This window comes from Halalkalibacillus sediminis (assembly GCF_002844535.1).
Classification (GTDB): Bacteria; Bacillota; Bacilli; order Bacillales; family Alkalibacillaceae; genus Halalkalibacillus_A; species Halalkalibacillus_A sediminis.
Window position 1 is genome coordinate 865072 of record NZ_PJNH01000001.1, and the last position, 57671, is coordinate 922742.

General features: G+C 37.9%; 62 protein-coding genes, 1 other RNA gene and 2 other annotated features (1 of these 65 running past the window's edge). Of the genes, 14 read left to right on the forward strand and 49 right to left on the reverse strand.

Translation table 11 applies throughout. The features are described from left to right. Positions 1-76: 76 nt before the first annotated feature. Positions 77-523 (reverse strand): GatB/YqeY domain-containing protein, encoded by a 447-nt coding sequence (locus CEY16_RS04590; RefSeq protein ID WP_101330777.1) that lies wholly within the window; start codon positions 521-523, stop codon positions 77-79. Between the two features lie 16 nt (positions 524-539). After that, entirely contained in the window at positions 540-716 is a 177-nt protein-coding gene (rpsU, locus tag CEY16_RS04595; RefSeq protein ID WP_101330778.1) for a 30S ribosomal protein S21, read from the reverse strand. A gap of 153 nt (positions 717-869) precedes the next feature. On the opposite strand from rpsU, the gene CEY16_RS04600 reads away from it, so the two are divergent. Continuing rightward, a complete protein-coding gene (locus CEY16_RS04600) occupies positions 870-1781 on the forward strand; it encodes a Na/Pi symporter (RefSeq protein ID WP_101330779.1) in 912 nt (303 codons plus the stop codon). A 45-nt stretch (positions 1782-1826) separates the two neighbouring features. Here CEY16_RS04600 and deoC read toward each other — a convergent pair whose 3' ends face one another. The 13 genes from deoC to gpr all read right to left on the reverse strand — a co-directional run bounded on the left by deoC (position 1827) and on the right by gpr (position 16377). Then, positions 1827-2498, reverse strand: coding sequence for a deoxyribose-phosphate aldolase (gene deoC, locus CEY16_RS04605; RefSeq protein ID WP_101330780.1), 672 nt, complete (start codon positions 2496-2498; stop codon positions 1827-1829). Positions 2499-2523: 25 nt separating this feature from the next. Beyond that, entirely contained in the window at positions 2524-3870 is a 1347-nt protein-coding gene (gene mtaB / locus CEY16_RS04610) for a tRNA (N(6)-L-threonylcarbamoyladenosine(37)-C(2))-methylthiotransferase MtaB (protein ID WP_101330781.1), read from the reverse strand. Between the two features lie 5 nt (positions 3871-3875). Next, positions 3876-4628, reverse strand: coding sequence for a 16S rRNA (uracil(1498)-N(3))-methyltransferase (locus CEY16_RS04615; RefSeq protein ID WP_101330782.1), 753 nt, complete (start codon positions 4626-4628; stop codon positions 3876-3878). A gap of 14 nt (positions 4629-4642) precedes the next feature. Beyond that, the gene (gene prmA, locus CEY16_RS04620) at positions 4643-5584 is read right to left on the reverse strand and encodes a 50S ribosomal protein L11 methyltransferase (protein WP_101330783.1); all 942 of its coding nucleotides are present in this window, start codon (positions 5582-5584) and stop codon (positions 4643-4645) included. 27 nt (positions 5585-5611) lie between these two features. After that, complete coding sequence (gene dnaJ, locus CEY16_RS04625; RefSeq protein WP_101330784.1) at positions 5612-6739, reverse strand: molecular chaperone DnaJ; 1128 nt, start codon at positions 6737-6739, stop codon at positions 5612-5614. A gap of 155 nt (positions 6740-6894) precedes the next feature. After that, positions 6895-8712, reverse strand: coding sequence for a molecular chaperone DnaK (gene dnaK, locus CEY16_RS04630; RefSeq protein ID WP_101330785.1), 1818 nt, complete (start codon positions 8710-8712; stop codon positions 6895-6897). 38 nt (positions 8713-8750) lie between these two features. Then, complete coding sequence (grpE, locus tag CEY16_RS04635; RefSeq protein ID WP_420795517.1) at positions 8751-9320, reverse strand: nucleotide exchange factor GrpE; 570 nt, start codon at positions 9318-9320, stop codon at positions 8751-8753. A gap of 132 nt (positions 9321-9452) precedes the next feature. After that, on the reverse strand, positions 9453-10493 hold the full coding sequence (gene hrcA, locus CEY16_RS04640) for a heat-inducible transcriptional repressor HrcA (protein WP_101330787.1): 1041 nt from the start codon (positions 10491-10493) through the stop codon (positions 9453-9455). A gap of 78 nt (positions 10494-10571) precedes the next feature. Then, a complete protein-coding gene (gene hemW, locus CEY16_RS04645) occupies positions 10572-11741 on the reverse strand; it encodes a radical SAM family heme chaperone HemW (protein WP_101330788.1) in 1170 nt (389 codons plus the stop codon). 130 nt (positions 11742-11871) lie between these two features. Continuing rightward, positions 11872-13686, reverse strand: coding sequence for a translation elongation factor 4 (gene lepA, locus CEY16_RS04650; protein WP_101330789.1), 1815 nt, complete (start codon positions 13684-13686; stop codon positions 11872-11874). An 86-nt stretch (positions 13687-13772) separates the two neighbouring features. Continuing rightward, a complete protein-coding gene (locus CEY16_RS04655; protein WP_101330790.1) occupies positions 13773-14069 on the reverse strand; it encodes a hypothetical protein in 297 nt (98 codons plus the stop codon). Between the two features lie 11 nt (positions 14070-14080). Further along, a complete protein-coding gene (gene spoIIP / locus CEY16_RS04660; RefSeq protein WP_101330791.1) occupies positions 14081-15205 on the reverse strand; it encodes a stage II sporulation protein P in 1125 nt (374 codons plus the stop codon). A 77-nt stretch (positions 15206-15282) separates the two neighbouring features. Next, positions 15283-16377: a GPR endopeptidase gene (gene gpr / locus CEY16_RS04665; protein ID WP_202908597.1), complete on the reverse strand. Its 1095-nt coding sequence runs from the start codon at positions 16375-16377 to the stop codon at positions 15283-15285. 176 nt (positions 16378-16553) lie between these two features. Between gpr and rpsT the strand changes: the two genes are divergently transcribed. Then, the gene (gene rpsT, locus CEY16_RS04670; RefSeq protein WP_101330793.1) at positions 16554-16814 is read left to right on the forward strand and encodes a 30S ribosomal protein S20; all 261 of its coding nucleotides are present in this window, start codon (positions 16554-16556) and stop codon (positions 16812-16814) included. Between the two features lie 113 nt (positions 16815-16927). Here rpsT and holA read toward each other — a convergent pair whose 3' ends face one another. Continuing rightward, positions 16928-17965, reverse strand: a complete 1038-nt coding sequence (gene holA / locus CEY16_RS04675; protein WP_162297849.1) for a DNA polymerase III subunit delta — start codon at positions 17963-17965, stop codon at positions 16928-16930. 293 nt (positions 17966-18258) lie between these two features. Here holA and CEY16_RS04680 point away from each other — a divergent pair, with 293 nt between their 5' ends. Then, positions 18259-18393 carry a YqzM family protein gene (locus tag CEY16_RS04680; RefSeq protein WP_101330795.1) on the forward strand — a complete coding sequence of 45 codons (135 nt, stop codon included), beginning with the start codon at positions 18259-18261 and terminating at the stop codon, positions 18391-18393. Between the two features lie 61 nt (positions 18394-18454). Here the strand turns inward: CEY16_RS04680 and CEY16_RS04685 are convergent, their stop codons facing one another. From CEY16_RS04685 to CEY16_RS04695, 3 genes are read right to left on the reverse strand one after another with little or no spacing between them, the layout of a single operon-like run. Then, positions 18455-20677, reverse strand: coding sequence for a DNA internalization-related competence protein ComEC/Rec2 (locus CEY16_RS04685; RefSeq protein ID WP_101330796.1), 2223 nt, complete (start codon positions 20675-20677; stop codon positions 18455-18457). 10 nt (positions 20678-20687) lie between these two features. Next, complete coding sequence (locus CEY16_RS04690; RefSeq protein WP_101330797.1) at positions 20688-21257, reverse strand: ComE operon protein 2; 570 nt, start codon at positions 21255-21257, stop codon at positions 20688-20690. Between the two features lie 60 nt (positions 21258-21317). Continuing rightward, the gene (locus CEY16_RS04695) at positions 21318-21905 is read right to left on the reverse strand and encodes a ComEA family DNA-binding protein (RefSeq protein ID WP_101330798.1); all 588 of its coding nucleotides are present in this window, start codon (positions 21903-21905) and stop codon (positions 21318-21320) included. 66 nt (positions 21906-21971) lie between these two features. On the opposite strand from CEY16_RS04695, the gene comER reads away from it, so the two are divergent. Then, positions 21972-22808, forward strand: a complete 837-nt coding sequence (comER, locus tag CEY16_RS04700; RefSeq protein ID WP_101330799.1) for a late competence protein ComER — start codon at positions 21972-21974, stop codon at positions 22806-22808. Positions 22809-22876: 68 nt separating this feature from the next. On the opposite strand, the gene CEY16_RS04705 is transcribed toward comER, so the two are convergent. Genes CEY16_RS04705 through CEY16_RS04740 form a run of 8 tightly spaced genes read right to left on the reverse strand, consistent with a single transcriptional unit; the run spans position 22877 to position 27864 of the window. After that, positions 22877-23596 carry a class I SAM-dependent DNA methyltransferase gene (locus CEY16_RS04705; RefSeq protein WP_162297850.1) on the reverse strand — a complete coding sequence of 240 codons (720 nt, stop codon included), beginning with the start codon at positions 23594-23596 and terminating at the stop codon, positions 22877-22879. Positions 23597-23614: 18 nt separating this feature from the next. After that, the gene (gene rsfS, locus CEY16_RS04710; protein WP_101330801.1) at positions 23615-23962 is read right to left on the reverse strand and encodes a ribosome silencing factor; all 348 of its coding nucleotides are present in this window, start codon (positions 23960-23962) and stop codon (positions 23615-23617) included. 19 nt (positions 23963-23981) lie between these two features. Beyond that, positions 23982-24551, reverse strand: coding sequence for a bis(5'-nucleosyl)-tetraphosphatase (symmetrical) YqeK (gene yqeK, locus CEY16_RS04715; protein WP_101330802.1), 570 nt, complete (start codon positions 24549-24551; stop codon positions 23982-23984). Next, the gene (locus tag CEY16_RS04720; protein ID WP_101330803.1) at positions 24541-25104 is read right to left on the reverse strand and encodes a nicotinate-nucleotide adenylyltransferase; all 564 of its coding nucleotides are present in this window, start codon (positions 25102-25104) and stop codon (positions 24541-24543) included. The genes yqeK and CEY16_RS04720 overlap by 11 nt, the downstream gene beginning before the upstream one ends. 17 nt (positions 25105-25121) lie before the next feature. Further along, positions 25122-25412, reverse strand: coding sequence for a ribosome assembly RNA-binding protein YhbY (gene yhbY / locus CEY16_RS04725; protein WP_101330804.1), 291 nt, complete (start codon positions 25410-25412; stop codon positions 25122-25124). A 17-nt stretch (positions 25413-25429) separates the two neighbouring features. After that, positions 25430-26233, reverse strand: a complete 804-nt coding sequence (gene aroE, locus CEY16_RS04730) for a shikimate dehydrogenase (RefSeq protein ID WP_101330805.1) — start codon at positions 26231-26233, stop codon at positions 25430-25432. Positions 26234-26246: 13 nt separating this feature from the next. Beyond that, positions 26247-27347, reverse strand: coding sequence for a ribosome biogenesis GTPase YqeH (gene yqeH / locus CEY16_RS04735; RefSeq protein ID WP_101330806.1), 1101 nt, complete (start codon positions 27345-27347; stop codon positions 26247-26249). A gap of 1 nt (position 27348) precedes the next feature. Then, positions 27349-27864, reverse strand: coding sequence for a YqeG family HAD IIIA-type phosphatase (locus CEY16_RS04740; RefSeq protein ID WP_101330807.1), 516 nt, complete (start codon positions 27862-27864; stop codon positions 27349-27351). Positions 27865-28431: 567 nt separating this feature from the next. Between CEY16_RS04740 and sda the strand changes: the two genes are divergently transcribed. The 9 genes from sda (at position 28432) to CEY16_RS15145 (ending at position 35141) form a co-directional block, all read left to right on the forward strand. Further along, positions 28432-28572 (forward strand): sporulation histidine kinase inhibitor Sda, encoded by a 141-nt coding sequence (gene sda, locus CEY16_RS04745; RefSeq protein WP_101330808.1) that lies wholly within the window; start codon positions 28432-28434, stop codon positions 28570-28572. Positions 28573-28731: 159 nt separating this feature from the next. Beyond that, positions 28732-31065, forward strand: coding sequence for a Na+/H+ antiporter subunit A (locus CEY16_RS04750; protein ID WP_101330809.1), 2334 nt, complete (start codon positions 28732-28734; stop codon positions 31063-31065). A gap of 3 nt (positions 31066-31068) precedes the next feature. Further along, a complete protein-coding gene (locus CEY16_RS04755) occupies positions 31069-31407 on the forward strand; it encodes a Na(+)/H(+) antiporter subunit C (RefSeq protein ID WP_101330810.1) in 339 nt (112 codons plus the stop codon). Next, on the forward strand, positions 31400-32881 hold the full coding sequence (locus CEY16_RS04760; protein WP_101330811.1) for a Na+/H+ antiporter subunit D: 1482 nt from the start codon (positions 31400-31402) through the stop codon (positions 32879-32881). The genes CEY16_RS04755 and CEY16_RS04760 overlap by 8 nt, the downstream gene beginning before the upstream one ends. A 6-nt stretch (positions 32882-32887) precedes the next feature. Continuing rightward, positions 32888-33364 (forward strand): Na+/H+ antiporter subunit E, encoded by a 477-nt coding sequence (locus CEY16_RS04765; RefSeq protein ID WP_101330812.1) that lies wholly within the window; start codon positions 32888-32890, stop codon positions 33362-33364. Then, a complete protein-coding gene (locus tag CEY16_RS04770; RefSeq protein ID WP_101330813.1) occupies positions 33364-33669 on the forward strand; it encodes a Na(+)/H(+) antiporter subunit F1 in 306 nt (101 codons plus the stop codon). The genes CEY16_RS04765 and CEY16_RS04770 overlap by 1 nt, the downstream gene beginning before the upstream one ends. After that, positions 33650-34000, forward strand: coding sequence for a monovalent cation/H(+) antiporter subunit G (mnhG, locus tag CEY16_RS04775; RefSeq protein WP_101330814.1), 351 nt, complete (start codon positions 33650-33652; stop codon positions 33998-34000). The genes CEY16_RS04770 and mnhG overlap by 20 nt, the downstream gene beginning before the upstream one ends. A 219-nt stretch (positions 34001-34219) precedes the next feature. Beyond that, positions 34220-34933, forward strand: coding sequence for an RNA polymerase sporulation sigma factor SigK (gene sigK, locus CEY16_RS04780; RefSeq protein WP_101330815.1), 714 nt, complete (start codon positions 34220-34222; stop codon positions 34931-34933). A 64-nt stretch (positions 34934-34997) separates the two neighbouring features. Continuing rightward, the gene (locus CEY16_RS15145; protein ID WP_162297851.1) at positions 34998-35141 is read left to right on the forward strand and encodes a hypothetical protein; all 144 of its coding nucleotides are present in this window, start codon (positions 34998-35000) and stop codon (positions 35139-35141) included. Positions 35142-35177: 36 nt separating this feature from the next. On the opposite strand, the gene CEY16_RS04785 is transcribed toward CEY16_RS15145, so the two are convergent. The 17 genes from CEY16_RS04785 to CEY16_RS04860 all read right to left on the reverse strand — a co-directional run bounded on the left by CEY16_RS04785 (position 35178) and on the right by CEY16_RS04860 (position 51953). Next, positions 35178-35867, reverse strand: a complete 690-nt coding sequence (locus tag CEY16_RS04785; protein WP_101330816.1) for a 5'-methylthioadenosine/adenosylhomocysteine nucleosidase — start codon at positions 35865-35867, stop codon at positions 35178-35180. Positions 35868-35900: 33 nt separating this feature from the next. Continuing rightward, the gene (locus CEY16_RS04790; RefSeq protein ID WP_101330817.1) at positions 35901-36647 is read right to left on the reverse strand and encodes a YrrS family protein; all 747 of its coding nucleotides are present in this window, start codon (positions 36645-36647) and stop codon (positions 35901-35903) included. 115 nt (positions 36648-36762) lie between these two features. Beyond that, entirely contained in the window at positions 36763-37239 is a 477-nt protein-coding gene (gene greA / locus CEY16_RS04795; protein ID WP_101330818.1) for a transcription elongation factor GreA, read from the reverse strand. A gap of 37 nt (positions 37240-37276) precedes the next feature. Continuing rightward, entirely contained in the window at positions 37277-37909 is a 633-nt protein-coding gene (gene udk / locus CEY16_RS04800) for a uridine kinase (protein WP_101330819.1), read from the reverse strand. Between the two features lie 44 nt (positions 37910-37953). Beyond that, positions 37954-38586 (reverse strand): O-methyltransferase, encoded by a 633-nt coding sequence (locus CEY16_RS04805; RefSeq protein WP_101330820.1) that lies wholly within the window; start codon positions 38584-38586, stop codon positions 37954-37956. A 112-nt stretch (positions 38587-38698) separates the two neighbouring features. Beyond that, positions 38699-39841, reverse strand: coding sequence for an endolytic transglycosylase MltG (gene mltG / locus CEY16_RS04810; RefSeq protein WP_101330821.1), 1143 nt, complete (start codon positions 39839-39841; stop codon positions 38699-38701). Positions 39842-40066: 225 nt separating this feature from the next. Beyond that, complete coding sequence (locus CEY16_RS04815) at positions 40067-40345, reverse strand: DUF1292 domain-containing protein (RefSeq protein WP_101330822.1); 279 nt, start codon at positions 40343-40345, stop codon at positions 40067-40069. 15 nt (positions 40346-40360) lie between these two features. Beyond that, positions 40361-40777 (reverse strand): Holliday junction resolvase RuvX, encoded by a 417-nt coding sequence (gene ruvX / locus CEY16_RS04820; protein ID WP_101330823.1) that lies wholly within the window; start codon positions 40775-40777, stop codon positions 40361-40363. Next, positions 40777-41043, reverse strand: a complete 267-nt coding sequence (locus CEY16_RS04825; RefSeq protein WP_420795509.1) for an IreB family regulatory phosphoprotein — start codon at positions 41041-41043, stop codon at positions 40777-40779. The genes ruvX and CEY16_RS04825 overlap by 1 nt, the downstream gene beginning before the upstream one ends. Before the next feature lie 49 nt (positions 41044-41092). Further along, a complete protein-coding gene (gene alaS / locus CEY16_RS04830; protein ID WP_101330824.1) occupies positions 41093-43735 on the reverse strand; it encodes an alanine--tRNA ligase in 2643 nt (880 codons plus the stop codon). A gap of 308 nt (positions 43736-44043) precedes the next feature. Then, positions 44044-44252, reverse strand: a binding site (T-box leader). A gap of 270 nt (positions 44253-44522) precedes the next feature. Further along, the gene (locus CEY16_RS15310; protein WP_202908598.1) at positions 44523-44690 is read right to left on the reverse strand and encodes a hypothetical protein; all 168 of its coding nucleotides are present in this window, start codon (positions 44688-44690) and stop codon (positions 44523-44525) included. Positions 44691-44786: 96 nt separating this feature from the next. Further along, positions 44787-47063, reverse strand: a complete 2277-nt coding sequence (gene recD2 / locus CEY16_RS04835; protein WP_101330825.1) for an SF1B family DNA helicase RecD2 — start codon at positions 47061-47063, stop codon at positions 44787-44789. An 18-nt stretch (positions 47064-47081) separates the two neighbouring features. Beyond that, on the reverse strand, positions 47082-47750 hold the full coding sequence (locus tag CEY16_RS04840; RefSeq protein ID WP_101330826.1) for a tetratricopeptide repeat protein: 669 nt from the start codon (positions 47748-47750) through the stop codon (positions 47082-47084). Positions 47751-47808: 58 nt separating this feature from the next. After that, a complete protein-coding gene (gene mnmA / locus CEY16_RS04845) occupies positions 47809-48924 on the reverse strand; it encodes a tRNA 2-thiouridine(34) synthase MnmA (RefSeq protein WP_101330827.1) in 1116 nt (371 codons plus the stop codon). 12 nt (positions 48925-48936) lie between these two features. Beyond that, positions 48937-50079: a cysteine desulfurase family protein gene (locus CEY16_RS04850; RefSeq protein ID WP_101330828.1), complete on the reverse strand. Its 1143-nt coding sequence runs from the start codon at positions 50077-50079 to the stop codon at positions 48937-48939. A 36-nt stretch (positions 50080-50115) separates the two neighbouring features. Then, a complete protein-coding gene (cymR, locus tag CEY16_RS04855; RefSeq protein ID WP_101330829.1) occupies positions 50116-50535 on the reverse strand; it encodes a cysteine metabolism transcriptional regulator CymR in 420 nt (139 codons plus the stop codon). A 116-nt stretch (positions 50536-50651) separates the two neighbouring features. Continuing rightward, positions 50652-51953, reverse strand: coding sequence for a replication-associated recombination protein A (locus tag CEY16_RS04860; RefSeq protein ID WP_101330830.1), 1302 nt, complete (start codon positions 51951-51953; stop codon positions 50652-50654). A gap of 243 nt (positions 51954-52196) precedes the next feature. Here CEY16_RS04860 and CEY16_RS04865 point away from each other — a divergent pair, with 243 nt between their 5' ends. Continuing rightward, entirely contained in the window at positions 52197-52883 is a 687-nt protein-coding gene (locus CEY16_RS04865) for an RsfA family transcriptional regulator (protein WP_101330831.1), read from the forward strand. A 493-nt stretch (positions 52884-53376) separates the two neighbouring features. Here CEY16_RS04865 and ssrS read toward each other — a convergent pair. From ssrS to CEY16_RS04890, 5 genes are all read right to left on the reverse strand, one after another. Next, positions 53377-53556: non-coding RNA, 6S RNA (ssrS, locus tag CEY16_RS04870), on the reverse strand. Positions 53557-53703: 147 nt separating this feature from the next. Further along, positions 53704-55482, reverse strand: coding sequence for an aspartate--tRNA ligase (gene aspS / locus CEY16_RS04875; protein ID WP_101330832.1), 1779 nt, complete (start codon positions 55480-55482; stop codon positions 53704-53706). A 12-nt stretch (positions 55483-55494) separates the two neighbouring features. Beyond that, the gene (gene hisS / locus CEY16_RS04880) at positions 55495-56763 is read right to left on the reverse strand and encodes a histidine--tRNA ligase (protein ID WP_101330833.1); all 1269 of its coding nucleotides are present in this window, start codon (positions 56761-56763) and stop codon (positions 55495-55497) included. A 59-nt stretch (positions 56764-56822) separates the two neighbouring features. Next, positions 56823-57046, reverse strand: a binding site (T-box leader). A 62-nt stretch (positions 57047-57108) separates the two neighbouring features. Continuing rightward, on the reverse strand, positions 57109-57552 hold the full coding sequence (gene dtd / locus CEY16_RS04885) for a D-aminoacyl-tRNA deacylase (RefSeq protein ID WP_101330834.1): 444 nt from the start codon (positions 57550-57552) through the stop codon (positions 57109-57111). Positions 57553-57563: 11 nt separating this feature from the next. Then, positions 57564-57671 carry the final stretch of a RelA/SpoT family protein gene (locus CEY16_RS04890; protein ID WP_101330835.1) on the reverse strand. 2085 nt of this gene lie beyond the right edge of the window, so the window shows 108 of its 2193 coding nt (coding positions 2086-2193); the start codon falls outside the window, past its right edge — the gene reads right to left on this strand; its stop codon occupies positions 57564-57566.

The following is a 57671-nucleotide window of genomic DNA, read 5'->3' on the forward strand; positions in this document are numbered from 1 at the left end:
ACAAATCGAACGCACAACTATTGTTAGTACGCTTTCAACGATTTGTCGAAATGCCAGGCATTCATCAAGCAACCCCTTATGTTAATTGTTTCATGACAATTTGATTTACTTTTGAACCGTCAGCTTTTCCTTGAACTTTCGGCATAACTGCGCTCATTACTCTTCCCATATCTTGTTTAGAGCTAGCGCCTACTTCCTCAATTGTCTCCTGAATTACTTGTTTTAATTCATCATCAGTCAGCTGCTTCGGTAAATATTGTTCAATAATGACTAGCTCTTGCTCAGTCTTTACTGCTAGATCCTCACGATCAGCTTCTCTGAACTCTTGGAGGGAATCTTTCCTTTGCTTAACTTCACGAGTAAGAACTTGGAGCTCTTCTTCTTCAGAAAGTTCTCCATCCTTTTTCTTGATCGCTTCGTTTTGCAAAGACGCCTTAACCATACGGATGACGGTTAATTTATCTTTCTCCTTATTCCGCATTGCTTGTTTCATATCTTCATTTAATCGTTCAAGCAAAGTCATCCAGTGTTACACCCTCTTACTTTTTGCGCTTTCTAGCAGCCTCAGATTTTTTCTTTCTACGAACACTAGGCTTATCGTAGAATTCACGTTTACGATACTCAGACAACGTTCCACTCTTTGAAACGCCGCGTCTGAAGCGTCGAAGAGCATCCTCAATAGACTCATTCTTTTTCACGCGAGTTGAATTTGACATGCTCTACCCTCCCTCCAAATGAAACACGTAAATAAGTGCAAATTAGTGCACTCAACATATTATATTAAACAATGAGCCTCAGGTCAATAATCAATATCCCTATTCAAGCATGAAAATACTTACACACCATACAATAGATTGAGGTGAGATGCGGTGTACACTCTATTTCTATCATTTGCAGTTTATTTATCTATTTTTCTTTTAGGGATTGCCTATTTGAGATATGGTTGTAGTGGAATTACTCAGCCATTAGTTAAGGAAATTGAAAAACATCAAACCATTTTAAATGGCCTTTGGTTAGGATTTTTTCTGACGTTACTCTTGCAAAGCAGCTCAGCTTCCATAGCTCTTTTTATCATATTCTTTGCATCTACATCTTTGTCAATTCCTTTTATAATCAGTTACTTAATTGGAGCAAATGTTGCTACTACCATCACTTCCCAACTTTTTGTATGGAATGATCAAACTCTTATGTTTATTTGCCTTCTTGCAGGTTTAATTCTTATATTCAATAAACGAAACATTATCCACTGGGTCGGAGCTATTTTATTAGGTCTCGGGGTCATATACAGTTCATTACTCGGATTTCGTTCGCTTAGCATTTTTCTTGATAATCCATTAGTTGAGCAATCTCTTCTTTCTGGACAACCCCTCATACAAATCATCACAGGGATCCTAATAACAAGTATCGTTCAATCTTCCACCGTGCTGACCGGAATTTTGATGAGTATAAATGATGGTACTGGCTTATCTTTAGTCCACATTTATTACCTTTTGTTAGGGGCAAATATAGGTACTTGTATTTCCGTATGGATTGTCACCCTCACTCAACCTTCCCATACAAGAATTATTGCCTATGCACATATTTTGATGAATATCATCGGTGCTTTCATCGCCTACCCAGCGATTGTTAGTGGTTTTATCATACAATGGAGTGAATCTATAACTTCTTCTACTGATCAACAAATTGTTTATATCAGTTTTTTATACAATTTATTCACAGGATTGATTTTCTTAATATTCATCAAACCTATTTCAAGAACTTTAGGCTTATTGAGAAGATAAATCAAAAAATCCTCCACTCATCACCGAGTAGAGGATTTCATTAAATTAATAATCACTGGTACCTTCATTTCCTGAAACGATATCAACACCTGCAGAAGCCCCGATTCGAGTAGCTCCTGCATCAATCATTGCATTTGCATCCTCAAGGTTTCTGACCCCACCTGAAGCTTTAACACCCATTTCAGGTCCTACCGTCAGTCGCATTAAACGAATGTCATCAACCGTTGCACCACCACCTGAAAATCCAGTAGATGTTTTGACAAAGTCCGCTCCAGCTTTTTTAGCAAGTTCACATGCTTTGATTTTTTCATCATTCTCAAGAAGTGCTGTTTCGATGATAACTTTTACTAGTGCTTTTCCTTTTGCAGCATCAACCACAGCTTGAATGTCACTTTCTACCTCTTCATAACGTCCATCTTTCAATGATCCGATATTAATGACCATATCAATTTCAGTTGCTCCATTTTCAATCGCATTGGATGTCTCAAAAGATTTGGTCTCTGACGTTGTAGCACCTAATGGAAAACCAATAACCGTACATACTTTTACTTCTGAATCTTTAAGAAGTTCATAGCAGTGGCTTACCCAAGTAGGGTTCACACATACAGAAGCAAAACTATAAGTCTTTGCCTCTTCACAAATTTGGTTGATTTTTTCTGCTTGGGTTTCTGGTTTTAGCTGGGTATGATCAATCATGGACGCTAGTTGTTTATTCATGTTATCCACTCCTATTGAATTTTTATTAAATTACTTCCTTCTGACTGGAGTCATCCATCACACGGACGAAAGTTCCTTCATTGTAAGGATAACCTGGTTTTGTGATTTTCACTCGGACAATTTTGCCAATCATGTCTTCTGTTCCTTCAAATACAACTTTCATGTAATTATCTGAATAACCTTCAAACAAATTACTAGTCGGATCCTTCTTAAATCTTTCTTCAGGGATAACTTCTAAAACTTCCCCTTCATATTCTGAGGCATATTCCTTCGCCTGTTGGTCAGAGAGCTCGATTAAACGATGAACCCGATCATTTTTAACATCATCACTTACTTGGTCTTTCATTCTGGCTGCAGGGGTCCCTGTACGCTGAGAGTATGGGAAAACATGCAGTTCTGAAAAACCGATTTTCTGAATGGATCGATAAGTTTCCATAAATTCTTCATCAGTTTCGCCTGGAAAACCAACGATAACATCAGATGTAATCGCAAGACCCGGTAAAGCTTTTTTCACTTTTTCTACACGGCCATGATAAAACTCCATCGTATATTTGCGTCGCATTCTTTTAAGAACAGTATCAGAGCCTGACTGAAGTGGAATATGCAAGTGACGCACAATTTTATCTGATTCATTGAGAACATCAATCACTTCGTCAGTAATCTGGCTTGCCTCAATAGAGGAAATTCGAATACGTTTCAAACCTACAACCTTTCTATCCAACTCACGTAACAGAGCAGCAAGATTGTAGTCCTTCAAGTCTTCACCATAACCACCTGTATGAATTCCCGTCAAAACGATTTCCTGATAGCCCGCATCGACTAATTGTTGAGCTTGTTTTATTACATCCTCAGGTGGTCTGGAGCGCATTAGACCACGCGCCCAAGGAATGATACAAAACGTGCAGAAATTGTTACAACCTTCCTGGATTTTCAGGGAAGCTCTTGTACGGTCAGTAAATTGTGGTACGTCCATTTCTTCGAACACACGAGTTTTCATGATATTAGAAACACCGTTGATCGGTTGGCGTGCATCTTTATATTCTTCTATGTACTCCAGCATCTTTCGACGCTCCTGTGTTCCAACCACAATATCAACACCTGGGATATTCATAATTTCATCAGGTGAAGTCTGTGCATAACATCCAGTTACACATATAACTGCATCAGGATTTTTTCTAATTGCACGACGAATTACCTGGCGACTTTTCTTGTCCCCAGTGTTAGTCACTGTACATGTATTAATTACATAAACGTCAGAGTGTTGGTCGAACTCCACACGTTCGTAGTCACTTTCTTTAAAAAACTGCCAAATGGCTTCAGTTTCATAATGGTTTACCTTACAGCCAAGGGTGTGAAATGCAACTGTTGTCACACCACTCACCTCCATTCTTCAAAATAAAAGGAAATAGCGGATAACACATAAAGTGGAGCTGTTTCCGTTCTTAGAATTCTAGGTCCTAAACGGATCGATTTAAACTGATTCGATGTCAAAAACGAAATTTCATCATTGGATAGACCACCCTCTGGTCCAATTACAACCAATAAATTGTCGCCAGGAGAAATTTGTTTAAGTGCTTCTGCAAATGAACCATCTTCTGAAGGTGCTTTTGCTTCTAATTCACTTGCTACAAATAAATGATCATAAGTATTTTCGCTTAAAACCTCTTTCAATGTGTGCTTCTCATGAATCAAAGGTAACTTAGAGCGATGGGATTGTTCTGCCGCTTCTTTAGAAATTTTTCGTAATCTAGAAAGTTTTTTGCTTTCCTTTTTCGAATCCCATTTGACTATCGAACGGTCCATTTGAACAGGTATAAAAGCAAACATCCCTAATTCGGTTCCTTTTTGGACAATTAACTCTAACTTATCACCTTTAGGAAGTCCTTGGACAATTGTCACTTTTACCGGCATTTCTTGTTTTTCATCTAATGCTTCGACAAGAGCACCAGTCACTTTATCATCAGTAATTTCTGTAATCTCCACTAAATAAGAAGACCCATCGACATTACAACAGATGATTTTATCACCAGAAGTCATTCTCATCACATTGACAATGTGATGTCTATCCTCTCCATCAATGTGAACTTGTTCTTTTGTCCAATTATTATCGGATATGAAATAACGTTGCATTTTGATAACCTCTATTATTCAGGTTTTTTGGCCACAATTGAAATCCAGTCTTCCATCTGATTCACTTCGATAATTTCAAAACCTGATTCAACTAATGTCTGTTTTACCAAGTCCTTCTTAGCTTTAATAATACCAGATGTAATGAATACTCCTCCAGGTTTAAGTCTTTCAAATGCATCGTCTGTGAACTGAACAATGATTTCGGCCAGAATGTTTGAAACAATCAAATCACTCGTAGAAGTAATACCCTCTAAAAGGTTATTTTTTGATGCATCTACACGGTCATTGACTTTGTTCAACTTTGTATTGATTTGTGTGCTTTTTACGGCAACTTCATCTAAATCGTAAGAAAAGATTTTCTTTGCCCCTAATAAAGCTGCAGCAATAGACAATACTCCTGAACCTGAACCAACATCTAAAACAATATCATCCTCATGTAGATATTGTTCTAAGGCTTGTAAACTTAATACAGTCGTCGGATGTGTTCCAGTTCCAAATGCCATACCTGGATCCAGCTCGATGATGATTTCATCACTACTAACTGGAGTGTAATCTTCCCATGTAGGAATGATTGTAATTTTCTCTGAAATTTTAACTGGTTTATAGTATTTCTTCCAAGCCGTTGCCCATTCTTCTTCGTTCACTTCGGAAATAGTGACTTGGTTTTTACCAATATCGATATCAAATTGTACAAGATTACTGATTGATTGCTTAATTTCATCAACTGTTTCACCTAAAAAGCTATTGACTGGAAGGTAAGCTTTAACGTATACACCTTCTTCAGGATAGTCGTTAGGATCAAGCTCATAAATTGTCCCATACAAGGTTACATGATCCTGAAACAAGTCGCGGGGGTCTTCAATAACGACCCCACTTGCTCCCGACTCGTGTAAAATATTCGAAATAGGTTCAATCGCTTCATTAGTCGTGTGAATTTTTATTTCAGACCATTTCAAATGTCATCCACTCATTTCAATTATTTATTAACCTTTAAATGCACGTTTCATTCGTGTAAATAAGCTATCTGACTGCTCATCGATTTCTTCATCACTCGTAATTTCATGGAATTCTCGAAGAATTTCTTTTTGGCGGTCATTCATATTTTTAGGAACAATTACTTTAACTAAAATATGTTGATCTCCTTGCCCGTAACCATGAACATTTGGTGCACCTTTGCCTTTCAAGCGGAAGTGCGTTCCAGTTTGAGTTCCAGCAGGAATTTTTAACTTAACCTTACCGTGTACGGTTGGAACTTCCATTTCATCACCTAGTGCTGCCTGAGTAAAGGTGATTGGCATTTCACAAAGGATATCGTCCCCATCACGTTCGAAAAATTCATGGCGACGAACACGTACAACAACGAATAGATCCCCTGGAGGGCCACCATTCACACCAGGTCCACCCTGGCCTGAAACTCGGATTTGTTGACCATCATCAATTCCACCTGGGATATTGATATCAATTTTCTTACGCTTTTTAACTCGCCCGGATCCGCCACAAGTAGTACATTTATCTTCAATTTCCTGTCCAGTACCTTCACACTGGTTACATACTCTACGATTAACTACTCTACCAAAAGGTGTGTTCTGTTCGACATTCAATTGACCTGCTCCATTACATTGTGAACAGGTTTTCACATCAGATCCAGGTTTGGCTCCAGAACCTTCACATGTTTCACATTCTTCCTCTTTAGGTATATGAATAGTTGTGTCTTTACCGAAAACCGCTTCTTCAAACTGGATTTCCATAGTATATTGCAAGTCTTGCCCTTTTCTAGGAGCATTTGGATCGCGTTGGCGACCGCCACCTCCGAAGAACATATCAAATATATCACCGAAGTCACCAAATCCTTCAGCATTGAATCCTCCGCCGAAGCCTTGACCACCTTGTTGTGCTCCTGCATGGCCAAATTGATCATACTGGGCACGCTTTTGTTGGTTACTTAATACTTCATATGCTTCTTTTGCTTCTTTGAATTTATCAGATGCGCCTTCTTCTTGGCTCACATCAGGATGATATTTTCTTGCTAACTTACGATATGCTTTTTTTATTTCGTCTTTGGATGCGTCTTTAGAAACACCCAAAACATCATAATAATCTCGTTTACTCACTGGATGATCACTCTCCTGCATCTTCTTGCATAAAGTTTATCATAACATTAATTCTACAACTCAATCAACGTTACATTCGAGTTCATATTCGTTAAAAAAGCCAAAGCCAAGAACCCTTGACTTTGACTTCCTTTCAATTGTGTTATAGCTTTTGCTTATTTTTTATCTTCTTCGTTGACTTCTTCATAATCAGCATCTACAACATCTTCGTCCTGCTGCTCTCCTGCTGATTGTTCTGCTTGTTGTTGAGCTTGCTCGTAAAGCTTAACAGAAAGGTTTTGCACTTCTTGCTCAAGAGCTTCTTTCTTCTCTTTGATAGCTTCAGTGTCTTCGCCTTCTAAAGCAGTTTGAAGTTCGCCTTTCAATGATTCAGCCTTTTCTTTTTCTTCTTCTGTTACTTGCTCGCCAAGATCTTTGATTGTTTTATCTACAGTCGAAATTAGCTGTTCAGATTCGTTGCGAAGTTCTACTTCCTCACGACGCTTCTTATCTTCTTCTGCGTTTTCTTCTGCTTCTTTTACCATGCTTTCAACTTCTTCTTCAGAAAGGCCGGATGAAGACTTGATTGTAATTGATTGTTCTTTATTTGTACCAAGGTCTTTTGCGCTTACGTTAACGATACCGTTCGCATCAATATCGAATTTAACTTCGATTTGAGGAACACCTCTTGGTGCTGGTGGAATATCTGTTAATTGGAAGCGACCCAGCGTTTTATTATATTGTGCCATTTCACGTTCACCTTGAAGTACGTGAATGTCCACTGCTTGCTGATTGTCAGCTGCAGTTGAGAATACTTGCTGTTCGCTTGTAGGAATAGTCGTATTACGTTCGATTAACTTAGTGAATACGCCTCCCATTGTTTCGATACCTAATGAAAGTGGTGTTACGTCTAATAACACAACGTCTTTAACATCACCTTGAAGAACTCCACCTTGGATTGTAGCACCTAATGCTACAACTTCATCAGGGTTTACACCTTTAGAAGGATCTTTTCCAACTTCCTTCTTAATTGCATCTTGTACCGCAGGGATACGAGTTGAACCACCGACTAGTAATACTTTGTCAATCTCAGATGGACTCATGTCAGCATCTTTTAGAGCCTGACGCGTAGGTTTCATTGTACGTTCAACTAAGTCAGAAGCTAACTCTTCAAATTTAGCACGAGTCATGTTCATTTCTAAGTGTAATGGACCTGCTTCTCCTGCTGTGATAAACGGTAATGAGATTTGTGTTTGAGCTACACCTGATAAGTCTTTCTTAGCTTTTTCAGCTGCATCTTTCAGACGTTGTTTAGCCATTTTGTCTTTAGACAAGTCAATTCCGTTTTCTTTTTTGAATTCAGCAACCATGTGATCAATGATCACTTCATCAAAGTCATCCCCACCTAGGCGGTTGTCACCAGCAGTAGATACAACTTCAAATGTGCCATCACCAATGTCTAGGATAGATACGTCAAAAGTACCTCCACCTAAGTCATACACAAGTACTGTCTGATCTTGGTCTTGGTCAATTCCGTATGCTAGTGCTGCTGCAGTAGGCTCGTTGATGATACGTTCAACTTCAAGTCCTGCAATTTTACCAGCGTCTTTTGTAGCTTGACGTTCAGCATCGTTGAAATAAGCCGGTACTGTAATTACAGCCTTACTTACTTCTTCACCTAGATAATCTTCAGCGTATGATTTGATGTGTTGAAGAATAATCGCTGAAACTTCTTGTGGTGTATATTCTTTATCTTCGATTTTCTCTTTATGGTCTGTACCCATGTGACGCTTAACGGATTGAATCGTATTAGGGTTTGTAATTGCTTGACGTTTAGCAACCTCACCTACTTGACGTTCACCATTTTTAAAAGAAACAACTGATGGTGTAGTACGGTTTCCTTCTGGATTTGGGATGACTTTTGATTCGCCACCTTCCATTACTGCTACACATGAATTTGTAGTACCTAAATCGATACCGATAATCTTACTCATTTTGATTTCCTCCTTATGACACTATTCAATTTATGAATTTATTGATTAACCTTGACCATTGCTGGTCGGATTACTCGATCTTTCAATTGGTAACCTTTTTGTAAGACTTCTACCACTTGATCAGATTCATAACCTTCTTCTTCTACTTGCATGATTGCTTGGTGCTTTTGTGGGTCGAAGCTTTCATTTTCAGCTTCTATTTCTTCAATCCCAGCATTTGCTAGAGACTGTTGTAGTTGTTGATAAACCATTTTGACTCCGTCAACAAAAGATTGATCTTTGTCACTGACTTCTACTTGCAAAGCGCGTTCAAAGTTATCTAAGACAGGAATCAACTCTGTCGCCAGGTCCTGAGATTTATACTTTAAATCGTTTTCTTTCTCTTTTTTAACACGACGACGGTAGTTATCGAAGTCGGCTTGAAGTCGAATCAAACGATTGTTTAGTTCTTCTTTTTCCTCAATTAACTGTTCAACTTCAGTTTTTTCTTCTTGCTCATTTTCTTCATTATTTTCTGTATCAACAGTTTGCTCTTCCACATTCTCTTTTGATACATCTTGATCATTCAACACTTGTTCATCTGTCTTTTTTTCATCCAATACAGTCACCTCCCAAATCAATACTCCATGTTTTCCAATTGCATAATATATCATGAATTTTTCTTAAAAACAAAGCAAAAGCGTGACAAAAACTTGGCATCATAAATCGCCAAGTTTCATTAAACAACCTTTGTCGTTCAATTACCTGTCTGAATCTTGGTTAAACCAATCAGTCAAAGCTTGAGTCATTTGTCGGCTCCATAAATCCAATAAAGAAACAACCTTTGCATACTCCATACGTGTCGGCCCTAATAAGGCAATAGTTCCAACTTGGTTTTCACCTAGAGAGTAAGTAGTTGTGATCAACGTGCAATTATTCATCGCCTCTATCTTATTTTCGTGACCAATAAAGATATTCATACCTTCTTTACTAGGCTTTAAGATTGGTGCGATTCTTTCTTCGCTCTCCATAATATTGAACAAAGAGCGTGCAGTATCCATGTCGTTGAACTCAGGTTGCATCAAGATATTTGATTTTCCACCTACATACAAGTTATTTGGTTGACTAGTGAACAAAGCTTTCTGTATCAAGTCATATGATTGCTGAAAGTCAGACGTATACCTTTGTAATAGGTCAGTTACTTCACTTTCAATCATCCGATCCAAGTATACAATCGGAACACCATACAACTTATCATTCAAAATATTCACTGTCTTCTCCAGATCTGAATGACTGATATCTGAAGGAATGGCGAATAACCTATGTTCCACATGACCGGTATTTGTAACCAAGATTGCAATAGCCGAATGTGCATTCAAAGGCACAATCTGCAATTGCTTTAGCTTGTTTTCATACACTTCCGGACCTAGTACAAGAGTTGTGTATTTAGTCATATCAGATAAGATTTGAGCGGAGTTTTGCATGACTCGCTCAACCTCGACTAGGCGTTCGTCAAATGATTCTTTGATAGCTCCAATTTCTTTCTTAGATAACTGGAGCGGGGACATGATATTGTCAACATAATAGCGATACCCTTTTTCAGAAGGGATTCGACCCGATGAAGAATGAGTTTTAGTCAAAAATCCTAGCTCTTCTAAATCCGCCATGTCATTTCGAATTGTAGCAGGGCTAAATGTGACTTCATCCTTCTTAGAAATATTTCTGGATCCTACGGGCTGTGCTGACTGTATGAACTCATCGACGATCACTTTTAACAAAAATATTTGGCGATCTGTAAGCATGTCTATCTCACCCCTGTTAGCACTCATCAATATCGAGTGCTAATTCTAATAATAAATTATCAAAATGATTGCATGCTGTCAATTCGTAAATACCTTTTTCCACATCTTTTCATCAATTAAGAAAGATGCAAAGACTTCGTTACCGAAAAGTTTCCCTTGTCTTGTCATTCGAACACTACGATTTGACTCCTCAAGAAAACCTTTCTCAATCAATTGACTGATCTGATTTTTATATAAATCGTAAAAAGAAAAACCATATTTTTGTTGGAAGTTTTGATCGGATACCCCTTGCTGCCTTCTGAGGCCCAAAAACATTTCTTCCTCCACTTTTTCTTTTAAAGTAATTGTGTCTCGGTGCAAAATTGGTTTTTCCCCTTGTTGGATTGCCTGGATGTAGTGATTGACCGGACGGATGTTCACGTATCTCTCTTCATTCAGGTATCCATGCGCACCGGCACCAAATGCAAAATATTCTTTGTTATCCCAATAGGTCAAGTTGTGAAGACTCTCATAACCTGTTTTCGAAAAATTGCTTACCTCATAATGATTTAAACCGGCCTCTTCCATCATATCTAGTAAAGCATGGTACATTTCTACCTCATCTTCTTCTGGAGGCTTATGAAGCTTCCCTTGCTGATGACGCAGATAAAAGACAGTCTTCGGCTCGATTTGGAGTGCATACGACGAATAGTGAGGCAAATTGAAAGCAAGCGCTTTTTCTAAAGTTCTTTTAAAATGAGATACTGATTGCTCTGGCAATGCATAAATAAAATCCATGCTTATATTCGTTAACCCAGCAGATTGGAGCATATCTACTGATTTTTCAACATCAGCTACCGTGTGGATTCGATTCAGCATTTCAAGATAATCATCATCTAAGACTTGTACTCCTAAAGAGATTCGATTGATTCCATATTGCTTCATCACTCTTACATGACCCTCATTGAATTCTCCAGGATTCGCTTCTATCGTAAACTCTTTAACTGATGATATATCGTAAAAGTGGTCAATGGACTGCATCAAAACCTCTAACTGTTGCTCATTCAAACTGGTTGGTGTTCCCCCGCCGATATAAATCGTATCCATTTGCAGTTTAGAATTGTCGCCCAAATAGAACTCCATCTCTTTATGGAGAGCGTGTAGATATTCATCAGCAAGTCTTTCGTCGTAATACATTTTAGCGAAATCACAGTAGTGGCATATTTCGTGACAAAAAGGTATATGGATATATGTAGCTCTAACATTCATTTAAAACACCTCTTAAGAAAAACTTGGTTTATCGCCGACTCTAAATGGCGAAACTCTTCGTTTTTACTTTAATTCTAAAACAAATAGACTTTTTTAAATAGAAAAAGGAAAGACCCAAAGGCCCTTCCCTTTATTGATCATCATTCATTTCCAACACGGACATGAATGCTTCTTGTGGTACTTCAACCTTACCAACCATCTTCATCCGCTTCTTACCTTCTTTTTGCTTCTCTAGAAGTTTACGCTTCCTTGAAATATCTCCACCGTAACATTTAGATAAAACGTTCTTTCTCATCGCTTTGATTGTTGAACGAGCAACGATTTTATTTCCAATCGCTGCTTGGACCGGAACCTCGAACTGCTGTCTCGGAATCAAATCTTTCAATTTTTCAGCAATGTGTTTACCACGATGGAATGCAAAATCACGGTGTACAATAAAGGATAATGCATCAATGGATTCCCCATTAAGTAGAATATCCATTTTTACAAGGTTAGAAGTACGGTAACCGACTAATTCGTAGTCGAAAGATGCGTACCCTTTCGTCTGTGATTTCAATTGATCGAAGAAATCATAAACAATTTCGGAAAGCGGAATTTCATAAACAATGTTCACTCGATTTTCATCAAGGTATTCCATGTCCTGAAATTGACCACGTTTCTTTTGACAAATGTCCATGACCGGACCAACGAAATCGTTTGGTACCATAACAGTTGCCTTGACAAAAGGCTCTCTCACTTCATTGACTTGCTGAGAATCTGGCATAAGAGATGGGTTTTCAATTTCAAGTAACTCGCCATCCGTTTTTTCTACTTCATATATAACACTTGGTGCAGTCGTAATTAGTTCAATGTTGAACTCTCTCTCAATACGTTCTTGGACAATTTCCATATGAAGTAAACCTAGGAATCCACAACGGAACCCGAACCCTAATGCTTGGGATGTTTCAGCCTCATATTGTAATGAAGAGTCGTTTAATTCTAAACGTTCTAATGCTTCTCGTAGATCGTTATAATCATCAGCATCTACTGGGTACAATCCACAGAAAACCATTGGATTCATTTTTTTATAGCCCGGTAACGGCTCCTCAGCGGGACGATTTGCTAAAGTAATCGTATCACCTACTCGGCTGTCACCCACATTTTTGATAGATGCTGTAAGGAAACCAACATCACCTACATTCAATTCATCTTGTTGAATAGGGCTAGGTGTGAACACGCCAAGTTCACTTACCTCAAATTCTTTTCCTGTTTGCATCATCCGAATTTTATCGCCTTTTTTGATACTACCTTCTTTGATACATACATAGGCTATGACACCACGGTAGGAATCATAAAGGGAATCGAAAATTAATGCTTTCGTTGGCTCCTCAGGATTGCCCACTGGAGCAGGTATATCAGAAACAATTCTCTCAAGAATTTCGTCAATTCCTTTTCCATCTTTGGCGGAAGCCAAAATCGCGTCATCTGCATCTATTCCAATGACATCCTCAATTTCCTTCTTCACTCGGTCAGGGTCTGCACTAGGTAAGTCTACTTTATTAATGACTGGGATGATCTCTAAGTCATTATCCAAAGCTAAATAGACGTTGGCCAGTGTTTGGGCCTCGATTCCTTGAGCTGCATCGACTACAAGGATTGCCCCCTCACAAGCAGCCAAACTACGGGATACCTCGTATGTAAAATCGACATGGCCAGGTGTATCAATCAAGTGGAAAGTATATTCGTCTCCATCATTCGCGTCATATTTTAATTGAACTGCATTTAACTTAATTGTAATTCCACGTTCTCTTTCTAGGTCCATTGCATCTAGGAATTGTTCTTTCATTTCTCTTTGAGTCAATGCTTTCGTCTTCTCCAAGATTCTATCTGCTAACGTTGATTTCCCATGGTCAATGTGAGCTATAATCGAGAAGTTTCTTACATTTTGTTGTTTTTTCTTTGTCAATGTTATTCACTCCTGTAAAGCGTCTGTTCGCTAGCTCGATTATAGCAATAGAACAAGGATTATTCAATTATCAATCGTTAATGTAACTAAAAGAACATAGCGGTGAACCTATTGAAAAAGTGAAAAATGAAACTGAAGATCTGTTTAACATTCTTTTCTACAATAGTCGCTAAACCGTACATGTTATTGTTTGAATCACTCGGCTCTTCCAGAACAAGGTTGTGTTTTGAAGCAAAAGAGGGTTGGGCAGAGACCTCTGTTAAATCGCTCTCTTTTTCGATGACAAATTCAGGTCTGACAGGATAATTACTCTGCTGCTGTCCTAACTCAAAACCTATTTGAAAAATGATGATTATAATCAATATTGTAAATATTGTACGCATGTTGATCCCCCCTATTGCTTTTCTGCTTCATGTTTTTCAAAGTAAAGCTCACTAAAAGTTTCTGCCAAAATATCAAGACTTCGGTTCAATTCATCGAACGAATTTTCAAACCCACCAACCTCCACTAAAATGGCTCTTCCAGAAATGTCTTGATTGAAAACACCATTCGTCGAAGAACCTTTCTTCACTTCAACCCCCCGACTTAAACCAGGGTATTTCTCTTGAAGTGCATTGTGTAAATCAACAGAGAATTCCATGTTCTTCTCATAATTTTCGTGCTCTCCACCAATTACGAACATCAACTTCCCAACTGATTGACCATCAATTTCTGTAGTAGTTATATTTCTTGGTTGGGCGTCGCGATGAATATCAATATAATAAGTTACCTCTTCATTTTGAGATTGCACTTCTTGAACTACTGGCCGTGAAATTTCATAAGATTGATGGTAAGCAAGTCCTTCCTGCTGCAACCTGTGATAGTAATCTGTTTGATCCGCATAGGATGGTATCCCATATGACTCAAATTCGTTTTTCAGATATTTGCTTAGTTTCATGACGTTTTCTGTTGTATGGAAAGATTCATTTGGCTTGGTTCCCTCAGGTAAGTGTGGAAGAAATCCTTCTCGGTTATGGGTCGTATAAATAAATATCGCTTCTTCACTATATGGAGTCTTATTAGTACCTTCTGTTTTTTCATTTCCTTCTTCAAACAAATCCTCTGGTGGCGCCGATTCAATCGAGGTTGTCAAGTAGTTAGTACCACTACCAGCAACGACAATCTGACTATTTGAACGTGGAAAATTCGGTAGTTCCTGTCCAAAAAGCAAACGCACATCTCTATAAGGTAAATTGGTAAGCAGTGGTAGTGCTATATCTGTAACTGATAAGACATCATCGTCATGATCAACCATGCCTGCAAAAACCGGCTGATCTAGTGTCATAAATAAAGAAAATGATTCACCATCTACTTCATTGAACCAATGATTCCAAATGTTTGATGAAGCTTCATGAAATGGTTTAAATGAAAATAGTGGTGTTAAAAGAAGAAGTGCCAAAAAAAGCACCTGGAATATAAGGAAGGGATGTTTTTTCCATTTATTAAGTTGTCCCATATTGATTTTTAGTCTCGGTTTCACAACACTTCAACCTCTCTATTAAAGTTCTATTAAAACTCTATTCAGAGAGGTGAAGTGATAGAACCAATAAAAGATTTCTATCTGATATAATCTGAAGCATTTTCATTAGTGATTGATTGGTGAAGACCTTGGTTGATACCCGAGGCGATTATTTTACTCATATGAATAATTACGTCATCAACATCTTTTGGTGTGACCATCAAGTCATGACCGAGAGGACGTAGTACTTCTTGGATCAATTGTCTCTTTTCTTCAATTTCTAACATCCCTACAACACCTAGGAAGCGTTCACGAACTTCTTCATCTGGTAAATCCTCGTCAGTCAATTGCTTTTTTTCACCGAAAGACATTCCAGCGGGTACTAAAGATTTACTTGGTTGATCACCTGTTTCCAATTCTCGTCCGAAATGTTTCAGTAAGTAATCAATTGTATCGCTAGTAATAGTTACTGCATCTACAACCGTAGGAATTCCTATAGAGAACACAGGAACTCCGAGCGTCTTCTCACTAACTTCTTTCCGGTCATTACCTACCCCCGATCCGGGATGAATCCCTGCATCTGATAACTGGATTGTGGTATTCACACGATCAATCGAACGGGCTGCAAGAGCATCAATTACAATTAAGAAATCCGGGTTCAATTCTTTGACGATCCCATTAATCATATTGCTGGTTTCCATACCTGTTAACCCCATGACTCCAGGATTGAATGCAGAAACTGGGCGGAATCCTTCACCTACTACTCCCTCGTGATATTTAAATAAATGCGATGTAATGTATGCCTTTTTAACCGTATCAGGACCCAGTGCATCAGGAGTAACATAAGAGTTCCCAAGACCAACAACCAAACACCTTGCTCCTTCATTGACTTCATGGTACTTAAGTAAGCGATCGATTTCCTTTCCTAGTACAGATGCAACCTGATTTTCAAATGTTTGATTCAATTCCCTCAACTTTAGAGATTCGATAGTGATATATTGTCCAGGGTTTTTACCAACCCGTTCGCTCCCCTGCTCGTTTATTTCTACACGCGTCAATTTGATATTTTCCTCTTCGTATTCCTTGATGATGATGCCATCCAGTTCATGCTTTTTATCAGGGTTTTCTTCAACAAACATTTCTTTTGCTTCAATTGCTAAATCCGTCCTTGGACTATACTCTTGTTTTTTCAATTGATAACAACCTCCTTTTCGATTTATTGTCTCCGAATGATCATAAAATAAACGACAAGTTAAACAACTTGACATCAAACTATTGAAAACTTCCTCAAGCTTTGGTAAAATGACCCTTGTCCGTAAACAATCAATAAGAATTAATGGTGGACATTTTCATCAGGAGGTGAAGAGAAGTGGCAAATATCAAAAGTGCTAAAAAGCGTGTAGTGATTAACGAAAATAATCGCCTACGTAACCAAAAATATCGTTCCGACATGCGTTCTTCTATTAAGCGTGTGGAAAAAGCTGTACGTGATAACAATGTTGATCAAGCAAAAGAATCTTTGAAAACAGCATTAAGCAACATCGACAAAGCAGTACAGAAAAACATCGTCCATTCAAACAATGGAGATCGTCATAAAAGCAAGTTGATGAAAAAAGTTAATCAACTATAAAAAATAAGTAACAAACGAGTGCCATTTTCAATAGATGGTGCTAGACAATTAAAAAACCCAATGTCATTAAGACATTGAGCTTTAAAAAGATCCATCCAAGAATGGATCTTTTTTTAATTGTATTTTCTTTCCTGAATATGTTGAGACATATCTCTTACAAACATTTCTAATGCCAGCCACTTATCCATTTTCCCCGACTTCATGAATTCATCGACTTTGATTGCCGAATGAATCATTTCTTTCAATACGCTTTCACTAAGTCTTCTTTCTCTTTTGAGAGCCATTTTTATTGCATATGGATGAGATTTTATTTGTTTAGCCATCTGTTGTTGTTGGTAACCTTTTTCTTTCAGTAATTTACATAGAAGTAATAGTCGAATCTGTGATGTCAAGAGTGCTAATAGAGCAATCGGTTCTTCGTTTTGTTTCTTCAATTCCTTTAATATTTGTAAAGCCTTCCCTAATTGTAATTCTACAATTGCATCCATCAAAGTAAATGAACTGGTTTCTGCATGTACACTTATTAATTCTTCTGCTCCCTCATATGTCACATGATCATTTTCAAAATATAATGCCAACTTTTCAAGCTCATGATCTAAAGCATCCAGATGCTCTCCTACTCTTTCTAAAAGAAGTTCAATTACAGAACCTGATAAGTCCAATCCCTTATCCTTGGCCAAATATGTAATCATTGATTGCATATCCTGAACCTTTGGTGGTGAACAATCAATAGTCGTACATTTATTTTTTAGTACTTTAACGATCTTTTTTCTCTGGTCTAACTTTTCGTAAGGAGCAATTATAACAGTGGTGCTGAATTCAACCGGGTGTTCCACAAAATCCTGTAAGACCTCAACTTGATGGTCGAGCTCTTCTTTTTTTGCTTGTCCAGTCAAAAAACTTGCTCGATTAATTATAGTCAATTTATGTTCAGTAAACATCGGGAAAGTTTCAGCATCGTGAATTGCTTCTTGAACAACAGTACTTTCCATGTCATATGTATTCTTATCAAAGTCCTCATATTTTTTCTTCAATAAGTCTTCAATTTGACCAATGACTTGTTGTATGAAATAAGATTCTTCTCCATATAATAAATAGATAGGAGCTATATCGGTATCTTTTACTGAGCTCACCCATTGTTGTGCATGCAAATAAATTCACTCCTTTTCATCCTATAGTTGAATTTTATACGTTACATCAAATGAAATAAAGAGGGAATAAATAATTATTCCCCCAATATCTATATAAACGTTGGAGACAAGCTCCCGGAAAGCTTTGCCTTCAACGAAGTTTGGTGCTATACTTATTTTGTGTATTATTGGTTAAATTATTGCTGTTAAGTCTTGTCAAACTTCAAATTTCTACAACTTTTTGAATTCACATAAAAAATATAGATTTTTTATATGTATTCATTTATACTGTACTTATCGTAGGAGGGATGATCGTGAACGAATTTGAAAAAGATGTACAATCTAAGACAAACGATGTTGTTGATTCCTTAAAAGGTTTTACTTTTTCGTTTTTATTCTTTCTCATTATTTTCTTTATCGGAACAACAATGAAAATCATCGGTTCGTAAACCAAATATAACAAATGCCTAGGGAGACTGTTGTTCAGTCTCTTTTTTAGTTTACTTTATACTATGGCAAGTAAGGCTTAATCGTACCTTGTCCCTTATACAGTTCCACTTCTATCGCTCCCATCTGGTCGGTTCTCCAAACATGTACACCATTCTTTTGAAGCCTTTCAAGAACTACAGGGTGCGGGTGACCATAAAGGTTATTCTGACCGACAGAGATGAGAGAATGATTCGCTGATAAGTGGTCCAACCATGCAGAATGTGTAGACGTTAAACTTCCATGGTGAGCCACTTGGAACACATCAGGCTTCAACCACGGATACTGATTGATTAGTTGAAGCTCGACTTCTTCACTGATGTCCCCCGTCAATAAAACTTCGCTCCCATTGGATTGAAATAAAAGTACTAAAGAATGATCATTTTCATCTTTTAAATTTGAAGAGTGATTTGGCCATAGCACCCTTATCTTTGATTCCCCAAAAGAAATTTCATCACCCTGCTGTAATTTATGAAATGATCCTTTCAATACATAGTCCACTTCCTCAGTAGAAGAAAATATATTGTAAGGATTGAACGCGCTAATGAGATCTGGCGCAGCTCCGTTATGGTCATTATCTTGGTGAGTGATAAAAAGAGCGTCAATTGTTTTAATTCCATTCGACCACAAGTATGGTTTAATTACTTTATCGTAATTAACTGAAGTATGATCATCTTCACTAAATGAAAGCTTTTCCCCGGCGTCTATCATGACAATGCCTGAGCGATTCGGAAATTCAACGACATATGAGTCAGCTTGTCCTAAGTCCAACATCGTAATTTTGAAGGATTTATCCAACCACGGAAGATACTGATTCCCCAAAATCACCATAATACTTAAAACACCGGCAAAGCAGGCTATTCTCCTTTTATTCAAATCCCAAAATATGAACATCGACAGTAAAGAAACATAGAAAATTATTGTTACTTCAATAGGTAAACTTCCTACAACCCAAAAAAACCATGATTTCGCATCAATCTTCATGAATGCATTAATTACATTCCCATGTAAAGTTACAAATGCCCAGTCAAAGAAGTCAGTCAACTCTTTTGGCAAAAATGAAACCAAAAATAATAAAAGATTGAACGGAATAATCAGCAAGGTAAAGTATGGAATCAGTACTAAATTGGCGATAGCTGATAAGGAATTAGTGTAATAAAAATATTGAAATTGTAAGGGAAGGATAATCAACTGGCTGATCAATGAAATTCTTAGTGACATCCATATCCAATGAGATTGAATCAAAAAATTTTTGGATAAAATTAAAGCGATCGTTACTAGGAAAGAAAACTGAAAAGACATTTGGAAAATTAAATAGCGGTCGACAATAAGAATAGCAATCATGACAATGAACACTATGTCGATTGTGAGTGTTTTTTTGTTAATATAGCTGGATAAGATCAAGAAGATTGCCATTAACGAGGCTCGTATTACAGGGGGCTGAGTTCCGGCTAAAATGATATAAACCGGCAGGAACATTAGGAGAATCAGTTTTATTTGGTGAGTACTCAACCTTAATACGTATTGTGAAAAAGCATAAATAATAGCAATGATTAAACCTACATGAAGTCCTGATATTGCGAGGATATGTGAGAGATTCCAAAGACGAAAATGATCAATCGTTTCTTTATGAATCAAAGATTGATCACCTAATAGTAATGCATTCATCCATGAATATGTTTCTGATGAATACGTATTCTCTAGATGATATTTAATCCGCTCTCTCAATTCAAAAACATAAGACATTCCTGAGCGGTCGGAACAATGTGAAACATTAAAGTCATATGATAATCCGCTGATGGCCTTTTTGACCAAATACTCACGGTAATCAAACTGACCTGGATTCGTTGCTGGTTTAGGAGGCTTCAATAAGGCATCAATTGTGCATGTGGCGCCATGTACCAACTTAGGTAGTTCATTTACTTGATCGGAATAGAATATGAAAACTTCTCCTGTACTAATCTTTTTGGCTTTGAATTCTAAAGTTTCATCAGATCTAGTGGGATTTGTGGTGATGACGAACGTCTCATTAACTGATCGATCTTCCTTAATTGGCGTAGTTGTCATGGTAGAGGAAATGTAGAGAGAGGATATAAAGAAGCAAAATGATAGCAGAAAAATCCACGGCTTCTTAATTAACAGTTGAATAAACAACAGATACCAACCAATGATTGCAAGCCAGGCAATACCATCAGGAAGGTATCCGCATAAAAAACAAACCGCAACAAAAAACCATCGACCCTTCAAATCGCTAACCTCATTCTAATGAAGTAAATAACGAACTTGCTTCTTCCTTCAATCGCTTAACTTCTTGCTCTTCTACACCATTTTCCTCTAATTTATGTAACAAGGAAGAAATAAAATAATATTTATCTTTTGTTTTTGTATCAATATTCAAGTAATTTACTTCTACTTGCTGAATTTCAACACCTGCATCCTCGAACAATTCAAGGGCATAAGGGTGATTTTTATAATCTGTAGCATAAAACAATTTTTTAATTCCACTTTGAATGATGGTCTTACAACAATTCAAGCATGGAAAATGTGTGACATACATTTCGGCACCCTTCGTAGGAACACCAAACTTAGCACATTGCAAAATAGCGTTCACTTCTGCGTGGATAGTTCTCACGCAATGTCCATCTATAATTTTACAACCGTCATCAATACAATGAACACTTCCTGATACGCTTCCGTTGTACCCGCCAGCAATCACTCTTTTTTCTCGGACGATTGTTGCTCCCACAGCTAAACGTTCACAAGTACTTCTGAGCGCCAACAAATGGCTTTGAGACATAAAATATTGATTCCATGAGATTCTTTCCATTAAAACGACCTCCCTACTTTATATCAATACTATAAGAGGTGCATAGGCCCGTCAATACACTTAATGAACTATAATCAGTTCTCTTAATTTATCTAAGGTCTTTTCACCTATTCCGCTGATCTCTAATAGATCTTCCACTTGCCTAAAAGGTCCATTCTCCTCCCTGTATTGAATGATCTGTTGTGCTTTTTGTTCCCCTATCCCCGGTAGAGAAGTCAAGTCATTTAAACTAGCTTGATTAATCCTAATCCGGTCATCATGTCCCTTAGCTTGATTTAAAACGCTGTTTTCTTTGTTCGGTACTATAACAACCATTTCATCGTAAAGCTTTTGTGCTAAATTAACTGAGTAAGAGTCTGCACCTTCAGACAACCCACCAGCAGTAGCAATCACATCCTTTACTCGATCACCCTCTTCCATTTCATAAACTCCAGGTTCTCTCACTTCACCTTTGACGTCTACAACGAGTTTAGTTGATATCTCTTCTTGTTCAACCTCAGAGGATCTATTCTCCTCTAGAGCATCTTCAGAAGCAAAGCTTTCTATAACTATTCCTTCCTCTTTCTCATTTGATAAATAAAAAATAGCAATGAATATTAAGATTACAGAACTCACGATAAAAACGAGCCACTTTGGTTGTATTGGCATGATTCATTCCTACTTTCATATACATATTAGAAAAGGAAACTTTGATTTTTTTGAGGAGGACATTTAATGAAATGGGGAATAATCGGAACTGGTAATATGGGGAAAGTATGGTTGCATGCACTCAGTTCGAGCAAATCAGTTTCAGAAAAGAACATTTTTCTATATAATCGCAGTTTTCTAAAAGCCTACGAACTCAAAAATGACTATCCTGATGTACATATTGTGCAAGCGATGGATACTGTAATCCGCGAATGTGACATCATACTTTTGTGTGCGAAACCAAAAGATATTATCGATATAGCAAAAAAACTTAAGGATAAAATTAATGAAGACCAATGCGTCATCTCCATTACAAGCTCTATACTCGTAGACCAGTTAGGTGCTATCCTCCATCATAATACCGCTAGGATTATCCCTAGTATTACAAATCGCGCCTTAAGTGGAGCGACTCTCGTTACATTCAATGAAAATATGGATGACGGGTTCAAAGAAATATTATGGGATTGTTGTTCAGAGTTTTCTACTCCGATCGAGATAAGTGATGAGCATGTCAGAATCAGTTCAGACATCGTATCTTGTGGTCCTGCTTTTATAAGTTTTATTCTTGAATCCATGATCGAAGCAGCTGTAAAACAAACTGGTTTACCAAAAGAAGAAGCATCTAAAATGGCTGAGACAATGATTATCGGTTACGGAAAATTACTAGATGAAAACATATACACATTTTCAACACTAAAAGAGAAAGTGATGGTAAAAGGTGGTATTACCGGGGAAGGCATGAAAGCGCTAGAGGGTACGTTTCAGAATATATTCGAACCAGTATTTGAATCAACCCACTTAAAGTTCGATTCCGAAAAAAAGATCATTGGTGAAATGGTTCAGAAAATTCATTCTGAATCTTAATAATATAATTTTACTGCTAATCTATAAAAAATCAAGCAAAAGCTCATTACTGTAAGCCTTTGCTTGATTTATTTTTGACAGATGAAAAATATTCTTGATGCTTCATCGTCGTTATTTTCCACCGTGGAGAAATCGTAGTAATAACTTACCTTATTGAAGCCGACCTCATTAAGGAAATTCTTAAATTCTTCTTGCAAGAAAGTGCGCTGAGTATGAACCTCATCAAATCTTTGGTAACGACCGTCCTTCTCTTGAAGGAAAAAGGTCAAATCATGAATAACTTCAAGTTCTGATCGACCCTGCTCACAAAACCATACATACGAATATTCGTCCGCTACTTCAGAATAGATATGATCTGATAACAATTTCTTAATATAAGAAGGACTGTGAGCATCGAAAATGAAGGTACCTCCTTCATTCAGATGGTCATAGATTTTCTGAAAAGCAATTTTCACGTCTTTTTTATCATTCAAGTAATTAACGACATCACAAAAGCTATAAACTGTATCGAATTTTTCAGCTAGTGAGAGGCTTCTCACATCATCTTGAAAGAAATGGATCCGGCCCTCAGGGCATTTACTTTTGGCTCTTGAAATCATTTCATTAGATAAGTCAAAAGCTGATACATTGAAACCCTGATTCACCAAACGAATGGCTATCTCACCCGTTCCACAGCCTACATCCAATATCTTATGGTCACCATTAATCCCCTGATGAAAATAGTTGAAGAAGTCAACCCACTCTTCATAAGGTGCGTCAGACATTAGTTGATCATATACTTCAGCCATCTTTTGATACATCATAGATTAATTAAAAGACAGCGGTACGTTATCCGCATCTCCCCACAATTTTTCAATGTTGTAATATGATCTTTCGTCCTTGTGGAATATATGGACAACCACATCATCCAAGTCTACCAAGACCCAACGCGCTTGTTCTTTTCCTTCAATTTTCTTTACTTCTATTCCTTTTTCTTCTACAGCATCCTTTATTGCTTTACTAATGGCATCCACCTGACGTTCATTTGATCCATTACAAATCAAGAAGTAGTCTGCAATTAATGACACCTCTCTCATGTCGAGGGCTACTATATCCTCAGCACGCTTGTCATCACAAGCTTTAGCTGCTATCTCTAATAATTCTTTACTTTCCATTCAATGAAACCTCCAATAATTATTTATAAATTTGTTGTGTTAATTGATTGTAAGCCTGAAAAGTATCAGGGTAAATCGGTTGTTTCCTATTCATTAAAAAGTCGATGCTATGCTTTAAAGCGTACCTGCAAGCATGATCTAAATCGGACTGAGCCAAATCTCGTGCTTCATGAACTGCTTCGAATGTTCGACCAGGTTCAATATAATCAGCGATGAAGACAATTTTATCTGTGGTGCTCATATGAATCCTACCTGTAGTGTGGTATCTGATCGCATCCAAAATCTCAGGATCATTTAACAGGAACATTCTCTCGACTACTTTTGAGCCTACAGGGCCATGCCAAAGCTCATGATGATAATGCAAAAGATCTTTGGGCAAATCACCGCTATTGATAATCCAAGAACGAAGTACATCCCGGTCCATATCCTTCGAGAAATCATGGAGGGCTGCTGCTATACCGATTTTCGAGGCATTTTCTCCGTGTAAATCCGCTAGTCGGAGAGCCGTCTCTGTTACGCGTTCTACATGTTCATATCTCTTTTGGTTGAGTACTTCTTTTGAATGTGCCAGTGCTTGTTCAGTCTTCATAAAGATGATTCTCCTTTATATATTCCCTCACTGAATCCGGCAAACCGACGGGAACTCTTCCTAATTTTATATTCTCTCTTATATCTGTTGAAGAGACCTCTATTGGAGGCATTTCTACTATCAGAACATCTTGGTCATTAGGATTATTATACCCTTTTCTTTGCACACCGACGAACTGGATTAACTGCTTCAGTTCATCTATTCGATGCCATTTTGGAAGGTAATCAATCATATCCCCACCAATGATGAAATAGAATTGGTTTTTAGGATATAGTTTTTTCAGTTCTTTTACCGTATCCAAAGTGTATGATTTTCCTTCACGTTTGTATTCAATTGTAGAAATTGAAAGTTGATCTTCTCCATCAATTAATAAGCGCAGCATATTCAAACGATGTTGAGAATCAGCCCTTGCTCCTTCTTTATGAGGGGGTGTGTAAGTTGGAATTAGCCATACTTCATCTAATTCTAAACTTTCTAATACTGTTTTAACGAGCTGAATGTGCCCAATATGTGGAGGATCAAATGTACCTCCAAACAATCCGATTTTCTTCATAGTATTTGCTCACTTTTTTAAGGTAATTGTAATTGCTTGTTTTCTTTAGACTCTTTGTACAACACAATGATGTTACCTATAACTTGTACAAGCTCAGCATTTGTTCCTTGTGTCAGCTGATCTGCCACATCTGTCTTATCATCCATATTATTTTGAAGAATAGATACTTTGATCAATTCTCTTTTTTCAAGAGCTTCATTGATTTGTTCAATCATATTTTCATTTACTCCCATTTTTCCAACTTGGAAAATAGGGTTCAAGTGGTGTGCTTCTTTTCTTAAATAACGCTTTTGTTTACCAGTCAACATGATAAGAAGCTCCCTTCCTATAATTTATTATTAAAATAATTTTTGTTAACTTCTAAGCCTGTCCAAATTTCAAATGACTCAGCAGCCTGCTCCCAAAGCATTGACTCCCCAAATAGGAGCGAACAACCAATTTCTTCTGCCTTTTCAAGAAATGGGGTCTTTTTGGGATGGTATACTATATCACTTGCTATTGTGTTATCGGAAAGGTTAGTTAAAGAGATTAGTGACTGCTTACTGCGGCTAAGAGGTGTTGTTTGGATGACTAAGTCGTATGAAGCAAGATCAGCTTCTGCTTGTGATATTGATTTAGCCTCACTATTATTATATAAATCGGCAAGATTTTCAGCTCTGCTAATCGTTCGATTTGTTAAATCAGCCTGGCTTACCCCGTTATCTTGCAAAATATATAAAATTCCTTTTGCAGCGCCACCTGCCCCAATAATCAGTACCTTTTTATTTTTTAACTCATTTGTGAACTCTGGATAGTAATTTTTAAGCGAACGGTAGTATCCGATCCCGTCCGTATTATAACCAATCCAACGACCGTCTACGTTCTTGACGGTGTTAACCGCTCCCATTCTAATAGCATGACCATCTAGTTCATCCAAATATAGGATAATGCTCTCTTTGAAAGGAATAGTAACGTTAAAACCGTGATATTCTTCTCTTTTTAACTGCTCTATGACTCCTGAGCCCTCAAGGTCCTCTACTTCATGCAAATCGTATATTCCTTTAAGGTCAAACATCTTCAAAAATGTTTGATGAATCCCTGGAGATAACGATTCTTTTACTGGATTCCCAACTAATCCAAGGCGATACATATTGTATTCCCCCTTATATTATTGGATCCCTCAGCATGACCTTGACACCTTTAGGGGCATATACCTTAACTCTTACACCCTTCTCAGGTACTTTCACCCAACCCAATCCTGAGATGACCACGTCCATGGAAGAATTTAATGTGAAAGTATGAGCTTCTAATTCTGGCCAGTTTCTTAAGGTGTTTTCACCGGGTGGGGAAAGCATTTCACCCAAATGATCTTCATAAAGACGATCAGCATTTTCCTGCTTTGTACGGTGGATTGTCAACTCGTTCGAAAAATAGCAAATATAACCGTGCTTTTCATCTGCATTATCGATATCTATTCTAGCTAGTCCACCGATATACAAGGTTTGACCCTGATTCAATTGGTAGACCCTCGGTTTAATTTCTTTTTTAGGGGTTACTACCTTCAAATCATTATCGGATAATAAATGAGCCATTTGGTGTGCATTTACCACTCCTGGTGTATCGATCATTGAAGAAGTCTCGTCTAACGGTATATCAATAAAACCGAGTGTTGTTCCAGGGAAATATGAAGTAGTGATCACTTCTTGATTTTCGACGTTTTTACTTATCAAATAATTGATGAACGTAGATTTACCCACATTCGTACATCCAACAACGTATATATCTTTCCCTTTTCTTATTTTCTCTAATTCAAACGCAACCTCATTCATTCCAGTACCTTTTACAGAACTTACAAGGAAAATGTCTTGTACTTGGATTCCGAAGTCTTTTGCAACCTTCCTCATCCACTGTTTGACTTTATTTAGGTTCGTCGATTTAGGTAATAGATCAACCTTGTTCCCAATTAGAATAACAGGTTTATTACCTACTAAACGGTGAATGGAAGGAATGAAGCTTCCATGCACATCAAAAATATCAACGACATTGACAATTGTTCCTTCGTAGCTACTAATCTGATCCAAAATCTTTAGAAAATCAGATGCACCCATATCGACATCTTGTACTTCATTATAATGTTTCAACCGGAAACATCGCTTGCAAATAACTTCTTCACGTTCGAGTGCTGTGGGTGGTGCATATCCTATCTTTGATTTATCCTCTGTCTGGATTTCTGCGCCACACCCTTGGCAATAGATTGCTTCCATATTACTCCTCCCAGTTCAACTTCCCTTTACTTTTAAAATAATCCAATAAACGTTTTTCAATTAATCGATTAAAACGAGTAAAAAAACCGTCAGTTTCTACAATTGGTACTACTAATACAGTAAATAGATTGGCACGATTGCCACCGAACACATCCGTCAATAACTGATCACCGACTACGACAATCTGTTCTTCAGGTAACTCCATTGCTTTTTTTGCTCGCTTGAAAGCAGCACGTTTGGGTTTTCGAGCTTTATATATAAATGGGATATCCAGTGGTTCAGAGAAGAAAGAGACACGCTTTTCACTATTGTTAGACATGATCGTCACTTCAATGCCTGAACTTTTCAAATGTTTGAACCACTCTATTATTTCTGGAGTTGCTTCGGCTTGGTCCCAAGCAACTAGAGTATTATCTAAATCTGTGATGACACCTTTTATACCTTTTTCATGCAAAAACTCTGGTGTAATTTCAAATACCGTTTGAACATGGTCGTTCGGTAAAAAATTATTTAACAACGAATTCACCTCAATTTACTCTTGCTAACCTTCATCATAAACAATTCTAAGCCTTGTTTCAAAGAAATTTCATTAATCTTGGAAAAACTGACGAGGAAATATGTGAAGAACTAATACAAAAGATCAGGAAATAAAACAAGAAACTTTTAAAATCTTTGAACCGCTATCTGCCACCACTCGGTTTACTATTGCACAATAAAGCTCCCATCAATTGCTAATAATCGACATTTTCCTACGTCATGATTACTTGGTGAGTTGATTCAAGTTTATTAAGAAACCTTTGTTTTCCTAGAGATTATTTTTAAATTTACTGATTTGTGCAATTTAAATTTGTGAAAATAACATAAATCGTTCGACAAATAGCTTCATTTTTCTCGCTGTGGATAAACAAATCAACAATCTCCACAGCAGTATGACAACTATCGAGGCAATTACACACATCTTTACCCACAAGTTATGCACAAGTTATTAACACTTTACCTCAGTTGAGCAACCAAGTATTTCGTGATACGATACATTTATCGAAAAACACCTAAGGAGGTGCTAGCCGAATAGGCTAATGAAATTATGGAACAATTATCAAATCAGTTGTTAATCGAATCATATGGTAAAGCAAAAGACTTAAAGCTGAATAGAGATTTTATTAAACTGATTGAAGATGAACTTAAAAAGAGGGGTCTTCAAGAACAATTCAAAAAACTTTCATAAATAAATTTTTCTTCCTATATATAACTGGCTGTTTTTTTCTAGCCAGTTTTTTTATTTTCTCTGAAAGTAACATACTTATGCTTTTCAAATGTTTCAAAATATCGTTATAATGTTACTGTATTATCGCTTCTAAGAATTCATTGAAAGGATGAACATTGAATGACTCTCGCCATATTTGCTCCACTACTGATTGCTATACTAATTCCTTTCCTAAGCAAGTGGAAGCATCGTATTCACACAGGTTGGTTGATCTTACCTGTCCCTTTAGCTATATTTATATATTTCTTACAGTATGTAGGTGCTGATTTTCAAACCGCAACTTCAACTTTGAGTTGGGTTCCTTCTATGGATATAACCTTCTCATTTTATTTAGATGGATTGAGTTTATTATTCGCTTTATTAATTAGTGGAATCGGGACATTGGTCGTCTTGTATTCCATTTATTATTTGAACCATAAAGAGAGATTAGGACACTTCTATACTTACTTGTACATATTCATGTCGTCCATGCTTGGTGTTGTACTATCTGATAATGTGTACGCTTTGTATACGTTCTGGGAATTCACATCCTTATCCTCTTTCTTACTGATCGGTTATTGGCACTTTAAAGAACGTTCAAGATATGGTGCTTTAAAGTCAATGATGATCACTGTATTTGGTGGGTTAAGCATGCTCGCTGGCCTAATCATTTTAACGGTTGTCACTGAAACGACCAGTATCCAAGGTATGATAGAACAGTCAGACGTGATTGTTGAAAGTGCAGCTTTTCCTTTCATTCTAGTGTTCCTAATTCTAGGAGCCTTTACTAAGTCTGCTCAGTTCCCTTTCCATATTTGGTTACCAGATGCTATGGAAGCCCCGACACCTGTTAGTGCTTACCTTCACTCCGCAACTATGGTAAAAGCAGGTATTTACTTAATCGCAAGATTTTCACCAATTTTCGAGGGTGTACCAAGCTTTTTCATTATTGTAAGTATTTTTGGTATTACTACATTAGCTTGGGCTTCTTATATGGCTGTGAGGCAAACTGACTTGAAAGCGATTCTTGCATTTTCAACGATCAGTCAATTAGGTATGATTATGGCAATGCTCGGTTTCGGAACAAGTGCCGCGATATTTGCTGCTGTCTTCCACATCTTAAACCATGCAACCTTTAAAGGAAGCTTGTTTATGATCGCTGGTATTATCGACCATGAAACAGGCTCAAGAGATATCCGTAAACTTGGCGGACTGATGACCCTGATGCCTATTTCAGCAACGTTAGCCATTTTCGGTACATTTTCCATGGCGGGGGTTCCACTTCCATTCTTAAATGGATTCTATAGTAAGGAAATGTTCTTTGGAGCTACACTCGAACTTGGTGGATACACAGGTTCTTTCGTGGAAACATTGATTATCGCAATTCCATGGGTAGCTGTCATCGGGAGCATATTTACATTCGTGTATTCAATGTATTTATTCTTTGGAACATTCAGAGGTAAATTCGACGAAAGTGCTGTGCCTCAGAAGCCCCATGAAGCACCGCTCATGATGTTGTTACCACCTGCTATTTTAGTGTTAGGCGTCATCATCATCGGAATTTTCCCGAACATTTTCAATTACTCACTATTGACCCACTCAGCTGCGGCTATTTACGGTGAGTCCGTTTCAAAAGAAATCTACTTTTGGCACGGTTTCGGTTGGCCACTTTACATGTCCATGATCGTCTTAGGGGTAGGTACATTATTATTCCTGACGAAAAAATATTGGGAAAAGATATACATTGTGTTGCCTGGTAAGCTGAGTTTCAACAGAGTGTATGACTGGATGATGAAACGTCTAGAAACTTCGTCTGAGAAGATTACATCATTTTATATGACAGGTTCTTTACGTCATTATATGATCATGATTTTGGTCTCAATCTTTGCGATAACCGGTTATTACTTGTGGATCAGCGATGGGGTCAACTTCAATTTTAACGATGTCGCACCAATAACTGCTACAGAGGTAATTGTTGCTGTAATTATGGCTATTGCAGCTATTGGTACCACTATGGCTAAAAATCGTATCGCAGCTATACTGATTCTTGGTATTGTTGGTTACGGCCTAGCGATACTTTTCGTTCTATATAGTGCTCCAGACTTAGCACTTACACAATTAATTGTTGAAACGGTGACTGTTGTATTGTTTTTACTATGTTTCTATCACCTTCCGAACCTGACAAAATCCGAAGATACTCTTACAACAAAAGGTACGAATCTATTTGTTGCACTTGGGTATGGACTTCTAATGATGTTTATCGGAATCAGTGCTTATAACACTACTTTTAATGAACCGATTTCGAAGTTTTTCATTGAAAACACTTATAAACTGGGCGGCGGGGACAATGCCGTCAACGTAATACTAGTAGACTTCCGTGGAATTGATACGTTATTTGAAGTAGCCGTTTTATTTAGTGCTGCTTTAGCAATTTACGCGATGATTAAACTACGCAAAAACAAGGAGGCGAAATAAAACATGGAAATAGTTATGTCCGTCTTAGCCTCCATTTTATTCGCCACCGGCGTTTATAATTTATTGCAAAAACAACTATTAAGAATCGTAATCGGAACTGCGCTTATTTCTCATGGTGCCCATCTATTCATTTTAACCATGGGGAAACTTAAGCGTGGAGCTCCTCCAGTACTGGTGGATAGGGTCAGCGACTATGCAGACCCCTTGCCACAAGCGTTGATTCTGACTTCAATCGTTATCAGTTTTGGTGTAACAAGTTTTCTACTAGTGCTTTCTTATCGGGCTTATACGATAAACCAAACGGATAATATGGAAGAAATGCGAGGTTCAAACGATGAATAATATAGCCGTACTACCAATCATATTACCATTGCTAGCAGCGATCATCGTCGCTTTCTTTCCTAGAAAGCTTCAACTCGTAAGATTTTTATCCCAAGGGTTATCTTTAATCTTTTTGGGAGTGATAGGGTGGATTACTTGGAAAGTGTACACAGGTGGAATCATTGTACTCCAATCAGGTGGATGGGATGCTCCGTTTGGCATCTCCATTGTAGCTGATTACCTATCGGTTTTATTAGTTCTTACTACGTTCATCATTGGAGCTGCAGCAGTTTTTTATGCTCCACATGCTTTATCTTTAGAACAAGAGTCGTTCTATTTTTACACCTTTTATTTCATGTTGATATCTGGAGTTTCTGGTGCATTCCTTACTGGTGATTTATTTAACTTATTTGTCTTTTTTGAAGTACTTTTAATGGCGTCTTATGGATTGATCATCCTTGGTAATGGAAAGATTCAGCTTAGAGAATCGTTAAAATACGTGCTCATTAATTTATTCTCTTCTATGCTATTCGTAACGGCTGTGGCTTTCATTTACTCAGCAGTTGGAACTGTTAATCTTGCTCAAATTGCTGAAAGAGTAGAAAGCGCTGAACAGCAAGGGGTATTGACGGCAATTGGAATATTATTATTCTTCGTTTTTGCTGTAAAGGCTGCAATATTTCCGCTATATTACTGGTTACCTAATTCATATGTAGTTCCTAATCCAGTCGTATCTGCACTATTCGGGGCTCTACTGACCAAAGTTGGTATTTATTCGATCATGAGAGTATTTACTCTAATATTCGTTCATGACACTGGCCTTACACATGAATTGTTTATATGGCTAGCGATGTTCACGATGATCTTTGGTGCAATCGGAGCTCTTTCTACTAATAATGTAAAGTTGATTATTACGTATAACATCATACCAGCCATCGGTTTTATATTGATGGGAATTGGCTTGCATTCGGAAATTGGTATTGCAGGGTCCGTGTACTATTTACTCCATGACATGGTTATCAAAGGAGCTTTATTCTTTCTTGCTGGTGCTTTAATTGTCGCAGCAGGTACGAAAGATTTGAAAAAAATGAGTGGTGTGATTCATAAATACCCATTATTAGGCTGGATGATTTTCATTTCAGCATTAGTTCTTGCAGGTATTCCACCCTTCAGTGGGTTCATAGGTAAATTGCTTTTACTACAAGGAGCTTTAGCACAGGAAGAATATTTGCTCTCAATTGTGGCGCTAGCTTCAAGCTTGTTAATACTTTTCTCTATGATTCGCATTTTTGTTGAAGGAGTATGGGGAGAAGAAAGTAAACTCGTAACAACCGAGAAGAAAAAAGTTAACCGTCTGACTATTCCTGCAGTTGTTTTGATCGCCATCTCAATCTTTATGGGAATTGGGGCAGAATACATCTACCCCCATACTGAAACGATTGCTGAAATGTTGATGGAACGAACAGAGTATATAAATTCGGTGTTAAAGGAGTAAATTCGTATGGCCTTTCAAATCATATTGAACATTCTGATTGCATTTTTGTGGATGTTTCTCAGTGAAGAATATACGTTTTTATCCTTCTTCACTGGGTATTTAATCGGTATTGTCTTGTTATTTTTCTTAAGAAGATTCGTTCCTGATACTTACTATTTGAATCGTGTGTGGTTAGTTTTAAAATTGATTTTCCTTTTCATAAAAGAACTGGTCATGTCATCAATTAGCGTTGTGGCCCTTGCATATAAACCTAAATTGGACATAGAACCTGGTATATTCGCTTTACCTACTGAATTAAACAGTAACTGGGAGATCACTCTCCTTGCTAACCTTATTTCTTTGACACCAGGTACATTATCTGTTGCTATTTCGGATGACAATACGAAGATTTATATCCATGCTATGGATATGCCTGACGTTGAAGCTGAAGTTAATGAAATCAAAGAAACCTTTGAGAAAGCGATTATGGAGGTTACCAGATAATGATACACTCATTCGGTCAACAATTATTAGATATCGTGCTATTGATCAGCTTTATTGGTGTCGCAATTTCCATATTCATCTTGGTTATCCGTACATTCTTGGGCCCAACTAACCCGGATCGTGCAGTAGCTCTAGATACAATTGGTATCAATATGATGGCATTAGTTGGATTAGCTGCTATTCATTTAGTTACATCAAAGCTTAATGACGTGGTGCTATTAATTGGTATCCTTCTTTTCATCGGTACAATTGCCATCGCAAAATTCTTAGAAAAGGGTGTTATAATTGATCGAGATAATCATTAGTATATTTTTATTGCTCGGAACTTTTTTCATCTTGTCTGGATCGATTGGTATTTTGCGCTTCCCTGACGTATACACCCGTTTACATGCTGCAACCAAAGCAGCTACGCTAGGTGTTGCAGGCATTCTGATTGCGGCGTTTATCTTTCTCTACTTTGAGAATGGTATTATCAGCGGAAAATTGATTTTAGGGATAATTTTCGTCTTATTGACTGCTCCAGTCAGTGGACATATGATTTCTAGAGCGGCTCACAATACAAATGTAGATTTGTGGAAACACAGTGTCAGAGATGAACTTAAAAGTGATCGTGAAGCAAATAACAACAAAAAATAGCATGCTTTTAAAACGTTGGGTTTACTCCCAACGTTTTTTTATACTTTAAGAATGTTTAACTTGATTTGGGGTTTAAAGTATGTGAAAAACAAAGGCTTTCTCTATTAGAACTTGGCGACAAGCCAAGTTTTTCTCATTGTACAGACACATCCCTACAAAACAGCTCATAGATTAACGGTATAGGCATTCACCTAAATTCTTTGAGTGGAGTGGAAGCGAATGTACACAATATTCAAATTGATCACCTTGTTTTTTCATAACATGTACTTTTTCGCCTCGTACGTAAAAGGGCATGCTTTTCCTCAGCCTTTGAGTAAAGAAGATGAAAAAAAGTATTTATTACGTTGGCAAGATGGGGATCTCGAAGCAAGGAACAAACTGATTGAACATAACCTTCGCTTAGTTGCTCATATCGCTAAGAAATACGAAAATAACAAGGAAGAACAAGAAGATCTTATCTCGATCGGCACGATTGGCTTAATTAAAGGTGTTGAAAGTTATTCTATGGATAAGGGGACTAAATTAGCTACATATGTAGCCAGATGTATCGACAATGAAATACTGATGTTCCTCAGAAGCTCGAAGAAAAGCAATAAAGATATATCCCTTCAAGATCCGATTGGTCACGATAAAGAAGGAAATGAAATCAGCTTGATGGATATATTGAAATCGGATCAACCCGATTTGGTTGAAAAAATACAGACATCTATGGAGATAGAGAAGATTTTTCAATATATTCACCTTCTGGATGAACGGGAAAAAGAAGTGATCGCTAAGAGGTACGGTCTAAATCAAATGAAGGAATACACCCAAAGAGAAATAGCACAAGAACTTGAAATATCTAGAAGTTACGTATCAAGAATTGAAAAGAGAGCATTAATGAAAATGTTTCACGCATTTTATAGAGATCATCATAATCAATCTAATTCGTAGGCTCATGCCCTCTCAGTTTTCAAATTAATTCATACAGTGTAATAAACGACTGGAGGGAATGAAAATGTCTTATTATTCTCCTTACGGTTATCAACCTTACTATCCGCCATATGAACAGTATGGATTTGGTTATGCATTATTAGTGGTAACTCTATTACTTTTATTGATAATCGGCGGCTACTATCTATATACTCAAACATATAAATAGCTACGAACCAATTTGTCTTGGTCCGTAGCTATTTTTTTAGTTAATCATATTTATGATGAATGAGGCACTATTTTCTGCCGCTTTCTCTAGAAATTGATCAAAGGATATATTGGATTCTTTTCCAGCAATGTCGGATAAGGAGCGGATGATTAAAAATGGAGTGCCATATTGGTGACAAACTTGAGCAATAGCAGCTGCTTCCATTTCCAATGCTTTAATATCCGCTAATAAGCTCATAACAGCTTTCACACGCTCCTCATCAGCCATAAATGAGTCTCCGGTACCTATCCAACCTGTTGTGACCTGAATAGATGGATTATAGGCTTGTATGGCATTCTGAGCCCTTTCAACTAGCTTAGGATCCGATGCATATGTTTCTGGCATTTGTGGGATTTGTCCGTATTTATAGCCAAAAGCTGTTGCATCAGCATCATGGTGAACAATTTTCTCACCGATGACAATATCACCGACGTTGAGACCAAGATCGGTCCCACCTGCTGAACCAGTGTTTATTACATAGTCCGGATTGAACCGTTCATGTAAAATAGTTGTCGATAACGCAGCGTTCACTTTCCCTATACCAGATTGCAATAATACTATTGATTGATCACCAATTCTTCCTTCATAGAATTTGCAATTAGCAACGATTGATTCCTCGACATCCACCATTTCTTTTAGTAGCCAAGCGACTTCTTGTTCCATCGCTCCTATTATTCCGTATTTCATAGTAAATTCCCTTCTGTATCTAATGCAGTGATTTTAGTACGCATCTTCTTTATCGTTTTCTTTTAATACTTCTACTCTTTGAGGTTCCCAACCTTCGTTCTCTACCCAAACCATCGGTACTCTAAATATTTCATCCTGAGCACGATTGGTTACTGTTCCTGTAACTCTGCTAGGGTCTCCACCACTTTCAAGAGCCCATACAATCATATCACCTTCATTGAGACCAGTAGCATACCTGATAGCTTGTTCCATCTCTTGGCGATCTTGACTTCCTTCACTATAGTTAATTTTATGAGGCTCTTCTTGTTCTGTACCAATTGGATCCCAATTACCAGTCAGAACTTCTTTTACGTTCGGGTCGTCACTTGATTCTGAATTAGTATCGACTTCATCTTCATTTGAATCGGATTCTTCATTTTCATCTGTATTCTCGTCTTGCTCTTCTTCTGATTCTTCCTCAGAAGCCTCTTCATTTTCTGAAGTGTCCTCTTCCTCTGTTGAGTCATCATCTTCATTCTTTGATTCATCTTCATTATCTGATTCATTATCATTTTCTTCATTCGCTTCTTCATTTTCTGAATCTTCATCTTCGTCATTACTATATTCATCACTTAGGCTTTGATCGTCATCAGGACTTTGTCCACTATCAGCGAATAAGAACATCCAAACTAACATTAGAGCTAGAACCAAAGCTACAACAATTAATATATTCAACAGTTTCGTACTTTTACGTCTTTTTTCGAAACGTTCAGATCTAGAATTTTTATTTGAATCTGACATGGTAATTCCTCCTTTTAATTAAAAAGAAATTATGGGGTGATGAGCTATTTATAAGGCTCAATCTTCCTGCTTAAAAAGTCCTACACAAAGTGTATGTGTAGGACCGGGAATCAATTTATTTCACTTCTACGATTTTTACTTTAATCTCTCCACCAGGTGTTTGAACCATTACTTGGTCTCCAATTGTTTTACCAATCAAACTTTGTGCCATAGGAGAATCGTTTGAGATTTTTCCTTCAAAAGGATCTGACTCAGCACTTCCTACAATTTGATATTCTTCCTCGTCACCTTCTGGTAGTTCAACGAAACGAACCATCTTACCCAGCTGTACGATATCGCTGTTGTTATCATCGTTTTCAATGATTACAGCATAACGAATCATATTTTCAATCTGTGAGATTCTAGCTTCAACAAAAGCTTGTTCATCTTTAGCCGCATCATATTCAGAGTTCTCAGATAGATCTCCAAAGCTACGAGCAATTTTTATTCTTTCTACAACTTCCGGACGTTTGACCGTTTTTAATTCATTCAATTCCTGTTCTAATTTCTCTTTACCTTCTTCAGTCATATAAAAGTTCTTTTCTTCTGCCACTTAAAACACTCCTTAAATAACTATCTCTTAAATGATTTTATGAAAATTGCTTATCAATAATACTATTGATTTTAGTGGTCAATAAATCAATTGCCACATGATTTTGTCCACCTTCAGGTATGATGATATCTGCATAGCGTTTTGCCGGTTCTACGAATTGTAAATGCATCGGTCTTACTACACTTATATATTGATCTATAACCGAATCAATTGAACGGCCTCTTTCTTTTATATCTCTCATTAAGCGACGTATAATTCGAATGTCAGAATCCGTATCTACGAAAACTTTAATATCCATCATATCACGTAATCTTTCGTCTTCAAGTACTAAAATTCCTTCTACAATGATAACTTCTTTCGGTTCAGTTGTTAAAGTCTCATCAGACCGAGTGTGTAACTCGTAATTATAAACGGGTTTTTCAATTGGTTGTCGATCCAATAACTTCTCTAAATGTTCAATCAAAAGATCATTATCGAATGCTAATGGGTGATCGTAATTTGTCTTCAAACGCTCCTCAAATGGTAAATGAGCTTGATCTTTATAGTAAAAATCCTGTTCCATCATAAGGATTGATGTATTTTGGAAATGTTCACAAATAGCACGAGTTACGGTTGTCTTTCCAGAACCTGTACCACCTGCAACCCCAATGACGATTGGTTTATCGGGCATTCGGGGAACTCCTTTCTGCATGTAATTCTATTGATGATATTCTATTACTTTTTCAATGCGATTGCAATTCCATCTCCACTTTCAATGATAGTTGTGTAATAGTTCTCGTTGTTCATTAACCATTCATTGAATTTGGCAATCTTTTCACCAATCTTTACCCATCTCTGGTTTTCTTGGCTGGCACCTGAAACATACCCTTTAAAAAGTACATTGTCGATAACAATAACCCCTTTAGTTGGGACATATGAATCAATGGCTTCTATATAGTCTTTATACTGACCCTTTGCTGCATCTACGAAAACAAAATCAAATTGAGTGTCTTCCGCTAGCTCATTTATGAAAGAAACAGCGTCTCCAAGATGGGTATCAATCTGCTGTTCTAATCCTGCACGAGCTATGTTATCAACAGCTACTTTATAGCGAGTTTGTTCTCGTTCAACCGACGTGACCTTGCTTCCAGAATATGCAAGAGCCATCTGTATAGCAGAATAACCGATTGCCGTACCAATTTCAAATATATTTTTTGGACGATGAATTCTGATTAACTGCTTTAATATTTCTATTCCGTCCTTCTCCATGATTGGTACGTGATGTTCTTCAGCATAAGCTTCCATTTCATTCAATAACGAATGACTGTCCTTATATAAAGATTGAATATAAGCCTTTGTTTCATTCATGTTGGAATGCCTCCAAGCAGACTGTGAATAGGAATGAATCTAACTTCAACTTTGGTATTGTAACATAAAAAAAGCAGGGAACGCGAATAATGACGCATTCCCATTAGTATGATTAATCTTGCGGCGGGCGGTGTTCTTGTCGGTTTTGGTTATGTTCTTGGTTCGTCTCAGCATAGTGGACTTCCCCTTCATAATCTGCCAAGAAGTAGAAATAATCATGTTCTCGTGGTTGTAATGCAGCTTCAAATGCGTTCATCCGAAAATTTGAAATAGGACCTGGTGGCAAGCCTCTGTTTTGGTAAGTATTATATGGGCTCTCCACGTCTAAATCTTTTTTCAATACTCGATCTTTATGTTCACCTAGTGCATAAAGAATTGTGGGGTCGGTTTGTAAAGGCATTTCATTAGCTGGGTCCTCAGGATTCATTCGATTTTCAAACACCCCAGCAATCATGAACCTATCTTCTTCACTGACAGCTTCTTCCTCTATCAGGGAAGCCATCGTCAATGCTTCATGGACGGTATAATCTGATTCAGCTATTTCACCCATATATGGTTCTAACTGATTTTGGGTTTGTTGAAGCATCATCTCAACCACTTGTTCTATGCTAGGATCTTCTTCATAGAAAGAATAAGTTATACCGAAGAGATAACCTTCCAAAGGATACTTTATTTCTTCTGCTAGAATGTCTTCAGATAGAAGGTTTGGATACATATCAATTAACGATTGGATGTATTCTTCATTCTCCATCTTCGTCATGAACTCTTCAGGATCTATTGAGGTTTCTTCCCCATAGATTTCAGCAATTTCTTCTAAAGTTGTCCCTTCTGGGATCGTTACAGTGAAAAGTGGTTCCACTAAAATTTTACCTGTTTTCAATGATTCGATGTATTCGTCGATTGTCATGCTTTGTGAGAATTGATATTCACCGGCTTGAAATCCTGACTCATTTTTGAATTTTACATAAAGTTGAAAAATCAATGCATCATTTATCAAGTTTTTTTCTTCAAGAGTCTCAGCTATTGAGGTTGTGCTCGAACCAATTGGTATTTCAACATCAACAATCTCTTCGTTATCTGGATCTACAGGGCTTAAACCTTCAGTTATGTAATTATAGCCATAATAACCACCTAAACCGATCGCTATCATCAAAGTCAAAAGGACTACTAGAATAATCCTTCGTGAGATTTTGGCTTCTTTTGCCCGTTTGTTACGTTGTTCTATATATGAATGCTTCTCGTTTGAATCAGTCAAAGAAGATCCTCCTTTTTCTTCTACACTCGTGCATACTTCATCTATTGTAACACGATTAAATCTTCTAAAAGTATAAATTAAAATCAATTATTTTTCTATCTTTTTCACACAATTTTTAAATAAAAGTAGAATATTTTTCTTCTAAAGGAGTTATTTATTAAATCGTAATCACTACACATAAAAAAAGGTTAACCACTAGGGCTAACCTTTTTTGTAACTATTAATTTATTCTGTATCGTCTTCAGAAAAGGTTGCTAACATCTCTTCGATCATTTGCCACTCTTCATCGGTTTCGACTTGGAAAAGTGTCAAATCATCTTCATTCCCATCATTTTCTTCATAGCGGAAAGCGAAAACCTCTACTTCCTCATCTTCAGCTTGTTCAGCTGGAACAGCTACAAGATAGGATTTCTCTGTTTCATCAACATCAAATGTAAATAAAACATCAAATAAATGTTCTTCACCAGATTCATCTGGAATGATAATTCGCTCTTTCTCTTCCATTTCGTTCACTCCTTTTTATTGGTTGGCATCTAAGTAACTTTGAAGAATCATGACGGCTGCCATTTTATCAATTACTTTCTTTCGTTTCTGCCTGCTTACATCAGCTTCTAGCAACACTCTTTCAGCTGCCATTGTGGTTAATCGTTCATCCCACAATACGACTTTCACATCATACTCATTTTCTAAAAAAGTAGCAAACTCTTGTGAAGCTTCGCCTCTTGGACCAATAGTACCATTCATGTTCTTCGGCAGTCCAACAATAATCTGGCTAATATCGTTTTTTTGAATAATCTCTTCCAGTCGACTGGAAGCAGTCGAATAGTCGGATTCATCCCACCGGACTGTCTCTAACCCTTGCGCAGTGAAGCCTAAGGCATCGGACACTGCAACTCCGATTGTTTTTTCTCCGACATCTAAACCTAATGTTTTCATTAACGTTCCTCTTTATTCCCTTTTAGATAATATTTCACGAGCTCTTCGATCATTTCATCTCGCTCGACCCTGCGTATCAGATTTCTAGCATCGTTATGACGAGGGATATAAGCAGGATCTCCAGAAAGTAAGTAACCTACTATCTGGTTGATTGGATTATAACCCTTCTCTTCTAGGGAATGATACACAGAATGTAAGATCTCATTGACTTTCTTTTCTTGTGAATCATCTGAGAATTGGTACTTCATCGTGTGATCGTTATTCATTATCACATAACCCCCTCGTTAAACTGTACTTCTATTATAAACTGATTGATTAAGAAGATAAAACAGTTTTAATATAATCTTTTCCTGCTTTCAATGATTCATCAATTTTTTCAGGTTGTTTTCCGCCTGCTTGAGCCATATCTGGACGGCCTCCGCCGCCTCCTCCACAACGAGTTGCTGCTTCTTTTATTAAATGACCTGCGTGGAAACCTTGATCAATTAAATTTTTAGTAACTCCTGATGCTAATTGTACTTTACCATCGTTCTCCATAGCCAATAAAACGATCCCAGATTCCATCTTCTGTTTCATATCATCCACCATTTGGCGTAAACCATTCATATCATTCACGCTAACCTTTGCTGAAAGAAGTGGGATTCCTTCGACATCTTCAATCTGATCTTTAAGTCCAGCAGATTCTGCTTGAGCCATTTTAGCTTGAAGAGATTCTTTTTCTCTTTCAAGTTCTTTCATGTCTATAAATAGCGATTCAATACGTTGTGGAACCTGATCGGATTTTGTTTTTAATAGAGCTGCTGATTGGTTTAACAGATCTTCTTTTTCTCGAGTAAAATAATAAGCTCCCTTACCTGTTTGAGCTTCAATTCTTCTTGTTCCAGCACCGATACCTGTCTCGGAAACAATTTTAAACATTCCTATTTCAGAAGTGTTTTTAACATGACAACCACCACAAAGTTCAATGCTATAATTATCGATAGATACAACGCGCACGACATCTCCGTATTTTTCACCGAATAATGCCATTGCACCCATTTCTTTAGCCTCTTCTATAGTATGGTTCTCAATTGCAACATCAATAGATGCCCAAATTCTTTCATTGACCGCTTCTTCTATTTCAACGATTTCCTCATCCGTTAAAGCATTGAAATGGGAGAAATCAAATCGAAGTCGATCAGGGGCTACAAGTGATCCCGCTTGATTTACATGGTCACCTAGAACATCTTTCAGAGCTTGATGTAATAGGTGAGTGGCAGTATGATTTTTGACTGTTTGTACTCTAGAATGAGGTAGTACAAACGCTTCTAGATTCTGTTTAGCTTGTAGATAACCTTCTTCGACCTCTATATGATGAAGATTTTGGCCATTCGGCGCTTTCTGAACATCAATGACTTTTGCTCTTCCAGTCGATGATCCGATCCAGCCTTCGTCTGCGACTTGTCCGCCACTTTCTGCATAAAAAGGAGTATCTTTCAAAAAGACATATGCTGATTCTCCAGTATTCACTGAGTCGGCAAGTTCTTTGTTAGACACGATAACCTCTAGTGTGGTTTCAGTTTCTAAATAATCATAGCCAATGAAAGTGCTCTCAACATGAACATCTTGAAGAACCTGATCTTGCACTTGCATGGAGTCTACTTTTTGGCGAGCTTGGCGTGCACGATCACGTTGCTCCTTCATTTCTTTATCGAAACCTTCTTGGTCAATCGTAAATCCAGCATCTTCTACATACTCTTCTGTCAATTCTTTTGGAAAACCATACGTATCATAAAGAGTGAACACTTCTTTTCCAGGAAAGATATTAGAGCCTTTCTCTTTTTCAGCTTTCATTACCTTCTCAAGAATAGCTAGCCCATCTTGTAACGTATCGTGGAACCGTTCCTCTTCTGTTTTTATTACACTTTGAATGAAGTCTTTTTTCTCGTTGACTTCTGGGTAAAAATCTTTCATGATCATTGCAACTTCATCCACTAGTTGATACATGAATGGTTCGTTGATATCCAACTCTTTAGCAAAACGGACTGCTCTTCTCAGTAATCTTCTAAGCACATATCCTCGCCCTTCATTTGAAGGTAATGCACCATCACCAATCGCAAAAGAAACTGTACGCACATGGTCCGCTATCACCTTGAATGCAGAATCCTGTTCCGTCGCTTCACCATATTTTTTTCCAGAAACTTTTTCAGTTTTTTGGATAATTGGCATGAAAAGATCCGTCTCATAGTTTGTAGGGGTATCTTGAATAACTGAAATCACACGTTCTAAACCCATCCCTGTATCAATATTTTTCTTCGGAAGAGGTGTGTACGTATCATCCGGATTATGATTGAACTGAGAAAATACTAAGTTCCATATTTCTAGATAGCGTTCATTCTCCCCACCTGGATATAGCTCTGGATCGTGTGGGTCATTTCCATATTTTTCGCCGCGATCATAAAAAATCTCTGTATTCGGGCCACTTGGACCTTGCCCAATATCCCAGAAATTTTCTTCTATACGAATAATTCTCTCTACCGGAACTCCTACTTCATTTTTCCAAACCTGATAAGCTTCTTCATCTTCAGGATGTACCGTCACTGACAGTTTTTCTTCGTCAAGGTTCAACCATCGCTCATCAGTTAGAAACTCCCATCCCCAGATCATTGCTTCCTTTTTAAAATAGTCTCCTATTGAAAAGTTTCCGAGCATTTCAAAAAATGTGTGGTGACGAGCTGTAAACCCAACGTTTTCGATATCATTTGTGCGAATTGATTTTTGAGCGTTCACGATTCTTGGATTGTCAGGAATAATACTACCATCAAAGTATTTCTTCAAGGTTGCTACACCACTGTTGATCCACAATAGAGTTGGATCTTCACGAGGCACAAGTGATTTACTTGGCTCCACAGAATGTCCTTTTTCCTTGAAAAAATCTAAAAACATTTGCCTAACATCTGCTGATTTTAATGTACTCATTTTTCTCCTCCTAAATAGATCTATCTAATTTTCAATTAAGTTAAAGTCTTTAAAAAATTAATGCGCTGTTAAAGCTCATTGTTTAGAAACTTTGAGTGTCTAAGTATGCGCTCGTTGATTCTGACGAATCGTGGGAGGCGGCGACTCCTAGGGGACTAGCACGAGGTGAAAATCACGCAAAACTCACGAATGGTGAGTTTTGGGAAGTTGAAGCCGTGCCCCCAGGAAAGCGTCCGCCTTCAAACGATTCGTCAGAATCAACACCAAACAGAGCCAAAAATAAAAAAAACCGTCCTACATAAAATTTATGCAGGGACGGCTATATCCGCGGTACCACCCTAATTATAGGTTCCAATGACCTATCAACTTTAGTGCACGTTAACGGGTGCAACACCGGCGGGGATTAGCCGCACTCAGGAATAGCTTTCAACGACACTTCACCGAGGATCTCTTTCAGCCTAGAAGATCCTTCTCTTATCAGTGGGCTGTCATCTACTGTTTCCTTCAAAGTTTTCAATATAGATATGCAGTAATTATAGAAAACGAACAGGCTCTTGTCAATAAAATCAATATGTAGCTACTGACCCCTTGAGATCAGTAGCTTTCATCATTACAACCAGCGCCTTCGAGCACGCTTCATGGTTGATCTTAATCGTTTGACCGTGGGGTTTTTACGAAATCTTTTCCGGTTACCCATCATATACATGACGGCTGCTCCCATACCCATTTTGACACCGCTATTTACTATTCGGTTCAATGAAGATCACCAACCTTTTTCTCAGTTCTCCTATTCGAAAAATAAATCGTCCAAGGACGAAACTGAGCCATCTTCTTCAATTTCATGAACATGCATTTGTCCTTCTTCGACTGTAATCTCAATTAAACATGTCCAACAATAATATTGCTGTTCACCGATTTTACCGAGATTCGACGTTTGACAGTTTGGACATTTCATACCGACAAACTCCTTTTAACCATTAGTTTGTCATTCAGCCTGCCCAAATAGCTTTATTTCTATACCCACGTGTCCAACAGTCATAGTATGTTTCAATTACATGAAGTCATAAGGCGTAATTTCTTCCTCATCGTCTTCTTCACCCATCTCGCCTTCAATAAAGTGCCGTAAACGTTCGACTAAACTCGTATTTCTTTCAAATGCATTCTCCGTCTTGACGCCCTGTAGGAAATATTCATATTCACCACAGATGATCAACGAGGATTTGCTCCGTGTAATCGCGGTGTATAATAGGTTTTTAACAAGCATTCGCTTAAATGAGCGAATAATTGGCAAAATAACAATCGGGAACTCACTACCTTGAGACTTATGGATAGAAATAGCATAAGCGTGCATAATTTGGTTAAAATCTTGTTTTGTATATCTTACTTCAAGTCCATCGTAATCAATGACGATTTCGTCTTTTTTCGATTCAGTTTCGGAACCTTTTAAAATTCCTACGATCTCACCAATATCCCCATTGTAAACTTGCTTTTCGGGTTGATTGACTAACTGAATAACTTTATCACCTGTTCGGAAGATGTGGTCGAAATGTATAATCTGTCGTTTTTGTTTACTTTCAGGATTAAAGATTTCTTGAAGAGTTTCATTTAATTGATGTATACCGACTTCTGTTCGGTACATCGGGGCTAATATCTGAATGTTTTTCTTCGAATACCCCTTATCTAAAGCTTTTCTTACGATGTTTTCCACCATAGCTAAAGTTTGGTCTTTTCTAGTTTGAATAAAGTTAAAATCCGACTTTTTAACAAGTTGGAGATCATCCACTTGATCATTCTTAATTTGGTGAGCCAACTGTACGATAAAAGAGTCTTCTTTTTGACGATAAATTTCAGTCAAGTGACTTACTGGGATACGATCACTCTTAATGAAATCTGCTAAAACTTGACCAGGTCCTACTGAAGGTAGCTGATCCTCATCCCCAACGAAGATAACCTTCATGTCTCCTGGAATAGCTTTTAATAAATGGTTAGCTAACCAAACATCAACCATTGAGAACTCATCAATGATGATTACCTTACCTTTTAATGGATTAGCAGCGTTTACTTCGAATTGATTCTCTCCGGTCCAACCGAGTAAACTATGAATTGTCTTCGCCTTCAACCCAGTAGATTCAGATAACCTTTTCGCGGCTCTTCCCGTTGGTGCGGTTAAAATATAATCCGACTTATTGACGCCTTGATGCTTCTGAAAAAGTCGATCATAGCAAGTGATGATGCCTTGGACAACCGTTGTTTTACCTGTACCAGGTCCTCCCGTCAAAATAAGCACCTTTTCTTCCAATGCTTTTTTGATGGCTTCATATTGCTCTTCACCGTAGGATAGTGATTCTTGTTCCTCGATTTCCCCTAAAGCTTTTAAGAGTGAACTTTCATCCACAGTCTCATCTTCTTTAGCATCGATAATCCTCGTTAATTGAGAGGCGATTCCTTCTTCTGCATAATAAAGTTGAGGTAAATAAACCCTGGTGTCTTCTTTCACAATGAGGTCTTCTTCCTCAAGAGCTTTGAAGTGATCTTCCACACCCAAATCCGCAGTATTTGAAATACCTTGAAACAATAACTTCATCACTTTTTCCATCAAGTAATTTTCTTCTACATATACATGTCCGTTCGATGATTCCTGTTCTAACACATGTAAAACTGCTGCCTGAATCCTTGTCGGATGGTCATGGGTAATCCCAAGCGATTGTGCAATTTCATCAGCGCGTTGAAACCCGAATCCTTCAGTAGTAAATACAAAATGATAAGGGTTTTCTTGTAGTTGTGCAATTGTCCGTTCCTGGTACTGCTGATAAATTTTCTGGGCCATTTGCAACCCGACACCATATTTAGCAAGCTCTAGAGTGACTTGCTCAAACCCTTGATTCATACGTAGGTCTTGAATGAATCTCTGTTTAGATTCCTTTTTCATACCAATTACTTGATCAAGTTCAGCTTCATTTTTCAAGATTTTTTCTACAGCGTTGATCCCGAGTGTATCGACGATTCTTTGAGCTGACTTCTTTCCAACACCGTAAAATAAATCACTCGAAAAATATTTGACCAAGTTATCTTCTGTTTTTGGCAATTCTTTTTCATATGTAAAAACTTGATATTGCTCGCCGAATTTAGGGTGTGATTTCATCGAGCCGTAAAAAATATAGTCGTTTCCATGTGTGAGAGGAGGAAAATGTCCTTTGACGACCAATTCTTCCTCCTCCACTGTTTCATTTGTTTCAACAACAGAGACCGAAGCGATGGAGAACTGTTCTTCACTATTATGGAAAATCATATGATTCAGTTGACCTTTCACAAAACTTTTCTCATCCATCCTACGGCCTCCTCCCTTTTACTCTTCATTGAGTGCAGCTTCTACTTGTTTCTTACCATTCCCAGCAAGTACGTGATCAGGCTGGATTTCCAGTGCTTTTTCAAAATGCTTAAGAGCTAACTCTGGTTCTGGCTCCTCCAGATGAAGATATCCTACACCTAGATTATAATGAGCATCGCTATGCATCTCATCAAGTGCAATCACTTTCTTCATTTGTTCAACCGCTTCTTTGATCATATTGATATATGCCAAGTTCAACCCATATTGGAATTGAATATCGATATCTTCTGGAACCATTTCACTAGCTCTTTGTAAATAAGGCAATGATAGTTTTGGTTGCTCTTGGCTCATCAGTGAGCGACCAAGCATATAATACACGTCTGCTTCATCCAACCCAGCTTTCATCGCCTCTTGATAGGCTGCTGTAGCTTTTTCAAAATCTTCTTCTTCAAAATAAAGGTTTCCGAGTCCGTAATGAGCAATTGCCGCTGTTTCATCTAGAGCTAGTGCTCTTTCATAAAAGCGCTTCGCCTTTTCAGATTCATTAACCTTCGCTAAAAGATGTCCAAAATTAACATAACCAACCGGGTCTTCTGGATTTTGTTCAAGATAATCATTGAAAACTTTTGCTGCCATTTCCATTTTTCCTTCTTGCAAATATTCGATTCCTTGTTCTATTAAGTTCATATTCCCTCTCCTTTCTTTTATGTAAGAAAAGCCACCACAAAAGTGCTGGCTTCTTTTTTTATGCTAAATACGATAATTCTTTTGTATCTTTATACACGTTTTCAATCGTTCCGCCACCAATACATACTTCTCCGTCGTAAAGAACAACAGCCTGTCCAGGTGTTATCGCACGTTCTGGTTCTGCAAATCTAACTTCCAGAGTTCCGTCTTCTTTAGGGTATACAGTCACTTCACTATCCTCTTGACGATAACGGAACTTTGCTGTGCAGGTGAAAGGTTCACTCAGATCTAAATCAACTAACCAGTTAACGTCAACTGCTTCTAACGAGTCTGAATACAATGATTCGTGATGGAAACCTTGAGCAACATATAAAATATTATCTTCCAAGTTTTTACCCACTACGAACCACGGATCTCCTGCTCCCCCGATTCCAAGGCCTTGACGCTGCCCGATAGTGTAATACATCAGCCCATCATGTTTGCCTTTGACTTCACCTTCAAGTGTCTCCATATTCCCAGGCTGAGCCGGTAGGTATTCACTTAGAAATTCTTTGAAGTTTCTTTCGCCAATAAAACAAATTCCCGTACTATCTTTTTTCTTAGCGGTAGCTAAGTCATTTTCCTCTGCAATTCGTCTTACTTCCTTCTTAGACATGCCACCTAAAGGGAACATGATCTTAGGCAAAATTGAAGCTGGAATTTGGTTAAGGAAATACGTCTGATCTTTATTTTGATCGACACCACGAAGCATTTGATACGTACTATCATCAGATTCTCTGATTTGTGCATAATGTCCAGTAGCTAAATAATCTGCACCTAACGCCATCGCGTGATCCAAGAAAGCTTTGAATTTAATTTCTTTATTGCACATTACGTCCGGGTTCGGTGTTCGTCCCGCTTCATATTCATTTAAAAAGTACGTAAATACCTTATCCCAATATTTCTTTTCAAAATTCACTGAGTAATATGGGATATCTAGTTGGTTACATACTCTCGCCACATCTTCATAGTCCTGAGTGGCTGTACAAACGCCGAATTCATCTGTATCATCCCAGTTTTTCATAAAAATACCTACGACATCATATCCTTGTTGCTTAAGCAACAATGCAGTCACCGATGAATCAACACCGCCTGACATTCCTACTACTACTCGAGTATCTTTGCGTTCTTTCATGTTATCACCACCTTATCCTTGTAACCTTTCGATTATTTTCTTTATTTTTTCTGCCGCTACAACCATTTCCTCTTCAGTATTATCGATTCCAAAGCTGAAACGGATTGAATTTCTTAGTTTTGGATCTTCTTCACCGTACATCGCTTTTAGAACATGAGATGGATCGATAGAACCCGCAGTGCAAGCTGATCCAGAAGAAACTGCTATACCTTCTAAGTCTAAGTTCATCAAAAAGATCTCAACGTCCATACCCGGAAAACTGATATTCATAATATTAGGTACCTTTTTCGAATCTTCCCCATTAACCTCATAAACGATAAATCGTTCGTCGAGTTCTTTTAGCAGTGTGTCTGTGAGTTTCTGGTAATGTTCCGTTCTTTGTCCCATATCACGTTTCAACACGTTGACAGCTTGTTTGAATCCTTCTATGGCTAAAGTGTTTTCAGTTCCTGAACGCCACTTCCGCTCTTGTTCACCACCAAAAACTCTTCTTTTTAAATCTACTTCATTTCTTTTATATAAAAAGCCAATACCTTTAGGTCCGTAAATTTTATGTGAAGAAACACTTAACAAATCGACCCTCAGGGCATCTACATCAATTTTTTCCACTCCAAATGCTTGAACGGCATCCGTATGGAAAACAGCTTGATGATCTGCTAATAGTTCACCTATCTCTTCTAACGGTTGACGATGACCAGTTTCATTATTCACGGTCATTACGCTGACAAAAATCGTATCCTCACGCAATGCTGCTTGTACATCCTCAACAGAGATCACACCGCTAGGATCAACAGAGAGATAAGTAACTTCGAACCCTTCTGCCTCTAATTGCTCAAATGGATGTAAAACTGCATGGTGTTCAATAGAACTTGTAATAATATGCTTCCCTTTGTTGCTTCTTGCATATACAGAACCGAAAATTGCCAAGTTATTTGCTTCAGTTCCTCCACTTGTGAAAATAATAGAAGAAAAGTCAGCATTAATTGATGAGGCCATCAAATTTCTTGCCTCATCCAACAGCTTCTTACTTTCACGGCCGTAATGATGAATGCTGGAAGGATTTCCGTATTGGTTCGATAAATGTTCCGTCATCACGTGTGCAACCTCTGGGTGAACAGGAGTTGTTGCCGCGTGATCGAGATAGATTCTTGTCATACTTACACCTTCTTTTTGAAGAAAACTTTCTTTGGTTTATATATAAAACATGTGCTCTTCTTGATAGTTGTTATCATCATACTCAGTTAGATCTTGCAATGTCGTCGTTTCAAGGACATCTTTGACAGCATCGCGGATCCTTTTCCAAAGCTCTCGTTTGGCTGGTTCCTCATCGTCCATTTCTTCTACTGGTCGAATAGGACCCTCTAACGTTCTGATAATATCCGCTGCTGTAATCATTTTCGGGTCTTTCGTTAGCAAATAACCACCCTTAGCTCCTCGCACACTCTTAACAAGTCCTGCATTTCGCAAAGGGGCAATCAATTGCTCTAAATAATGCTCAGATAGTTCATAGTTCTGCGCAATTGTTTTTAATGGCAATGGTGTATCGCCATAATGTCTTGCCAATGCGATCATGATTGTTAATCCATAACGTCCTTTTGTTGATATTTTCATTAGTCCTTCATCCCTTTTATAACAACTACTGCTCTATAATGATTATACTTTGAAATGTTAGCAAAAACCAAATGTCATTATAGCATGACTTTTTCTATTATTGCACCCATTCTAGTTTAGCTTCTCGGATTCTTTTTTCGCCCATCCTGACGTAACTTCCCTAGTTTTTCATATGTTTGGGCATAACGTTTTTCTTCACCAAGTTCATTTGGTTTATAATAATTCACATTTTTGATCGAATCAGGGAGGTATTCTTGATACACCCAACTATTCGGATAATTATGAGGGTATTTATATTCGATGCCATGACCTAAATCCTTAGCTCCCTGGTAATGTGTGTCTTTCAAGTGATCTGGTATTTCACCAGTGACTCCTTTTTGGACATGAGCTATTGCAGTATCCAAAGCTTTATAAGCTGTGTTCGATTTAGGTGACAAGCTAAGTTCGACTGTCACAACGGATAATGGAATCCGAGCTTCAGGCATTCCGAGTCGCTCGACAGATTGAATTGCCGGCATGACCCTTGCGCACAACTGTGGGTTCGCAAGTCCAATATCTTCATAAGCAATTACCAACAAACGCCTTGTAATCGCTTCTAAGTCTCCACCTTCCAGCAGTCTCGCTAAATAATATAAAGCTGCATCCGTATCACTTCCGCGGATACTTTTTTGAAAACTGGAGAGAAGATTATAATATATGTCACCTTTTTTATCGTGAGTAAAGCCTTTGTTTTTAATACAGTCGAGCACTGTCTCTTCAGTTACAACATAACCCTCTCCATCAATTTGTTCAGATGCATAAACGATGTCTTCAAGTAATGAGAGAGCCGTTCTACCATCTCCAGTAGTTTCAGCAATCCTATCTAGATGATGTTCCTCGATATCAATTGAAAGCGCACCTACACCTCTTTCTTCATCTGCTAGAGCTCGGTGTAATAAACTTTTGACTGCAGATTGATCAAGAGGCTTCAACTGCTTGATCTGTCCACACCTGGACCTGATTGCGTTGTTCACACTATGGTATGGATTTTCTGTGGTAGCTCCTATTAAAGTGATCGTACCCTCTTCTAAAGCCTTCAAGAGTGAATCTTGTTGACTTTTATTGAAACGATGAATCTCATCGACGAAGAGAATAACATTCCGCGTCATTTTTCCCTCTTGGATCACTGCCTCTATATCTTTTTTACCAGCAGTCGTAGCATTCAGAGCATGGAATTCCTTATTCGTCGACCCTGCGATAGCATATGCCAACGAAGTCTTCCCAGTACCTGGTTCACCGTACAATAGCATTGAAGGTACATGTCCGTTTTGAATCATTTTATATAAAGGCGTATGTTCACCTATCATGTGATCTTGACCAACCACTTCATCGATTGTTCGTGGCCGCATTCGATAAGATAAAGGTTCTTGATATAACATTTTGTAGCTCCTTCAGTTGCTTCATTGCATAACTCTTCTATCTTATCATTTTAACATTATCAGCGTAATTAGTAGACAGATAAGGACGAGTGAAACCAAGAAAATATCAGTGGTCACTGTCATGTAATCTATATATCCACATAAAATATATGTATATTATGAATTTTAATTGCACATGATAGAAATAGAAATCTATTAAAACAAAAGCACTATAAATATGTGGAATGAGAAGGAGATGGTTATATGCCAAAAGTCCGGCAAGATGCATGGTCTCACGAGGATGACTTATTATTAGCAGAAACTGTTCTACGTCATATACGAGAAGGTAGTACACAGTTAAACGCATTTGAAGAAGTGGGCGACGAATTGAATCGCACTGCGGCTGCTTGTGGCTTTCGTTGGAATGCAGAGGTAAGACAAAACTATGAGAAAGCAGTAGATTTAGCGAAGCGTCAACGCAAACAGCGAAAGAGAGCTCAACACTCTCAAAAACCGCGTGTAGCCAAATTAGTTGAAACGACCAATGAGTTTGATCAACAAGAACAAGAACCTTGGGAATCTGAACCTACACCGCAATTAAGAGAAGAGACTTTTTCACAGCCTGTAGAAAGATCCCCGAAGGTATCTATCGATTCAATCATTGCTCAGTTAAAAGAATTAAAGTCATCTGACCAGCACCTTCAAAGACAGACAGCAGATTATGAAAGATTACAACAGGAAATACAATTACTAAGATCGAACAATGAACATCTAAAAAAGCAGCTTAATCAGTTAAAAGAAGAGAACCAAGCCATCAAGGAAGATTATGATATGTTCATCAACATTATGGAGCGTGCAAGAAAGCGAGTAGTGTTCGACGAAGAGACATCTTTGTCGACACCTGCGTTCAAAATGGAGAAGAATGGAAACTTAGAAAAGCTTGCTAAATGAAATGAAGAGCAAGAACACTAGATTTACATTTAGGTAAGCAGCAGCTGAGAAGTTGCTGCTTATTTTATTGGCTCTGTTAAAGTCCATTGTTGATATTGTCAAAACGCTTAGAAGCAAAAGCTTGTGACGACCTGGATGGTCTAATGACGGCGTTCGATACAGGACGTAACGGACTTTAGCCGTCCCTAGGGGCTTGCGCTCAACTAATTTTTGCACTAAGCTGATCCCTCAGGCGTCTCAGCTTCAAGTGTTTCTCCTCCATACGAAGTTTTCTAGATAAAATCAACATTAAACGATAACAGCGCCTTTTTATTAAGCGATTCCTTGAAACAGCTCATCTTTTAATCAGACAATTAAGTTATGTCCCCACCTCGATTAGTTTTGGACATACCCCCTAGGAAGTGTCCACCTTGCTTTATTGAGAAAATCAGCTTATCCCTATAAAAAAGCCATTTTCCTTTTACAGAAAATGGCTAACGTTCGTTCTTATGTAATCAATCCCAATCGTGCCGTCTATCCTTAGAGTTTTGAACCCGCTCGAGGCAGGTGGGTGTCCTGTTTTATGCTTTGTAAGTCCTCAAAAGGCATTTACGCCGCATAAAAACTGCAGACTCCCTAAGATATAAGTGTTCGGTCAAAACTTAGACGGACTCGACGAACACATTAGGATTGATGTGTGATTTAGTGTAATTGAATAATAGCACATTCACTGACCAAGTTCAAGAACTTGCAAGTAGTAAAATAGATCCAATTTTTTATTTTTAAAATTAGGTTTTACCAGTCAAATTAGAATTCCTGAAGTGCCGCCTTTAGAATAATACTATTTACTCTTAGCTTCTTTTTCAAGCAACTGAAGATGAAGTTCTTTCAACTGATCTTGACTTACCTCTGAAGGTGCTTGCGTCAATAGATCTGATGCTGATGCTGTTTTAGGGAACAGGATTGTATCACGTAAATTAGTTTTACCAGCTAATAACATAACCAATCGGTCGAATCCTAACGCAATACCTCCGTGTGGCGGTGCACCGTATTCCAAGGCATCCAGTAAAAAGCCGAACTGTTCTTTCGCTTCTTCTTCTGTAAATCCAAGAACTGAAAGCATTTTCTCTTGCATTTCACGCTTGTAGATACGAAGGGATCCTCCACCTAATTCAAATCCATTTAGCACCACGTCATAAGCCTGTGCTTTAACATTTGCTGGATCATTCGTCATCTTGTCTATGTCATCATCCTGAGGCATTGTGAAAGGATGGTGAGCAGCATGATAACGATTCGACTCTTCGTCGTACTCAAATAGAGGCCAATCAGTTACCCAAAGGAAGTTGAAAGCTGATTGATCAATTAAGCCTAATTCTTTTCCAAGTTTCGAGCGCAAGGCACCAAGACTTTCAGCTACAACTTGCTTACTGTCAGCAACGAATAGTAATAAGTCATTATCTTCAATACTTAAACGATTTTTAAAGCCTTCCACTTCTTCTTCTGAAAAGAATTTCGCAATAGGACCATTGACTGTGCCTTCATCTGCTTTTAACCATGCAAGACCTTTTGCTCCATATATTTTCACAAATTCAGTTAATTTATCAATGTCTTTACGAGAAAATTGATCAGCTGAATTTTTCACATTGATTGCACTCACTTTTCCACCTGATTCAACAGCTTGTTTGAAGACTTTAAATCCACTATTTTCAACTAAATCGCTTAAATTTACCAATTCTAAATCAAAGCGAGTATCTGGTTTATCAGAACCGTAGCGTTCCATTGCTTCTTCGTATGTCAAACGTGGAAATGGAAGGTTGATTTTAACACCTTTAACTTCACTTACCACGTTTTGAAGCATTTCTTCAGTCATAGCCATGATTTCTTCTTGTGACATGAAAGAAGTCTCTATGTCCACTTGAGTAAATTCTGGTTGACGATCTGCACGCAAATCTTCATCCCTGAAACAACGTGTAATCTGATAATATTTTTCGAATCCCGATACCATCAACAACTGTTTGAACAATTGAGGAGACTGCGGTAGTGCGAAAAATTCCCCTTCATGCACACGGCTTGGTACAAGGTAATCTCTAGCACCTTCAGGAGTACTTTTTGTTAAATAAGGCGTCTCCATTTCAAGGTAGCCATTACCGCCCAGATAGTTTCGGATGGATTGAGCCGCTTGATGGCGAAGCAAGAAAGTTTCTTGCATCGATTGTCTTCTGAGATCAAGATAACGGTGCTTTAAGCGAACTTCTTCAGTAGCATCCGTCTCATCTTCAATTTGAATTGGCAAAGCTTTGGAAGTGTTAATTATTTCTATATTTTTGGCAATGACTTCGATTTCTCCAGTCAACATTTTAGGGTTCACAGTACTCTCATCACGATTTGCAACTGTACCCTTCACCTCAATAACATATTCACTTCGGATTTTTTCAGCAGTTTCTAAAGCTTCTTTACTTTCATCCGGATTGAAAACGACTTGAACAATTCCTGAACGATCTCTCAAGTCAACAAAAATCAACCCACCTAGGTCACGTCTTTTCTGGACCCAACCTTTCAATAATACTTCTTGACCAACTTGTTCTGCAGATAAAAATCCGCAATGACTTCTTTCACTCATGATGGATCCCTCCTATAATTCTGCTTTTACTTTCTCTACAATTTCTTCTAAAGATATCGATTTCTGATCGCCTGTTTCAAGGTTTTTCAAATTGGCGATACCTTCATTCAACTCATTTTCACCGATAATCAGCGCTAAGCGTGCTTTATTCCTGTCAGCTGCTTTAAATTGGGCCTTCATCTTTTTATCCAAGTAGTCCTGATCAGTAGAAATACCTGTTTTTCTTAGCTGATCTACAATCTTACTACCAGCATATTTAGCTTCCTCGCCCATTGTAATGACATAACAATCAATCGTTTCGTCTTCTTCAAGATCTACTTTCTCAGCTTCCAAAGCCATCAATAATCTTTCGATACTCAAGGCAAAGCCGATACCTGTTATCTCTGGCCCTCCAAGATCTTGAATCAATCCATCATAACGTCCGCCACCTGAAAGTGTCGTGATAGATCCAAAACCTTCTGCCTCACTCATAATTTCAAAAGCTGTATGTGTATAGTAATCTAATCCGCGAACTAATGTCTCATCTACCACGAAATCAATGCCCATGTGGTCTAAATGTTTTTTCACTTGTTCGAAATAATTAGCTGAATACTCATTTAGGTAATCGAGAATCGACGGTGCATTTTGCATTGCCGGGTGGTCCTTGTCTACTTTACAGTCTAAAAGTCTAAGGGGATTCTTCTCTAGTCGCTGTTGGCAATCTCCACATAGTTCACTCTCTACTGGTTTAAAGTGATCCACCAAAGCTTGACGATGAGCTTCTCTGCTTTCATGATCACCAAGGCTGTTAAGGACAAGTTTCAATGATTTTAACCCCAGTGTCTGATAACTTTCCATCGCGAACGAAATAACTTCTGCATCAACAGCCGGATCTGCACTGCCAATTGCCTCGATACCAAACTGTGTGAACTGTCTTGTACGTCCTTGTTGTGGACGTTCATATCTGAACATTGGACCAATGTAATAAAGTTTCGTCGGCTGTTCAGGCAAACCGTGCATCTTATGCTGTACAAAAGCACGAGCAACAGAAGCAGTACCTTCAGGACGGAGAGTAAGGCTCCGATCTCCACGATCAGTGAACGTATACATTTCTTTCTGGACGATATCCGTCGTATCACCTACTCCACGTTGGAAAAGTTCTGTCCGTTCAAAAATCGGCGTTCTGATCTCTTTATAATTATATATTTTAGCCAGGCGATGGTAGGCATTCTCAATCGCCTGCCACTTCACAGTATCTTTTGGTAAAAGATCTTCCGTACCTCTTGGAACATTAATATTCATTATTATTTCCTCCCTCATCCGTCTATAGAAATTAAAAAACGCCCCTATCAATTTTCATTGATAGGGACGAGATATACCCGTGTTGCCACCCTGATTGAAGTAAGTTCAAGACCTTACTTCCACTTCATTCGATAACGCTCGACTGCGGCTAGCACCTACTTTATTCGATGCAGCACCTCCAGAATGTCTTTCACAAAAGGTCGTGATGGATTCACTTTCAGCCTACGATGAATCCTCTCTTTATCCGTTTCGCTATTGCTACTTTTTCCTTCAAAGGTATTATAAATCGTATTTGTTTCAACTATCATATACGGCTACGATGCTCCTGTCAAGAGAATATTGATTTTAATCGTTAGAATCAATAATTAAAGTGACTGGTCCATCATTAAGTAAAGAAACAGCCATATATTCTCCGAATTTCCCAGTTTCAACAGGGACACCTTTAGCTTCAACAGCTTCATTAAATGCTTCGTACAAAGGAGTAGCGTGGTCAGGTTTCGCAGCTTGCATGAAGTTCGGACGACGTCCTTTCTTACAGTCCCCATAAAGAGTAAATTGAGAAATTGATAGCACTTTTCCCTTTACATCTTGGACAGATAAGTTCATCTTTTCCTGTTCATCTTCAAAAATACGAAGATTTGCTATTTTATCAGCTAAAAATTGTGCATCTTTTTCATTGTCATCATGAGTAACACCGATCAGCACGACTAATCCTTGTTCTATTTCACCTGTTACAGTCTGATCGACTTCTACTGATCCTCTTGTAACCCTCTGTATAACCGCTCGCATGCTGACTCTCCTTAATGAATGATTCGCTGGACGGTGAAGACGTCCCGGATTTGTTTGACTCTATCGACGATTCTTTTTAAATGATCCGTATTATGAATCAAAATCGTCAGGTGAATTGT

What these genes read in the sequence shown, in the direction of transcription:
- sda (WP_101330808.1), top strand. Translation starts at nt 28,432, where the DNA reads ATGGAACAATTATCAAATCAGTTGTTAATCGAATCATATGGTAAAGCA.
- CEY16_RS15310 (WP_202908598.1), bottom strand. Translation starts at nt 44,690, where the DNA reads ATGAAATGTCCAAACTGTCAAACGTCGAATCTCGGTAAAATCGGTGAA.
- aspS (WP_101330832.1), bottom strand. Translation starts at nt 55,482, where the DNA reads ATGAGTGAAAGAAGTCATTGCGGATTTTTATCTGCAGAACAAGTTGGT.
- CEY16_RS04765 (WP_101330812.1), top strand. Translation starts at nt 32,888, where the DNA reads ATGGCCTTTCAAATCATATTGAACATTCTGATTGCATTTTTGTGGATG.
- CEY16_RS04815 (WP_101330822.1), bottom strand. Translation starts at nt 40,345, where the DNA reads ATGGAAGAGAAAGAGCGAATTATCATTCCAGATGAATCTGGTGAAGAA.
- aroE (WP_101330805.1), bottom strand. Translation starts at nt 26,233, where the DNA reads ATGTATCGCCTTGGATTAGTTGGGAATCCAGTAAAAGAATCGTTATCT.
- CEY16_RS15145 (WP_162297851.1), top strand. Translation starts at nt 34,998, where the DNA reads ATGTCTTATTATTCTCCTTACGGTTATCAACCTTACTATCCGCCATAT.
- CEY16_RS04705 (WP_162297850.1), bottom strand. Translation starts at nt 23,596, where the DNA reads ATGGCTGAAGTATATGATCAACTAATGTCTGACGCACCTTATGAAGAG.
- hisS (WP_101330833.1), bottom strand. Translation starts at nt 56,763, where the DNA reads ATGAATATTAATGTTCCAAGAGGTACGGAAGATCTTTTACCAAAAGAT.
- CEY16_RS04865 (WP_101330831.1), top strand. Translation starts at nt 52,197, where the DNA reads ATGCCAAAAGTCCGGCAAGATGCATGGTCTCACGAGGATGACTTATTA.
- CEY16_RS04850 (WP_101330828.1), bottom strand. Translation starts at nt 50,079, where the DNA reads ATGACAAGAATCTATCTCGATCACGCGGCAACAACTCCTGTTCACCCA.
- dnaK (WP_101330785.1), bottom strand. Translation starts at nt 8,712, where the DNA reads ATGAGTAAGATTATCGGTATCGATTTAGGTACTACAAATTCATGTGTA.
- CEY16_RS04785 (WP_101330816.1), bottom strand. Translation starts at nt 35,867, where the DNA reads ATGAAATACGGAATAATAGGAGCGATGGAACAAGAAGTCGCTTGGCTA.
- rpsU (WP_101330778.1), bottom strand. Translation starts at nt 716, where the DNA reads ATGTCAAATTCAACTCGCGTGAAAAAGAATGAGTCTATTGAGGATGCT.
- dtd (WP_101330834.1), bottom strand. Translation starts at nt 57,552, where the DNA reads ATGCGAGCGGTTATACAGAGGGTTACAAGAGGATCAGTAGAAGTCGAT.
- CEY16_RS04690 (WP_101330797.1), bottom strand. Translation starts at nt 21,257, where the DNA reads ATGGAAAGAATCTCATGGAATCAATATTTTATGTCTCAAAGCCATTTG.
- CEY16_RS04720 (WP_101330803.1), bottom strand. Translation starts at nt 25,104, where the DNA reads ATGAAGAAAATCGGATTGTTTGGAGGTACATTTGATCCTCCACATATT.
- rsfS (WP_101330801.1), bottom strand. Translation starts at nt 23,962, where the DNA reads ATGGAAAGTAAAGAATTATTAGAGATAGCAGCTAAAGCTTGTGATGAC.
- yqeK (WP_101330802.1), bottom strand. Translation starts at nt 24,551, where the DNA reads ATGAAGACTGAACAAGCACTGGCACATTCAAAAGAAGTACTCAACCAA.
- CEY16_RS04755 (WP_101330810.1), top strand. Translation starts at nt 31,069, where the DNA reads ATGGAAATAGTTATGTCCGTCTTAGCCTCCATTTTATTCGCCACCGGC.
- comER (WP_101330799.1), top strand. Translation starts at nt 21,972, where the DNA reads ATGAAATGGGGAATAATCGGAACTGGTAATATGGGGAAAGTATGGTTG.
- CEY16_RS04760 (WP_101330811.1), top strand. Translation starts at nt 31,400, where the DNA reads ATGAATAATATAGCCGTACTACCAATCATATTACCATTGCTAGCAGCG.
- CEY16_RS04840 (WP_101330826.1), bottom strand. Translation starts at nt 47,750, where the DNA reads ATGAACTTAATAGAACAAGGAATCGAATATTTGCAAGAAGGAAAAATG.
- CEY16_RS04750 (WP_101330809.1), top strand. Translation starts at nt 28,732, where the DNA reads ATGACTCTCGCCATATTTGCTCCACTACTGATTGCTATACTAATTCCT.
- recD2 (WP_101330825.1), bottom strand. Translation starts at nt 47,063, where the DNA reads ATGGATGAGAAAAGTTTTGTGAAAGGTCAACTGAATCATATGATTTTC.
- sigK (WP_101330815.1), top strand. Translation starts at nt 34,220, where the DNA reads ATGTACACAATATTCAAATTGATCACCTTGTTTTTTCATAACATGTAC.
- udk (WP_101330819.1), bottom strand. Translation starts at nt 37,909, where the DNA reads ATGCCCGATAAACCAATCGTCATTGGGGTTGCAGGTGGTACAGGTTCT.
- CEY16_RS04655 (WP_101330790.1), bottom strand. Translation starts at nt 14,069, where the DNA reads ATGCGTACAATATTTACAATATTGATTATAATCATCATTTTTCAAATA.
- hemW (WP_101330788.1), bottom strand. Translation starts at nt 11,741, where the DNA reads ATGAATGTTAGAGCTACATATATCCATATACCTTTTTGTCACGAAATA.
- CEY16_RS04790 (WP_101330817.1), bottom strand. Translation starts at nt 36,647, where the DNA reads ATGTCAGATTCAAATAAAAATTCTAGATCTGAACGTTTCGAAAAAAGA.
- CEY16_RS04825 (WP_420795509.1), bottom strand. Translation starts at nt 41,043, where the DNA reads ATGAATAACGATCACACGATGAAGTACCAATTCTCAGATGATTCACAA.
- CEY16_RS04695 (WP_101330798.1), bottom strand. Translation starts at nt 21,905, where the DNA reads ATGCCAATACAACCAAAGTGGCTCGTTTTTATCGTGAGTTCTGTAATC.
- cymR (WP_101330829.1), bottom strand. Translation starts at nt 50,535, where the DNA reads ATGAAAATATCAACAAAAGGACGTTATGGATTAACAATCATGATCGCA.
- ruvX (WP_101330823.1), bottom strand. Translation starts at nt 40,777, where the DNA reads ATGAAAACATTAGGTTTAGATGTCGGAGAAAAAACAATCGGAGTTGCA.
- CEY16_RS04860 (WP_101330830.1), bottom strand. Translation starts at nt 51,953, where the DNA reads ATGTTATATCAAGAACCTTTATCTTATCGAATGCGGCCACGAACAATC.
- yqeH (WP_101330806.1), bottom strand. Translation starts at nt 27,347, where the DNA reads ATGGAAGCAATCTATTGCCAAGGGTGTGGCGCAGAAATCCAGACAGAG.
- yhbY (WP_101330804.1), bottom strand. Translation starts at nt 25,412, where the DNA reads ATGTTGACTGGTAAACAAAAGCGTTATTTAAGAAAAGAAGCACACCAC.
- CEY16_RS04770 (WP_101330813.1), top strand. Translation starts at nt 33,364, where the DNA reads ATGATACACTCATTCGGTCAACAATTATTAGATATCGTGCTATTGATC.
- CEY16_RS04805 (WP_101330820.1), bottom strand. Translation starts at nt 38,586, where the DNA reads ATGAATGAAACAAAGGCTTATATTCAATCTTTATATAAGGACAGTCAT.
- alaS (WP_101330824.1), bottom strand. Translation starts at nt 43,735, where the DNA reads ATGAGTACATTAAAATCAGCAGATGTTAGGCAAATGTTTTTAGATTTT.
- CEY16_RS04615 (WP_101330782.1), bottom strand. Translation starts at nt 4,628, where the DNA reads ATGCAACGTTATTTCATATCCGATAATAATTGGACAAAAGAACAAGTT.
- mnmA (WP_101330827.1), bottom strand. Translation starts at nt 48,924, where the DNA reads ATGAAAGAACGCAAAGATACTCGAGTAGTAGTAGGAATGTCAGGCGGT.
- hrcA (WP_101330787.1), bottom strand. Translation starts at nt 10,493, where the DNA reads ATGCTTACAGATCGCCAAATATTTTTGTTAAAAGTGATCGTCGATGAG.
- CEY16_RS04590 (WP_101330777.1), bottom strand. Translation starts at nt 523, where the DNA reads ATGACTTTGCTTGAACGATTAAATGAAGATATGAAACAAGCAATGCGG.
- deoC (WP_101330780.1), bottom strand. Translation starts at nt 2,498, where the DNA reads ATGAATAAACAACTAGCGTCCATGATTGATCATACCCAGCTAAAACCA.